This is a genomic window from Pseudoalteromonas sp. SCSIO 43088 (assembly GCF_023650795.1).
In the GTDB taxonomy this organism is placed as follows: domain Bacteria; phylum Pseudomonadota; class Gammaproteobacteria; order Enterobacterales; family Alteromonadaceae; genus Pseudoalteromonas; species Pseudoalteromonas shioyasakiensis.
Genome location: NZ_CP072675.1, coordinates 3,532,260 through 3,588,825, shown reverse-complemented (window position 1 = coordinate 3,588,825; position 56,566 = coordinate 3,532,260). Strand labels below are relative to the sequence as shown.

Sequence of the window (56,566 nt, the reverse complement as noted above, 5' to 3'; positions counted from 1 at the left end):
TGTTCAAAGGCTTTAGGCCCTAAACGTTCAACTTTTTTAAGTTCAGAGCGTTTGCTAAATGAGCCATTCGCATCACGGTAGCTAACGATATTTTGTGCTAACGTTTTGTTTAAGCCAGATACGCGAGTAAGTAGTGGCACTGACGCCATATTTAGGTCTACACCTACTGAGTTTACACAGTCTTCAACCACTGATGTTAGCGTTTGACCAAGTTGGCTTTGCGATACATCGTGCTGATATTGACCTACACCGATTGATTTAGGCTCAATTTTTACCAGCTCAGCAAGTGGATCTTGTAAGCGGCGTGCAATAGACACAGCACCACGTAGTGAAACATCAAGGTTAGGGAATTCATTAGCGGCAAACTCAGATGCCGAATAAACAGAAGCGCCTGCTTCACTAACCATCACTTTATTAAGTTTAAGCTCAGTGTTGGCTTTAATCAGTTCAGCTACTAATTTGTCAGATTCACGTGAAGCGGTACCATTACCAATAGCGATTAGCTCAACTTTATGCTGGCGGCATAATTGCTCAAGAGTACGAAGCGATTTATCCCAATGATTTTGTGGTGCGTGCGGGAAAATCGTTTGTGTTGTTAACAGCTTGCCTGTGCTATCTACAACAGCAATTTTACAACCAGTACGTAAACCAGGATCTAGACCTAACGTGGTACGTGGACCTGCTGGAGCGGCCATTAATAAATCTTTTAAGTTCTTAGCAAAAACGTCAATTGCGCCGGTTTCTGCTTTTTCGCGCATTGCACCTAAAAATTCATTCTCAAGGTGAAGGCTTAACTTAATTTTCCATGCCCATTGCACTACGCCCATTAACCAACTGCTTGCAGCAGAATTGCTAACATCTAAGCGATAATGATCGGCAACCATTTGTGCACACACTTGCGCCGGGTTTTCTGCGCTTGGCTCAGGGTTGATACTAAGTTGTAATACGCCTTCATTACGAGCACGCAGCATAGCAAGTGCACGGTGTGATGGTACTTTTTTAAGCGGTTCTTGATGCTCAAAGTAGTCGCGGTACTTTACGCCTTCATTTTCTTGACCAGCGATTACAGTACTTTCAATTTGACCATGTTGTGCGATATGACTACGGAATTTAGCTAGCAGTTTGGCGTCTTCAGCAAAGCGTTCCATTAAGATAAATTTAGCGCCATCTAGCACTGCTTTATTATCTGCAAAGCCTGCATCAGCATTTATGTATTCATTTGCTTGTTTTTCAGGGTCGAGACTTGGGTCGTTAAATAGCGCATCGGCAAGCGGCTCAATACCCGCTTCAATGGCAATTTGCCCTTTTGTACGACGTTTAGGTTTGAAAGGCAGATATAAATCTTCAAGCTCAGTTTTACTGTCAGCGTTATTAATATCAGCACTTAGTTCGGCTGTTAGCTTGCCTTGCTCTTCAATAGTATTAAGGATAAAGCTACGGCGTTCTTCTAATTCACGTAAATACGATAAGCGCTGTTCAAGTAAACGTAGTTGCGTGTCATCTAAGCCACCAGTTACTTCTTTACGATAACGGGCGATAAAAGGAACTGTGGCACCTTCATCAAGTAATTTGATTGCAGCAACAACCTGTGGTTGCTGGGCACTTAGCTCTGTTGCTAAGCGTGCAGAGATATTGCTCATGCATAAACCTTTTTAAAAATAGAAAATCAGTAAAACTGAAGATTAATTGCCTGAATAATATCACAATAAGAAGGCCTTAAAAGCACTGCTTTTAAGGCCTGCAAAAATAGTCTTACACAACGCAGATTTTAACGCTTAGTGCGGGTGATCAACCTGCTGTAATACTTCGCTAAAGCCATTAGCAATTGGGTTGATATTAACAGGGATATGTAATTTTTTAGCGATCTCTCGAGCTGAAATCAAACCACATATTTCTTGTTTAGCACTGGTTACTAATAAGAACATCATACCTTGGTGTTCCATGGTTTGCAGTGCATCGCCAATACTTGCGTAGCTGATACTTTGTAGGCTCACACCAGCTAAGCTGCTAAGTGGCGTCATTACATCGTGTAAGGTAATTTCGTCACGGTGTAAGTTCAAGCGCTGTGCAAGGATCATAATTTTTGAGCTTTGCAGATCAGCACTAGAGGTGATACCGAGTAGTTTATCTTCGCTATCAACCACTAAAATAAAATCTGAGCAACAGCTATTTGTTTGCTTTAAAGCATCAACAATAGTGGTGCCGTAATGTGCACGTAAAGGGTCTTTTTTAGTAAAGCTATTAAGTACTTTTAAAGCTGGAGAAGTGAGATCTAGTGTTGGCTCAACTTCATTCACTGCATTAGATAATGCGCCATTAGAGATATCTTGAAGACGTAATTCTTTGAAATTATTCATTTTGGTCACCATACATTTTAATAAAACTGAAATAGAAAATTTGAGTTAATTAAAAAGCAGGTGGCCCTCGCTGGTGCGCGCTATAAACAGACACCTTATTACAAGGGTGAACATACGAAACCACACGTGCATTTGGCAGTGGTTGGGCTACATTAGCAATGAACGCAGGAGTATGTTTATCGAGGTCGGTATCTAAGTTGGCAGGGTCTGCACTATCACACGCAATAAAGTGAGCGGTTGGCGTAACACTGTCTGAATGGCTTTCTATATCACTGGCGTAAGATATCAAACTCACACTAATTAATAGTGCGAATACAATGGCATTACTCATTATGCGTTGTATTGCGTTTGACATACTTACTACCTTCTAAAACTCAAGTAATGATTTATCTTGAGTACCTTTAGTTATAGATCACATTTTTAGACTAAACAATCACTAATTAACGCTTTCTGAATTTTCTGGCAAAAATTATTTCGCATCCGGATAAGTTATCTCGTTGATATACCATTCTTTTGCGCCTTCAGGCGTGTTCACCGAAAAATCATCATCAACCTGTTTGCCAAGTAGCGCTCGAGCCATAGGTGCATCAATCGAAATGTAATCTTTGCGCTCGTAAATTTCGTCGGGGCCGACAATACGAAAGCGCTTTGTTTCGCCTTGCTCATTCTCAATTTCGACCCAAGCACCAAAAAACACTTTTCCCGCTTGCTGTGGGTTGTAGTCAACAATTTTAAGATCTGGCATGCGTTTACGAAGATAGCGTACACGGCGATCTATCTGTCGTAAAACTCGCTTATTAAATTGATAATCTGCGTTTTCTGAACGGTCGCCTAAGCTTGCTGCCCAAGTAACAATTTTGGTAATTTCAGGACGTTTTTCATGCCATAAATAATCATGTTCTTGTTGTAATTGCTGATACCCTTCTCGGGTTATTAAATTTGTCTTTGCCATTTTATTCAGCCTAAAAAGAAAACCAGCCGCAAGGTATAAAAGTCTTTTACCTTTGTCGAGTGGGATTTTGAAATGTTCAGTAACAATCTAAGCGCGTAATTCGTTTTTTATTCTTAACTTTTTCATTTATATTAATAAGTAACATATTACAAAAAGAATGAAAGTTATGGGACACGAAACGACAAAAGTATTGGTTGTTGATGACGATATGCGCTTACGTAGCTTGCTAGAGCGTTACCTTGTAGAACAAGGCTTTATTGTTCGCTCAGCAGCAAATTCAGAGCAGATGGATCGCTTATTAGAGCGCGAGAACTTCCACTTGATTGTATTAGATTTAATGTTACCAGGTGAAGATGGGTTATCAATTTGCCGTCGTTTACGCCAAAAAGAAAATGACATTCCAATTGTAATGCTTACAGCCAAAGGCGATGAAGTTGACCGTATAATCGGTTTAGAGCTTGGTGCTGATGATTACATTCCTAAACCATTCAACCCACGTGAACTGTTAGCGCGTATTAAAGCAATTTTACGTCGTCGTGCTAAAGAAGTGCCTGGTGCGCCTGCTGCCGAAGAAAACGAAATTAGCTTTGGCGACTTCACGCTAAACCTTGCGACCCGCGAAATGAGCCATGGTGATAAAACAATGTCGTTAACCAGTGGTGAGTTTGCGGTATTAAAAGCGTTAGTGACTCATCCACGTGAACCGCTTAGTCGCGATAAACTGATGAACTTAGCGCGTGGCCGAGATTACAGTGCGCTTGAGCGCAGTATCGATGTTCAGGTTTCACGCTTACGCCGTATGATTGAAGTGGATGCTGCTAATCCTCGTTATATACAAACAGTATGGGGCTTAGGCTACGTATTTGTGCCAGACGGTGAAAAATAACAGTAATGGGCATGTTTCCACGTAGTGCGTTTGGACAAACGGTATTTTTGGTTGCAGCCCTGCTGTTAATCAATCAAATTGTCTCTTATATCACGGTTAGTTTTTATGTTGTTAAACCAACTATAGAACAAGTAAACCTGATCCTATCTAAACAGGTGAAAACCGTGTTTATCGAATGGGAAGAAGGGGTTGAGGTAAGCAAAGAAGCCTCAGATAAGTTTTTTGAGATCACCGGTATCGAAGTGATGACCCAGCGCCAAGCGATGAGTGAAGGGTTGGCTGAAACTCGTGAGTACTCGATGCTTTCGCGCAGTATGTCGAAAGAGCTCAATGGCTCTGCTCGAGTACGTATTAGCCAAACCGATCCACTTGTTTATTGGGTTGAAGCACCGCAAGCACCGGGTTATTGGGTGCGTGTGCCGCTCACCGGCCTGCAAGAAAACAACTTAAAGTTCTTAACCTTTTATTTATCGAGTATTGGCTTTTTAAGTGTACTCGGTGGGTGGTTGTTTGCCCGTCATCTAAATAGACCTTTAAAAGCATTGCAACAAGCAGCTGTGAAAGTAGGGGTGGGTGACTTTTCTACCAAATTAGAAGAACAAGGCTCTACTGAAGTTATTGAAGTAACCCGTGCGTTTAATCAAATGTCGCGTGGTATTGCAGCTCTTGAGAATGACCGTCGGTTATTAATGGCAGGTGTTTCCCATGACCTACGTACGCCGCTTACACGTATTCGCCTTGCCACCGAAATGATGTCGGACGATGAAGATTACCTGCGTGAAGGGATCATTCATGATATTGAAGACATGAATGCCATTATTGACCAATTCATTGAATATTTACGCCATCACAAACGTGAAGAACTTGAGCTAGAAGACTTAAACGCGATTGTTTCAGAAGTTGTCGAAGCAGAACAAAAACATCACCGCACTATTACCTTTAAAGAGAATCCAAGCTTAAGCGAAGTGCCAGTGAGTATGGTAGCAATAAAGCGTGTTGTTACTAATATGATTGAAAACGCAATTCGCTATTCAGATGGTGATATAGAGGTTGAAACCCGCGTGAGCAGTAATAAAAAGTTTGCCATGGTCGTGGTTAACGATCACGGCCCGGGGATCCCAGAAAGCGAACTTGAAACTGTATTTGAACCGTTTAAACAAGGTGATGCCGCTCGCGGTAGCGAAGGCAGTGGCTTAGGCCTTGCGATAATTAAACGTATTGTCGATATGCACGGCGGCCGAGTACAACTACTTAATCGCCCAGAGGGAGGCCTCAGCGCACAAATCTATTTGCCTTTTTAAAAGTATTTAGCTTTAAGCCTTAAGCTATAAGTTTCAAGCAGCCCGAGTGGGCTGCTTTTTTATGGCAATAAAAAAACGCGACATCAAATGCCGCGCTTTTCATAATTTTTTAGCAACTAGCAACTAGCAACTAGCAACTAGCAACTAGCAGCTTAGATTGCTTTAAATCGAATCGCTGTGCCGCCGCTGGTGGCAAGCTTTAACGTTAGCTTATCATCAGCAGTCACTATGCGTTTTTCTACTTTTAAGTCGTAAGGGTTATTTACCCATTCAGCTTTGTCACCGTCACGGTAGATTTGCGCTTCAAACTTTTTACCTTTATCTAAGAAGTCTAACTTCACTTCTAAAGTGCGAGCTTTTTCGTCTGTAACAGCACCTAGATACCAGTCGTTACCTGAGTATTGATCACGCTTGCGTTCTTTACGCGCAAATACAACGAAATCGCCAACTTCACCTTGTAGTGCAATACTTTGTTGCCAATCAGTTGGTACATCCTGAATAAACTGGAATGCATCTGGCTTCGCTAAATAATTACGTGGTAAATCTGCCGCCATTTGAATTGGGCTGTACATTACAACGTATAGCGCTAATTGCTTCGCAAGGGTTGTTTGTGGGCGGTTGGTATCGGCACCTAAACCGTTAAAGCCCATATCAAAAATACCTGGCGTGAAGTCCATTGGGCCAGCAAGCATACGCGTGAAAGCAAGCATTGGAATGTGCTCTGGTGGGTTCGGCGGTGTACCCCATGCGTTAAACTCTTGACCACGGGCACCTTCTCGAGCAATCCAGTTAGGGTATGTACGACGCAGGCCGGTATCTTTTACTGGCTCATGCGTATTGACACTAATTTTATGCTTTGCAGCAAGTTTCACATTGTGTAGGTATTCATTAACCATGAACTGACCATCGTGCCATTCTTTGCGCACAATACCGTTTTCATCGATGCGCTTGATGTTACCACCGTCAGCGACATAACCTGTTTTAACTTGGCTGACATTTGATTTTTCGTATAACGCAAATGCATCTTCCATTTGGTTACGGTAGTTAGTCACGTTACCCGACGTTTCGTGGTGACCAATTAATTGTACGCCTTTTTCTTTGCCGTAACGTGTCAGCTCTTCAATATCAAAGTCGTCGTAAGGTTGTGTGAAGCTAAATACATCACCGTTATAGAACCAGTCGCCATCCCAGCCAATATTCCAACCTTCGACTAGCACACCATCGAAGCCATATTTAGCAGCGAAGTCCATGTAATATTTTGTGTTTGCAGTGGTTGCACCATGAATTTTACCGCTACCCCAAGTATTTTCATTGATGTGCATCCCCCACCAAATACCGACGTATTTACCCGGTTTAACCCAAGATACATCACCCAGTTTATTGGGTTCATTTAGGTTTAAGATGATATCTGAGTTGATTAAATCAACGGCTTCATCACCAATTTGAATTGTACGCCAAGGAGTATTAAATGCGCCTTGTTTTTTAACCGCGACACCGTCTGACCAAGGTGTTAGATCGGCTTGGAAAGTACCATCACGACGTTGATTTAAAACCATGCCTGCATAATCAACAAGGGCAGCTTCGTGAATACTGATATGCACACCCTCTTTATTTTTTATAGTAAATGGTGTGTGCACAAGTGCTGCTTTATGAAGTGGAGTGGTGTTATAAACATACTCATAACGGTTCCAACCACGAGCTGGTATCCACCATGCAGTTGCATCTGATGAATCTGTAATAGCAAACTCAGTAAGCTCTTTAGTGATTTCTACATCATCATAGCCTGCTTGCTTTGGTAATTCGTATCGAAAACCTACACCATCATTAAAAGCGCGAAAACGTACCGTAAACGTGCCACCTTGTGGTTGTGGTTTTTTAAACGTAACAGCGACTTCGTTATGGTTATCAACCACAGTTTGGCGTTCACCCCAAGGTTGCTCCCAGCTGCTTTTTACCGAATCAGTAGTTTGGCTGCTAATTTTGTAACCTTCGCTCATTGCTGGTTGTTGTTTAAAAACAAGCCCTAACGAAGAGTTAGCAATGACTTGTTTACCGGCAAAGCTGATTTCGTAGCTAGGTGTGTGTTGCTCATCTGAGATAGTTACTTTGATCTGCCCATCAGGTGAACTGACGGTTGTGGTTTGTGCTAGGCAAGTACCTGAAAAGGCTGCTAACATTAAGGCAGTTAATCGCATTGTTGTTCCTTGGCGGCTTATGGTTATGGATTGTTGTCATGTATTCACATATATCCTTAAAGCATAAAGTGACTTGCTGGTTAATACGAGAGATCTGCATACGTATTCAACAAAGTGAACGCGGCGATATCCAGCCCAGCACCTAAAAAGGTTTAGCAAAATGACAAGAATAACCCTGTTGCTACTACTATTGTTTAGTCAATGTTTATTGGCACAGCAAATACAGATAGTTGATAAGCAGAATCAACCTGTCAAAAATGCCGTGGTTTGGCTTAAAGGTTCAAAACAAGATACAGTTCTTGATAGTCATTACACGATGAGCCAAAAAAAACGTGCCTTTGTGCCTCATGTGTTGGCAGTGCCACAAGGGGCTAATGTTGAGTTTCCTAACCTTGATTCAATCATGCACCACGTTTATTCATTTTCTAAAACAAAGCAATTTGAGTTAAAGCTTTACCACGATAAACCAGAAAAACCGATTAACTTTGCACAATCGGGGGTTGTTGAGCTTGGCTGTAACATTCATGACTGGATGCTGGGTTACATTGTTGTTGTAGATGGGGGGATTTATGGGCAAACAGATGAGCAAGGTATGGTTGAGTTAAGCTTACCAGAAGGTAAGTTTACTTTGGCTGTTTGGCATGACCGCTTTAATGATATCAGCACACCAGAAACCATCGATATGACTAATAATGCCAAGCTATTGAGTTATCAGTTAAAACAAGCCTTATTACCAAAACTAGAATTAAGCAGTGACGAGTTTGATGATTATGAATAAATGGCAAGCTTTAGCACTGGTGAGTGTTTTTGGGTTGCCCGCAGTGGCATTTGCTGAGCATGATGGGCTGGTAACTGTTTCGGCTGTGCGTGGTGACCAACTAGCGAGCTATCAACGCAAAGGAATTGGCTTATACCGTTATGACCAAGAGCATGATGGTGTTGTGATATCCCAAGCTATGCTGAGTAGTCGTTTTGAGTTAACGAGTGATTGGTCTGCGCATACAGTGCTTAACGCCCATCCTGATCCTGAACTAACAGTCGGTTTTACTCAGGCTTATTTACAATATCAACCGCTCACTGCAAGTCGTTACAAATGGGCTGTTAAAGCGGGTGGCTTTTATCCAAAAATGTCACTTGAAAACCCACAAAGTGGTTGGATGTCACCTTATAACTACACTAATTCTGCTATTAATAGCTGGATTGGCGAGGAGGTGCGGGCCTTTGGTTTAGAGGCAAACATCAAGCGCCCAGGTAGAAAATTTAGAAGTAACCATAGTTTTGAAGGCTTTGCTGCGGTTTTTAAAGGTAACGATCCTGCTGGAACACTCTTGTCATGGCGAGGGTTCGCTATGCATGACAGGCAAACCACCTTTAACGAACAAATCGATTTTGCTATTCCTCATTCTTTTGAATGGACGCAGTTAGATAAGCAAGCAGAGCATGTGGAACCTTTCGAAGAAGTCGATGGGCGCTTTGGTTATTACGTCGGTGCACACTGGGATTATCAAAAAAAATCGCAATTACGTGTTTATTATTATGACAACAATGGCGATCCAGGTGCTTTGAATACCCGTACTGGTCAATATGCGTGGGATACACGCTTTTTAAGCGCGGCATGGTTGTATAAGTTTAATAAGCAAACCCGTATTATTGTGCAGATCCTTGATGGTAAAACAGCGATGGGTTCAAATCGTGGGGTAGATAATGATTTTTATAGTCATTTTGTTCTATTAAGCCACAAGTTAGACCAGCATCGTCTCACAATTAGGTATGATTATTTTAAGGTTAGCGATCATGATGATTGGCAATTTGATCCTAACCAAAGTCGTGGAGAAGCTTTAACCGCAAGTTGGCGTTATCAACTGTCGACCAAGTGGCAAGTAGGTGCTGAATATTCAGTGCTGAGCAGTGACGCTCAAAACAGACCCGGTATGGGATTTAATGAGCATAACTCGCAGCAGCAATTACAACTTTCAGCGAGCTGGCACTTTTAATTTCATACACTTTTTTAGTTTTTCTACTAACATTCTAATGAACGTGCTGATTAGAATTTGAATTAGGATAATGTATGAAGTTACAAAGCATTCGCGTCAAAAGTTCTTTGCCTATTGTGCTACTCGGCATTGCTATCGTCATTTTAATTGCCGGCTATACCTATCTAATTAACCTTCAAAAAGAAGCGATTGATGCACAGTCTGAGCGTTTCTTAAATGCGGTTTCTGTGGTTGTTAATGCTGACCGAGACCTATACCAAGCTAAAGTGGCAGAGCTGCAACTCGTTACCCAAATGAAAGGGGATAAGGGCCAACTTACTGACCATCAAGAAAATGCCGAACAGGTTAAAGACCGTTTCAAGCAGTATTTATCTTATATGTCGCCATACTCTGAGGTGACCGGTCAGTTTCGTAACTTTGATAGCGCATTTGACGCTTGGTATGCAGCATCAACAGCTCATATTAATAACCCAGCAAATGCTGCGCAACAACAAGCGTCGGAGCAAAGTTTTTCGGCACTACGTGATATTTTAGATAAAGCCGGAGAAGCGGCAGACAAAACCTCGCAAGCAGAAACTGAAAAGCTGATGGATAAAGTAATGGGCTTTAAAGTGATGCTTATGGTGATGATTGCGGTGGTTTTAGCTGTTGCTGGTTGGTTTAGTTATTTTGTGCCGCGTCAGCTTACAAAACAAATTAACTTTGTCACAGAGCGGATTAACGAGATAGCCTCTGGAGATGGTGATTTAACAGGTCGTATCAATGTTAAAACGCAAGATGAATTTGCTGAGTTAGCAACCGCATTTAATCGTTTTTTAGATAATCTGCAGCAGTTAATCAAAGATATTTTAGAGCAAGCGAAAGAGCTACATAATCTAGGTAACGACTTAGATAACTTTGCTAATCAAAACCATCAAGTTAACCAAAAGCTTAGTCAAGCTTCTGAGTCGATAGTCAGTGCTGTACATGAAATGAGTGTAGCAAGTCGCGAAGTAGCTAATGTGGCGCAAAACTCATCTCATGAAGCTGATAATTCGCAGCAGCTAGCTAAACAAGGTTTAGCTGCGGTTGATAATTCAAGCCGTAAAATTATTGCGCTATCAGACAACATGGAGCATGCCAGCCAGCGTTCAACTGAGTTGCAACAAAGCTCAGACAACATTGCTAAAGTGCTTGAAGTTATTCGTGCTATTGCCGAGCAAACTAACCTACTTGCACTGAATGCAGCAATTGAAGCTGCCCGCGCCGGAGAACAAGGGCGAGGTTTTGCGGTAGTAGCTGACGAGGTTCGTACCCTTGCAACTCGCACGCAAGAGAGTACTAATGACATTCAAACTATGGTGGAGCAGTTTGCAACCAGCGTTGAGCAGTCACTGCAAGCTATTAACAGTGGTAAGCGCTATGCCGATGAAGCCGTTGAGTCATTCACACAAACCAATGATGTGCTTAACTCAATGCAAGAGTCATCAGTTAAGGTAAATGATATGGCGATGCAGACAGCGCAAGCGACTGAAGAGCAAACTGCTGTGGCAGATGAAATTAGTCAAAATTTATCAGACCTAAATGACCAAACCCAACAAGGGGGCGGCTTAGCAAGTTCAACACAAGAAGTGGCTAATCGTATGAACCAACTCACTGATGAGCTCAATCATTTAGTGAATCGATTTAAAGTCTAATTAAAGCTAACAAAAAAGGGCTCAATGAGCCCTTTTTTACATCTAACTAAAACGCTTACTTTTTCTCAAAAGCACGTTTCATATAATTTGGTGTCGCTAATGCGCCGTGGTGAATACCTGCATTATAGTACTCTGTGCTTTGCGCCAGTGTATTTGCATCATCTTCACGAAAACCAGAGAACGCTTCTGACTTACGAGCAAGGGTTACTGACCATAAACCGCTTGGGTAAATTGGCTGTGGGAAAGGCAGCGTTTGTAGGTCAACAAAACCCACTTCTGTCATTGCATCACGCATTTCTACTAATAGTGGCATATGCATAAGTGGTGATTCACTTTGCTGAATTAAGATGCCACCCGGGCGAAGTGCAGTTAAACAGCTAGTATAGAAAGCGTGGTTGAATAAACCTTCGCCTGGGCCAACTGGATCTGTTCCATCAACAATTACTACATCGATTGATTCAGGCGCTGCTTCACGCATGTACTTGATGCCGTCGTCAAACATCACTGTTGCACGAGGATCTTGGTTTGATTCACACAGCTCAGGGAAGTATTTAAGTGACATTTGTGTCACGACTTCGTCGATATCAATTTGCGTTACGCTCTCAACACCTGGGTGTTTTAAAACTTCGCGTAAAGTACCGCAGTCACCACCACCAATGATCACAACATTTTTTGGATTTGGGTGTGCAAGCAATGCCGGATGGCTGATCATCTCGTGATAAAAAAAGTTTTCACGGCTACTTACCATAGTACAACCGTCAATAATCATCAGATTACCGAAGTCAGTTGTTTCGTACATTTCTACTTTTTGAAATGGCGATTGCTGTTCATCAAGCTTTTTAGTAATGCGTAATGAAAAGGCACTACCATCACGGTCACTAATTTCAGTGAACCAGTTGTTTTGATCTAAATTAGCCATCTTGCTTATACACTTTTGGTTAATGGTAAAAAAGGGGGGCAATTTTGCCAGTGCTTGACCAATTGCTCAATCAAATTTTAATCAGTATAGCGAATATTTTTTATCACTTTGGCATATAGCGCAATTTTTGTTAGCGTGGTCAGCCCTAGCGTATTAAAATGTGCGTTTATATTTAATGAAATTACAGAAGACATTGCCATGACTTGGGGTTTAGACAAAGCACGCGATACATACAATGTTGCTCATTGGAGTGACGGTTACTTTGACATTAACGCACAAGGTGAGCTGGTGGCTTACCCTGATGGCGATCAAACAAAAGCTGCGGTGTCTTTATCTGAACTAACCGAGCAATTCAAAAAGCAAGGTCTTACTTTACCTGTACTAGTACGCTTTACCGACATTTTACAAAATCGTGTTGATACCCTAACGAGTGCTTTTACCAAAGCCTGTAATGCCCGTGAATACCAAGGTAGTTATACCTGTGTTTACCCAATCAAGGTTAATCAGCAGCGTTCTGTGGTTAGTAAATTACTTGCCCATCCAAGTGGTTTAGTCGGCCTTGAAGCCGGCTCAAAGCCTGAGCTTATGGCGATTTTAGGTGTAGCACAAGAGCCAATTACTATTGTTTGTAATGGCTACAAAGACAGTGAGTTTTTACGTTTAGCCTGTATCGGTCAAGGCATGGGCCATAAGGTTCATATTGTTGTAGAAAAACTGTCTGAACTAACCACCTTATTGGCTGAAATTGATGACTTAGGTATTGAGCCATCAATCGGTATTCGCATTCGCTTAAACTCGGTAGGCAAAGGTAAATGGCAAAACACCGGTGGTGAAAAAGGCAAATTTGGTTTAACTGCAGGCCAAGTACTTTCTGCGGTTGAGCTACTTAAGTCACGTAATAAACTCCATTTAATGCAACTTGTGCATTTTCATATCGGCTCTCAAATTGCCAATATCCGTGATATTCATCGAGCACTGCGTGAATGTGCCCGCCATTTTGCAGAGTTAACGCAGTTAGGCGTGCCACTTAATACAGTTGATGTTGGTGGCGGTTTAGGTGTTGACTATGAAGGGTCTGGTTCACGTAGTTCGTGTTCAATGAACTACAGTGTTGATGAATATGCACGTAATGTAGTGAATGCATTTGCTGAAGTATGCCAACAACATAATCTTAAGCACCCAGCCATTATTACTGAATCTGGCCGTGCGTTAACTGCGCACCACGCAGTATTAATTACAGATGTTATTGATGTTGAGCGTGCACCTAACCATGCGAATCCAACGGCGCCTATGGCTGACAGCGTATTAGTGTTAGATGAAATGTGGCAGTGCTTACAGCGTTTAACACCACGTATGGCACTAGAAATTTATCATGATGCAATGCATCTATTTAGTGAAGCCCATGACCAATATGTGCATGGCCTACTCACTATGCTTGAATGGGCGAAGCTTGAGCAGCTGTATTTCACCATTTTACACCGCGTTCGTGCATCCCTCAGCGAAAATGCCCGTGCCCACCGTGAAGTGTTAGATGATTTAAACGAAAAGCTGGCCGATAAGCTATTCGTTAATTTCTCATTATTTCAATCACTGCCAGATGTTTGGGGGATTCAGCAACTTTTCCCTGTGATGCCAGTAGAAAACCTTCATCAGCCATTAACGCAACGCGCTATTATTCAAGACATTACCTGTGACTCTGATGGACAAATTCGTAACTATGTTGAAGGTACAGGTATTGAGAGTAGTTTACCTATTCCTGAGTACAAGCAAGGTCAGCAATACCACATTGCCATGTTCTTAGTGGGCGCGTATCAAGAAATTTTAGGTGATTTACATAACCTATTTGGCGACACAGATTCAGTGCATGTTGAGCTTACTGAAGCGGGTTACCAGCTGACTAACGCAATTAAAGGTGATAGCGTTAAGGACGTATTAAAGTTTGTTGATTATGATAGCGACATTCTTGCTGAAAACTTTGCAAAACGGGTTAACTCACTGGCAATTGATGAGCAATCTAAGGCACAATATTTGTCAGAACTAAATGCAGGCCTTGCTGGCTATACGTATTTTGAAGATTAAGCATTAAAGGAATAAGTAGTAATGTCCATGATCCGTTGTGTGTTCAGTTTTATATTTTACACCCTCAATACACTTTTTTGGTTTGTGCCCATCTTTATTTGTGGCGTAATTAAACTGATCCCAATTAAGCCATTGCAAAAAGTAATGAGTTGGATTGCTAAGCAATGCGCCACTATGTGGGTGAGTTGTAACAGCATTAACCAAAATATTTTTGCTTCATATAAGCTAAACGTGACAGGTCTTGAGCAACTAAAAGCGAAAGACTGGTACTTGGTTATCGCAAATCATCAAAGCTGGGTAGATATCGTTGTAATGCAACGCGTGTTCAATCGCCGCATACCGTTTTTAAACTTTTTCTTGAAAAAAGAGCTAATCTACGTTCCTTTTTTAGGCCTTGCTTGGTGGGCATTGGATTTCCCATTTATGACTCGCACGAGTAAAGCTCAGTTAAAGAAAAACCCTAAATTGCGTGGTAAAGACTTAGAAACCACGCGCAAAGCCTGTGAAAAATTCAAAGAAATGCCAGTAAGTATCGTTAACTTTGTTGAAGGTACGCGTTTTACACCGCAAAAGCACTCGCGCCAAAATAGTCCTTTTGAGCACTTATTAAAGCCAAAAGCGGGTGGTGTTGCGTTTGTTATGCAAGCAATGGGTGAGCAAATTTCCAAAGTGGTCAATGTCACTATTCATTACCCTGGTGGTATTCCTAGCTTTGTAGACTTTGCCAGTGGTCGTGTAAAAGAAGTCGAAGTGCGAGTAGAAGTGATGGAAGTAAGCCCTAATTTAATCGGTGATTACACCGGTGATGCTGAGTTTAGAGTTAACTTTCAAGCTGAATTAAACCGCATTTGGAATGAAAAAAACCAGCAGCTAGCCGAGTTAGAAGCAAAAACGCAGTAGTATTGCTAACGCAGTCGAGAGCACACTTATGTTAAAGAAATTTTTACCAAATTGGTTAACAGGCGTTCTAGTTAGCATTGTCTTGTTTGCTAATGTAATCATTTGGGGCACGCTTGTGCTGCTGTTTGGTGTGCTTAAATTAATACTGCCATTTAAAGTGGTTAGCGACATTCTTCATGTGGCTTATCGCGGTTGGTGTAAAGGTAACCGCTTAGCTTTGTGGTTAGGTTGCCCGACAATCGATATTGATATTAAAGGCAAAGTCAGTACAGATGGTTGGTACTTACTTATCTCTAATCATATGAGTTGGCTAGACATTGTTGTTCTAAGTGCGATTGATGTTTTACCCGCGCCAAAGTTCTTTTTAAAAGATGAGCTGAAGTATGTGCCATTCATTGGTACCGGCGCGTGGGCCATGGGCATGCCTTTTATGAAACGTGTTAGCAAAGCGCAGCTGACAAAAAATCCTAAGCTGAAAGGACTCGATGTAGAGCGTACTAAGCGCAGTTGCCGCGACTTTCGTAATCACCCAACAACGATAATTAACTTTGTTGAAGGCACGCGCTTTACGTGCCAAAAACACAAAAAGCAAAATAGTCCGTTTACTTATCTTTTAAAACCTAAAGCGGGCGGTATTGCATTTGCCCTTGAGGTGTTAGGCGAACAGTTTGATGCATTATTAAATACCTCGATTATTTACCAAGGCGAGGGCGATCATATTTGCCGTAACCTGATGCGTGGCCGCCTTAATGTGATCAAAGTTGAAATGCACGTACAAGCAATTAGTGCAGAGATGATTGGTGATTATCAGCATGACCGCGCATTTAGAACGGCTTTTCAACAACATATTAATGAGTTATGGTTGCAAAAAGACGCTCAGCTACTAACTTATCATCAAGCCCAACAAGCTGAGTACCTTGCCAACATCAATAAAGAGGTTGAAGCACCATGAAGCAAACTCACCTGCAAGAGCTGGTGATGCCTTGGTTTGAATCAATGCCAGATGCGGCGCTGTTAAGTGCATTAACGGCTACAGCGATTGGCGTTGGCTCATTACTATTAATTTATATGTTTACCCGTCGACTGCTGCTGCCGGGTATTCAAAAGGTTGTTACACGCCTGTCTCCAGAGCGCATTGGTGCGCTTACTCCAATGCTCAATAAACTGAATCGTCGTTTTGCGGGTATATTGTGCTGTGTACTGTATTTGGCAACCTTTGATTATGTTTACCCAGTTCATGATGTTGCTGCGTTGGTTTTGAAAACCGTAGGCCAAGTGGCATTGATCATTTATGGTGGCTTCATTTTAAGTAGTGTGGTGAGCATTGCTGGTGGCATTTATAACCAACTTGATTTTGCCCGTGATATTCCGATTCAGGGGTTGATCCAAGTTGTAAAACTTATCACTTTTATGGTTTGCGCCATTCTCATTGTGAGTATTTTGCTAGAGAAGTCGCCAACTTATATTTTGTCTGGCTTTGGTGCGATAGCGGCGGTGACCTTACTCGTATTTAAAGATACCATTTTGGGATTTGTCGCCAGTATTCAAATTGCAGCTAACCGATTAGTGACTTATGGTGATTGGATCCAAGTGGATAGCTATGGCGCGGATGGCGAGGTTATCGACCTTGGCTTAAATACGGTAAAAGTACGTAACTGGGATAACACTATCACAACGATTCCGACTTATATGCTGGTTGCTGGGTCATTTAAAAACTGGCGTGGCATGCAAGAGTCGGGTGGTCGTCGTATCAAGCGTTCTTTAAACATTGATATGAACAGTATTCGTTTGGTTGATGATGCGTTTCGAGAGCAAATTGATGCTGCTATTCCACTTAACGACTATATTCGCGTTTCAAGCTTGCCCGATCCGGTGACAAACCTTGGTTTGTTCCGTCGTTATGCTGAAGGTTACTTAAAACAACACGAAAAAATTAATCGTGATTTGACCTTAATGGTGCGTGAGCTACAACCGATGAATCACGGCTTACCTATTGAGTTTTACTGCTTTAGTGAAGATAAGCGCTGGATTTCATATGAGCACTTGCAAGCAGAGATCATGGATCACCTGCTTGCTGTGTTGCCAATCTTTGGACTCAGGCCATATCAAAGTGTTACTGGGCAGTTAAGTACAAGCGAAGCTCAAACAGGGCTAAAACCAAGTATCAAGGTCGCTAACCCTGTGCGCGAAAAAACTTAAAACTGACTAACTAGCACGCTCAGTGCAATAAAACCTAACAATAGCCACCAAATAGGTGGCTTTGCCATTCTTAGCCACGTAAATGCCACAATGACTAAAGCTACTTGCCACAGGTTTTGCACTGCCGATTGCCAAATAGGTGAATAAAGGGCGGCAGCTAAAAAGCCCACAACAGCGGCATTTAGCGCTGCAATACTGCCCGCAAAGCGAGGCTTATCAGCCAGCTGTAGCCAGCTTTTCATAAAGGCTAACATCAATAAAAAGCCCGGTAAGAAAATCATGATGGTCGCGACAATGGCACCTATAAGTGGTGTATTCGGCGACACTTGTGCGCCTAGGTATGTGGCGATAGTGAACATCGGTCCAGGTATGGCCTGAGCACTGGCATAAGCAGATAAAAACTGCTCGGTTTCAAGGCTCGGCACGCCAGCTTGTAAAATAGGTAACACAACGTGGCCGCCACCAAAGACCATAGCGCCAGTTTGGTAAAATGGGGCAAACAAAGAAAACCCTTCGCCTAAAGGCAAAAAGCTAATTAGTAACAAGACGGTAAATAAACAAAGCGGTAACCAAGCAATTTTCACAGGTTTATGTTCTTGGTTCTCTGGCAGTTTAAGCTGAGGATAAAACCAACCTATGGCTGCAGCCGCAATCAGTACTAAAATTTGACTCGATAACTGTGAGAAAACAATCAGTGCAATCGTGCTCAATACCGCGATAAGCTTGTGTAAGTGGTTTTTGCAAAAGCTCATTGCCATGCTGTAGGTCGCATCGGCAACAATCACCACAGCAAAGAGTTTAAGCCCAGCAATGACCGCAAAGTAAATATCACCAAACTGGTGAGCGCTAAGAGCCAAAAAGAACATAATTAAAAATGAGGGCAGGGTAAAGCCAACAAATGCACACAGGCCTCCCAGTACTCCTCCTTTTTCAACCCCCATGGCAAAGCTAACTTGGCTTGAACCAGGGCCTGGTAATGCTTGGCTTAGGCTAATCAATTGCGCATAGCGCTCAGCAGTGAGCCATTTTAAATTATCAACAAAGTGGCGCTTGAAATAACCAAGGTGTGCCGCAGGACCACCAAAGCTCATACAGCCTAATAAAAAGAATTGTTTAAAGATGATAAATAACATTACTTTTACCGTTACAGAGTGATTGTTTCTATTATGACAAAATTGTATGACATTTTTGTGGTTTTTATGACACAAGGCCGTCTACAATATAGAGAACGAGTGAACGTAGTTATGAGTATCACTATGAAACGCTATATTATCAGTTTATTGTTATTACTATGCAGCAGCTTTGCATTTGCAACCTCTTTTGAGAAAGTTGTGGTGGCTGTTGATCATGCGCCTCCTTATGGCATGGTCTCTGAAGATGGTAGAGTCAGTGGCGCAATAGTGGATATTATGCGTGAAATGCAGCGTACCTTACCAATCAAGCTTGAATATGTCGCTTGCCCGTTTTCTCGTTGTTTAAAAATGCTCGAGCAAAATGAGCTAGATGTGATGGGCGGGCTTATTCGCACAGAAGCGCGCGAGCAAAAAATGCAGTTTCTTACTCCACCATACATGATGCTGTCATCTTCTTTTGTGTTTTATGCCAGAGCGGATAGCGAGCTTAAAATAAACAATTATCAAGACCTAGTCGGTAAGCGTATTGCGGTAATGCGAGGCGCTGCGCACTTTCCTCGTTTCGATAATGATAAAACACTCACTAAAATTGAAGCGTTAAGCGAACATAATGCTTTTGATATGTTATTAAAGGGCCGCGTTGAACTGGTAATTGCTGTTGAAACCACTGCTGACCATGCCTCAGTATTTTTGCAGCGACCTTCGCAAGAAATTGTAAAAATGCCTTATCGCTATAAAGATGTTATTTATGGTCACATTGCCCTAAGTAAACAGTTTGCAAGCTCGGGTTTAGCCGAAAAAATTCAAGACCGCCTCAATACGTTAGTCCTCAATGGCCGTTTAACAGAATTGGTCAAAAGTTATAACTTACCTCCGGTTACTGCTGTAGCAATCGATAAGTAACCCATTCTTCATAGTTTGTTCATAGACGTTCATTCATAATTGTTAACAATTCAATTTGAATAATTGCCATGGAGAGACACATGACTTTTACAAAATCAGTTTTAACAGTGGGCGTATTAGCCGTTCTATTAACAGGTTGTGAGACAACGAATACAGGTAAAGGCGCTGCGATTGGTGCTGCAACAGGTGCAGTACTAGGTAAAGCAACTGGCGACCATGACGATAAACGTATCTTTATTGGTGCGGCTATTGGTGCATTAGCAGGTGCAGCCGTTGGCGATTATATGGATAAGCAAGAAGAAGCATTTCGCGATGAGCTAGCAGGTTCAGGTGTTGAAGTGGTTCGTGAAGGCGACAATATTCGTCTAGTCATGCCATCAAATATTACTTTTGCAACTGACCAATCTTATATTTCGTCTGGCTTTCATAGCACCTTAGATGCGATTGCTAAAGTAATGAATAAATACGAAAAAACTTACTTAAGCGTTGAAGGTCATACCGACAGCACAGGTAAAGATAGCTACAATATGACATTATCTCAACAACGTGCGCAAAGCGTAAAAGATTACTTAGTTAATCATCAGATTATGTCTGCACGTATCAGCACACGAGGTTATGGTGAAACACGCCCTGTAGCGAGCAATGACTCAGCAAATGGTCGAGCTTTAAACCGCCGCGTAGAAATTCAGATCGTACCGAATACACAAGGTTAGATTTTATATCTAGATTTGTGGTCAGGTTTGATATGCCCTTTCAAACCTGACATTTCCCTTCTTAATCTCGATTAAACTGTAATTCGCACAATTGTTTATACAATGGGTTAGTCTCAAACAATTGCTGATGCGTACCCGTTGCAATAATTTCTCCTTTATCCATCACAACAATCACATCGGCGTGTTTAACTGTGGCTAAACGATGAGCAATAATCAGTGTTGTTCTGTCTTTCATTAGATGCTCAAGGGCAGCTTGTACATGAAACTCACTTTGTGCGTCGAGTGCACTGGTTGCTTCATCAAGCAACAAAATGGCAGGGTCTTTTAAAATGGCACGCGCTAGCACTATGCGTTGTTTTTGCCCACCTGAAAGCCTAACACCTTGCTCCCCTAAAAAGCTGTGGTAACCATCAGGGAGTTGCTTAATAAACTCATCGGCATGGGCATATTTAGCCGCAGCATATACTTGCTCGTCGCTGGCGCTTGGGTTGCCATAGCGTATGTTATGCATTACGTCTGAGCTAAATAAAATTGGGTTTTGTGCCACCATCCCCATTTGCTGGCGTAAGCAATCAAGAGAGAGTGCTTTTATATCTATTCCTGCCAGCGAAATTCTTCCTGAACTTGGGTCGTAAAAGCGTTGAAGTAATTCAAATAGTGTTGTTTTACCAGCCCCTGATGGGCCAACGATGGCAACAGTTTGCCCCTGTTTTACTTGTAAATTAAGCTCATTTAAAGCGGCTTTATCTGGCCTTGAAGGGTAATGAAAAGACACATCATTAAACTGAATAGCAGGGTGATTAAGCTTGTTTTCCTCAAGTTGTGCATCATGATTTGTATCTGGACTTTTGATCATGCTTTCAACGGCAAGTAGCTCTAATAATCGTGCAGCTGCACCTGCTGCTCTTTGCAACTCACCGTACACTTCGGCAACGGTTGCTACAGACATCGCCACCATAATCGCATAGAACACGAAAGCACCTAGCTCACCACCTGTCATGGTGCCAGCTAATACGTCGCTGCCACCAACCCAAAGCATCACGCTAATAGCACTAAAGGTCAGAAATATAACCGCTGCAATCAAAAACGACCGCTGTTTGATTCGGCTCTTCGCTACTTGAAACGCTTTGTTGGTTTCTTCGCTAAATGCTGCTTTTTCACGCTCTTCGTGACTATAACTTTGCACGACTTTGATATTTTGAATGATCTCACCGGCATAGGTGCTGATATCGGCAATGGCATCTTGGCTTGAGCTTGCCAGTTTTCTTACTTTTCGGCCAAAAATCATCATCGGCAGTAATACCACTGGCACGCAGGCAACAACCACAAGGGTTAGCTTTAGGTTGGTTATAAGTAGCATAGCCAAGCCACCAATCAGCATTAAGCTACTGCGTAATGCCATCGAAAAAGAGGAACCAATGATAGATTGCAACAAGGTGGTATCGGTGGTTAGTCGCGACATCAGTTCGCCGCTGCGGTTTTCTTCAAAGTAGCTGGTGTGTAGTGTAACGATGCGATCAAACACGGCTTTACGGATATCGTTACTGACTCGCTCACCAATCCACGACATTAAATAAAAGCGACAAAAAGTACCTACCGCGAATAAGCTAATCAAACCAATCAGCACCATCACCGCTTGCTGAAGCTGAGCTTGCGAGCCTGCAATAAAGCCATGGTCGATAACAAATTTAACACCTTGTCCGAGTGATAAGTTAACACCGGCCGTAAGCAACAAGGCGCCAAGGGCTGCAAACACCACCCATTTATAGGGTTTTATAAAAGCTAAAATCGGTAACAGGCTACTAAATGCGGCCTTTTCTTTGTTGTTAGGCATGCTAGATTCTTGTTGGTGAATAGGGTATAGATATGGTTATCAATGCTCTAAAATTCAACAGTTATTAAGGGATTAGTATGGAATCTACAACGATCAGTGGTCAATTCACTGTAAAATTAAACCCAATTGGTGGCTATGCCACAGGTAAAGATGGCGTAAATTTAGGACGCATGTCGATTGATAAACAGTTTTCAGGTCCATTAGAGGCAACAAGCCAAGGCGAAATGCTCAGTGCCATGACTGCAACTCAGGGCAGTGCAGGTTATGTAGCGATTGAACAGGTTGTTGGTAGCTTAGAAGGTAAGCAAGGCAGTTTTGTACTACAACATTTTGGCACTATGGATAAGGGGACTGATCGATTGATTTTAGAAGTGGTGCCTGACTCTGGCGCAGGAGAGCTTGAAGGTCTTTCTGGTAAAATGGCAATTCGAATTGAATCGGGTATTCATCATTATGACTTTGAATACCAACTGATGGACTAACATGCAAAAAGTAGTTGAGTTTAAAAAGAAGCGCTTTTTCGGCGGCATCGATATTGATGCATTAAATCAACGGGTGTTTGAATTAGGTCAAGCTGGCTGGCAAGTGAAAACAATCACCACTGCCACTGGTGTTTATGGTCAGATAACATCCGTTTTATTACTAATTGAGAATAACGAATAATGACACTAACTGAGTGGTTGAGTTTAGTTTTAATTTGCGTGATGGGGGCAATGTCGCCGGGGCCGAGTTTAGCAGTGGTTTTAAAACACAGTTTACATGGCGGTATGAAGAACGGCATGTTAGCGGCGTTGAGCCACGGTATTGGGGTTGGCTTTTATGCATGTGCCTCGTTACTAGGTTTAGGTGCGCTGATGACTCAGTTACCAACGCTTTATCAAGTGCTGGTCTATGGTGGTGCAGCCTATCTCGCATATTTGGGTATTCGTATTCTGTTAGCTAAACCCAGCTCGCAAACACTGAATGTTGAGCAGACTAAGCCGAGCCCTCGCAGCGCGCTGCAAGATGGCTTTGCTATTGCCTTTTTAAACCCAAAACTTGCGGTGTTCTTTTTAGCGTTGTTTTCGCAATTTATTGACCCTGAGAACCTGACTTTGCAAGTTGGTTTAATCATGTGTTTAACGGTATTTGTGCTTGATACAGGCTGGTATCTACTTGTTGCACTGTTAACCGAAATATCAAAAAAGCGTTTTGGTTTCACCAAGACAAATCCATGGCTCGAAAAATTGCTAGGGGTGATCTTTATTGCCTTAGCTGTTCGTGTCGTTATTACTCTATAAATCCCTCTATATTGCGATTACATCACTAATAAAAAAGGGTTGTGATCGCTGCTCTCCCCAGCAACCTCCTATTGCATACGTATTCATCACACAATATTTACCTTTTGGTTACACTTTATTGGTTGTTTTTTGACAACAACAATAACCACAAATACAACACCTCCAACGACAACAGGGTGGAAATCCAATGGGGAAATTCAAGCTAAGTGCGCTTATGCTGGCTTTAGTGGCAGCAAATAGTGCAATAGCGGCGACGGAAGAAGAACGCACATCAGCAAAGGAAATTGATCCTGAGCTAGAAGTAATCGAAGTGCGCGGCTTTAGTCGCAGCTTAATTCAATCATTAAATCAAAAACGCTTTAGCGACACTGTCTCTGAGCAACTATCAGCTGATGACTTAGGGGCATTACCTGATGTGTCTATGGCAGATGCATTAACACGTCTACCGGGGATCTCGGCGGTACGTACCGGTGGCCAAGCTGCCGAAATCAACATTCGCGGTTTATCTGGTGGATTTGTTTTTTCGACATTAAATGGTCGAGAGCAAGTATCTACTAGTGGTAGTCGCAGTATTGAGTTTGACCAATACCCGTCTGAGTTAATCAGTTCCGCGGCGGTCTACAAGTCGCCAAAAGCATCACTTATTGAAGGGGGCGTCGCGGGTACAGTCGAGCTACAAACCGCCAGCCCATTGGATAACGACCAGCAACACAAATTTACTGCGAATGTGCGTGGTATGTATAACGACCGTGCTTCAGAGGTATTTGATGCCACGGAGTATGGCGACCGTATAAGCTTTTCTTACCAAGGTAAGTTTCTTGACGATACGCTAGGTGTCGCACTAGGTTACGCGCGCTTATTCCAACCAAGTGTGGCGACTCAGTTTATCGGTTTAGCATATAACGGTAATAAAGACGTTGATGGGCTAGCAAATGATACCGATGGCCCTGCTGATAATCCTGCTAATGAATACATCAGTGAAGGGTTTGAGCTTCAGCACTTAGGTGGTGAAGAAACCCGTAATGGTTATTTAACCTCAATTGAATGGGTGCCAACCGATAACTTTAAACTAAAAGGTGATGCGTTTTTATCGCGTTTTGATAGCGAATCATTTGCCCGTGGTTTTCGGGTTAAGTTTGGTGGTCCGTCTGCGGTGTATGCTAACCCAGTGCTTGACGGTAATGCGGTGATTGGTGGTGCAATTAACCGCACATCAAATAGCTTTACCCGTGTTGAAATCGTTAATGATGATAACCAAGACTTTGATGAAGTAGACAGCTATGGCATTAATGCCGATTGGCAAGTTACTGAGCGTTTAAACGTCAATGCTGACGTGTCGCTTTCACGTGCTAAGAGTAATTTTCGTAATGGTTTACTTTGGGCATTGGTAGCAGAAGATGCCACTGTTGAGAACCCTGTGTTCGATACCAATGTATCGCTTAACTATCAATTGAACGGCTTAAACTTGCCTGATGTAGGTTTTAACCAAGCCGACGCATTTAGCGATATTGACCGAGTTATGGTCAGTAAATACGGTATTTACCCGTATGAAAATGAAGATGAAGTAAAAGCATTTCGACTCGATTTTAAGTATGAGTTAGAGAATAACTGGTTTAGCTCCATTGAATTTGGCGCGCGTTATTCAGACCGTGAGTACAGCAATAATCGCTCTGTATTTGAATACGGTAACGATGGTGCATTTTCTTCGACTCAACCACCGCTTCGTCTTACCGATGACATGACTACAGTAGTCGATTGGCAAGGCGAGTTTAGTTATTTCCCATCATACCTAGCGATCGATTTAGATAAAGCACTCAACGCGTGGTTCCCAAGTGGTATTCCGCAGCCAGTACAGACCTGGGGTAACGCCGATGGTGTTGTGGATTTAGATGGTGATGGTGATGGTGAGCCAGATGCGCAAGGCTATACCACTAACTACTCATGGACCATGTTACAAAGTGGCTCAGTGTATGAAGAAGTAGTGTCAGCCTATCTTATGCTTAACATTGATACTGAAATTGGCACTCTACCCGTTACAGGTAATATTGGTATTCGCCGAGTAGATACCGATCAGTCAGCGACGGTACTCGAAAACGTCGGTGGCGATCCGCAGCTCGGAGCGCAGTATATTGTCGATGACAATGGCATTGTTAACGACCTATATGCACCAAGCGTGTTAGGCATTAAATACACTGACTACCTGCCTTCATTAAACCTCAACTTTAAAGTGAGTGATGCAACACAAATTCGTTTTGCTGCGGCAAAAGTGATGGCGCGCGCTCCGATTAACCGTTTAGCGGGTGATGCCAGTGCATCGGTTAACAATGACGGCGAAATTAACGGTTCAAGTACTAATAACCCATTCTTAAAACCTTTCTATGCTGATCAATACGATATCTCGTACGAGCAATACTTTGAAGACACCGATGGTGCACTGGTTGTTGCTGCGTTTTATAAGAATATCGACTCATTCATAGATACGGTAGCCATAGAGAACTTTGACTTTAAGGGTAATGGTTTTAACGTACCAGAATACATTGTTGACCCTGTCAGTGGTGAGCAAATCGAAACTACAAATGGGGTGTACACCACTGCGGTTAATAATGCTAAAGGCGGTTATATTCGTGGTATTGAACTTGCCTATACGCAAGTTTTCTCTTTCTTACCCTCGCCGTTTGAAGGTTTAGGCATTAACGCCAGTTACTCGTATACCGAGAGTGAGGTGCAATCTATTACCGATTTAGGTGGTGATTCTGTGTCGCAAGACTTGCCTGGCCTTTCAAACAATGTCTTTAACGGCACACTTTTTTACAGCTATGAAAACTTTGAAACACGTTTGAATGTGCGTTATCGCGATGATTTCGTTTCAGAGCAAGTTGCTGTCAATGAGCAAGTGGTGAATTTTGATGCGGAAACGGTTGTCGATTTCCAAACGTCGTATCAGTTCACAGATTCATTCGGCATGTTATTACAAGTGAATAACTTAACCGATGAACCAACACAAAGCTACTTTGGAACAACCAGTAAAACAGGCACCACGCAATTTTTTGGTCGTCAGTTTTATCTAGGTTTTACCTATAACCATTGATCAGTAAGCTGGAGATAATAATATGAAAATAATAGCTAATTTTAGCCGCTTACTGATTGCATGTAGCATTGTAATGCTAACTGCATGTGGTGGTGGCGCTAGTAACGATATAGATTCTGGGCAAGTTTTATTGACCTGTAGTGTCCCGCAAATCCCTAATGAAGCGGGGACTGAGTGTGTTGATCCGCCACCGATTAGTTGTCCGGCACCAACGGTACCCGATGAGAATAATGAAAGCTGCGTAGTAGGCGCTGATCCCACTTTGCCTGATCCTGTGGTTTTCCCTGCAGATGACGAAGCCATCTTATTCTATAACCGCACCAGTGATGATGCCTACGAAGGCTATCGATTACACTCATGGAATAATGATGACTGCGATGCGTACGCAGCGCCGTTTGATGCCACTGATTGGGCCAATGGGCATGAATACGATGGTATTGATCCTAACTATGGCGCGTACTGGATTGTAAAATTAAAAGAAGGTTACAACGAGTGTGCTAACTTCATTGTGCATATTGGTACCGAAGGGTCTGGCAAAGCGTTTGGTGATGTTGATTTAAAAATGCCATTGATGCAGGACGATGAAAAGTTCCAACGTATGAACTTTACCATTCATGGTGAACCATCAGTATTTGAATATCCAATTGTTAGCTTAGGTGAGCGCCCGGTGAGTATTTCTGGTGCTTCAGCGCATTGGATAGATTTATCAACTGTGATTTACCAGCCAAGTAATGAGCTGACAAGCATCATTAAATTACACTCATCAAACAGTGCAGATTTAGCTGTCGATGAAGATACTGGTGAGTTAAATGGTCAAGTGGTTGAGCTTACATCGACATCTTTGAGCGATGAACAAATCGCTAAAGTACCGCACCTTGCTGGATGGAATGCATACCAAGGTAACTGGGATGCAGCCGCTGCAAAAGAGCTTATTAAACAACAACTGGTTGTGGCAGGCTATGATGCTGATGGCAAGCTAACAGAAGCCACTTATGTGCAAACAGCTAAAGCCCTCGATGACTTATACACCAGTGGCGAAAGTGATGCTAATGAAGCACAACTAGGTGTGCATTACGCCAATAATGGCATTGATGTGTCGGTATGGGCTCCAACGGCAAGCAATATGAAATTAGCGCTGTATGATGCTGATAAAACAGAGCTTGAACAACTTGCTATGACCTTTGATAGCACAACGGGTATTTGGTCTAGCAATGTCGATATCAGTCACGATCGCCATTACTACCGCTTTATGTTTGATGTTTATCATCCTACGACTAAGCAAATTGAAAGCTTATGGAGCACAGATCCTTATTCATTAAACGTTTCAACCAATGGTCTATATAGCCAACTGATCAACCTTGATGATGAAGATACTAAACCAACCGGCTGGGATGAGCGTATGGTGCCAACGGTTGATTACCCTGAGCAAGCGGTCATTTACGAAGGTCATGTGCGTGATTTTAGTGTACGTGATGAAACCGTCAGTGAAGCAAACCGTGGTAAGTATCTTGCGTTTACTGAGCTTGATAGCGCACCAATGCAACATCTCAAAAAGCTGGCAGATAATGGCTTAACACATTTCCATTTACTACCACTGACAGATATTGGCACCATTGATGAAGATGCCAGTCAGCGTGTTGATATTACTGCAACCTTAGGTGATTTATGTAGCCGCATTGACGATGATGCCGATGCATGTAAAACCGAAGATAAGAGCGCTTTAATTGTTGATTTAATGGCGTCTTACCTACCTGGCTCTGATGATGCTCAAGCACTTGCTAATGCAATGCGTGGTGTTGATAGCTTTAACTGGGGTTATGATCCGCATCATTTTATTGCGCCTGAAGGCTCTTACGCTTCATCGCCTGAAGGTATTGCACGAGTCAAAGAAACGCGTGCGATGATCCAGTCTTTACAAGAAATTGGTTTACGTGTCGTGCTTGATGTTGTTTACAACCACACGACCTCATCAGGTGTTTGGGATAAATCAGTCTTCGATAAACTGGTACCAGGTTATTACCACAGATATAACGAAACATCAGGCGATATTGAGCGCTCAACCTGTTGTGAAAATACAGCAACAGAACATGTCATGATGGATAAGTTTGTTGCTGATTCTATGGTAATTCTAGCCCGTGACTTTGGTTACGATAGCTTCCGCTTTGATGTGATGGGGCATATGCCAAAAGCGTCAATTATGACCGCGCTTAGTGCAGTGCAAGCGGTTGACCCAGATACTTACTTCTACGGTGAAGGGTGGAACTTTGGTGAAGTCGCAGATAACCGTTTATTTGTGCAAGCTAAACAAATGGATATGGCTGGCACTGAAGTAGGCACCTTTAATGACCGTATACGTGAGGCAATTCGCGGTGGTGCATTCTTTAGCAATAATGCCACAGATGGCAATTTATCTGAGCAAGATACGTTGCGTTTATCACTGGCAGGTAACTTACAAAACTACATTCTTAAAGACTTTAAAGGTAATTCAGCAAAAGGCAGTAGCTTTAGTTGGAGTGGTCAGCCTGCGGCTTATGCACTCGATCCGGCTGACAGCATTAACTATGTCTCTAAGCATGATAACGAAACATTGTGGGATCAGCTGCAATATAAACATGGCACTAACTTAAGTATTGAAGAGCGTGTGCGTGTTCACAATATGGCTTTAGCTATGCCGCTGATGAGCCAAGGTATTCCATTTATGCAAATGGGTGCTGATCTGCTGCGTTCTAAATCAATGGATCGTAACAGCTATGATTCTGGTGATTGGTTTAACTTTGTTGATTTCAGTAAAGAAACCAACAACTGGAATGTAGGTTTACCGCCTGCGCAAGATAACCAAGCGAAGTGGGGCGAAATTGCACCTATTTCGGCAAATACGAATGCGCAAGCGATGGCTAGCGACATTGAATACGCAAGTAATGTATTTACTGAGTTCTTAGCAATTCGTAGTGCCAGCCCATTATTTAGTTTAACCACAGAGCAAGACATCTTAGACCGCGTTGGCTTCCACAATATTGGTAAGCGTCAACAGCAAGGCTTAGTCGTGATGAGTATCGATGATGGTGTTGGTTTGACTGATCTAGATAGCCAATACGATGCCATTGTCGTGGTGATGAACGGCACTGAGCAAAGCTTATCGCATACGGTATCAACGGCTGCGGGTTTTGAGCTTCACCCTGTTTTAAAAGCGAGTGTTGACTCAAGTATGTCCGCAGCAAGCTTTATGGCTGGTGAAGGCGAAGGTACCTTTAATGTTCCGCCATATACTGTTGCTGTGTTTGTGAAACCACAAGGTGATGCACAAGGTGAAGGCTTAAGTGCCGATGCGACTGTGGGTGCGCCAGATATTGTGCCATTTGGTAGCACAACAGTTTATGTTCGTGGCTCGTTAAATGACTGGGGTACGACAAATAGCTTTGAATATGTAGGTAATGGCGAGTACAAAATTGCCATTCCTCTAACAGCAGGTAGCTATGAATTTAAAGTGGCTTCTGAAGATTGGTCTACCGTTGATTTTGGTGCGCTTTCTGCCGATGTTGCTGAAGTGCTCGAAGGTGAAGATGAGCCGCTAACACGCAGTGGCGCCAATATGACCTTTACGGCGGCAATGGATGCTGTTTATGTGTTCTCATTCGATGCCACAGACACCGATAACCCAGTACTTAAGGTTTATAATGAAGAGCCATTTGTTGGTACGCCAATTTATGTACGCGGTAGCTTAAACGATTGGGGTACCAGTGACGAGTTAATGTATCAAGGTAAAGGTGTTTATACCTTCACTAAACAGTTAACTGCGGGTAGCTATGAGTTCAAAGTGGCCTCTGAAGATTGGAACACGGTGGATTATGGCTCAGGTGAAAGTAGTGCAGCGGTTACAGTGGGTACTGAAAAACTACTTGCGGTAAAAGGCGCAAACATGACAATGGATATTGCAAGCGATGGTCAATATCAGTTTGTGTTTGATGCCAGTAACCTTGAAGAGCCACTTATGACTGTATTCAATGCAGAAATGTTTGGCGCAACTCAGGTTTACTTACGCGGTAGCGTTAATGGCTGGGGCACAGATAACCCACTGATTTATGCTGGTGATGCGATGTACAGTACCACCATGACATTAGAAGCAGGTGACTATGAGTTCAAAGTCGCTTCTGAAGATTGGAGTACCGTAGATTATGGCGGCAGTGGTGATGCCCCTGTTGCAGTGCTTGGCGAAGCCGCTTTACTAGAAGCCGTTGGTGCCAATATCGCCCTGAGTATTGCAGCTGCTGGCGATTATCGTTTTACAGTGCAAGGACCTGATCTGAGTAAACTAACAGTGACGGTTGAAGCAGTGGAGTAGCTTTCCCTGCAGTACCCTTAAGCCGGGCTTTTGCTCGGCTTTTTTTGTATTTAATGAAAAGTTTGTATATTGTCATAACTACTTATCAAGGAGCCTATGATGACAGAAACCAGTTTATTGAGTGCCAGCTTTGATCAAAAAGTAAAACAGTATTGGTTATTACTGGGTATTTTTACCTGTGTGATTAGTATGGTAGGTATCCCTTTTATTCCCATTGTTGCGTTAATAATCTGGCTGGTGGCAGGGCGTATTTTAGCGGCGATGTCAGCCACGTTGCTAACGCGTAAGTTAGTGGTAAAACGCGGTGTATTCTTTAAAGAAGAAAAATCGGTCCCACTTGAAAAAATAACCGATGTGGCACTTAGCCAAGGTCCTTTAATGCGTCAATTTGGCCTTTATCGACTGAGTTTTGAAACGGCAGGTCAATCAGGACAAGGTGCATTGGTATCATTGCTCGGAGTGGTTGATGCTGAGAAGTTTCGTGAAGCAATCTTAAAACAAAAAGATCAAATGACTCAAAGCAGCAATACTAAAGCTGAGCATCAACCCGAAGATACTCAGTTAGAACTGCTGCGCTCACTTACTTATAGCGTAAAAAACATTGAGCAAATGTTAGTTACGCTATTAGATGAAAAGCGTTAAGCCATTTGTAAAGTAGAGCTATCAGCTTGTACGCTGAGCGCTTTTTGACGCTCGTTAAGCAGTGTGTAATCGGCTGTTTTAACGCTACTTACATAATGCCACTGGGCAAGCGCTTGCTGTTGAGTAAAGGTGACCGTTAAGTAACCGCGTTCAACTAAGTTGTTGTAGGCTAAGTCGTTAACCAGTAATGCAATAACTTGCTCAATTTGTGCGACAGCCTCACTCGATTGCGTATTTAACGCTAAGTAGTTCTCAAGACCTGGAGAAGAAACCGAAGATGTTGCAAACTCAACACCAGCTGCAGCGTTAGCAGAAACAGGGTTACTTGCATCAGTGACTAATTGTCCTGCCCAGCTGTTATGCGTGTCACCCGCTAAAACCACCAAGTTCTTTTGTGCAGCAATTGCAGTCCCAAGTATTACCTCTCGTTCATAAGCATAGCCATCCCATGCATCAAGATTATAAGGCGCTGTTGTTTCTACGCGTGCTCGCTGCTCACTAGTAACTGTTGGATCGCCAGCTAATACGCGCCCTTTAATTTGCGCAAGCTCACTAAATAAGGTATTTGCTTGAGCAAGTAATGCAGATGGATCAGCACCGTTTGCTTGAGTCACTTGAATATTCATTAGTAACTGTAAAATCTCGAATGGCAAATGCATTTTGGTCATCAGCACTTGTTGCCCAAGTACTTGCCATTGTGTTGTTGCTGTCGTTAAACCATCAGTCAGCCATGTAAGTTGCTCGTTACCTAATAGAGCACGAGTAGGTGAGCTAATTGCTGCAACAAAGTCAGTTTGTCCTTGGCTGCTGGTCAAGTCGAAATCCGCATAATTAACTTGCTCGTCGCGAGCTAAAACACGGGTATCGAGCATGTGTAATGAAACTAAATTACCAAACTCAAAGCGTCGATAAATACGTTCTTTATCGGCAACATTGCGGATAGGCATCCATTCAAAGTAGGCTTGTAACGCATGCATTTTGCGCTCGCTAAATTCACCTTCGCCGTCGTTGTGATTTTCAGCGCCACTGTGCCATGTATCATTAGTTATTTCATGGTCGTCCCAAACAGTAATAAATGCACAATGACTATGGGCAGCTTGCAAGTTATCGTCTTTACGATAATGGGCGTAACGTTTGCGATAATCCGCTAAAGAAATGATTTCATCGCTATTGTCATCAGGTAATAAACGGCCAAGTTCGGCGGCATCTTCAGTGGCATAACCTGTATTACCATATTCATAGATGTAGTCACCTAAGTGCAGTACTGCATCTAAATCGGTTTGTTTTGCGATTTCACCATACACATGGAAGTAGCCTGCAGGATAGTTCGCGCAAGAGACAACGGCAAATTTTACTTGTTCTATGTTGTCGGTTGGAAGCGTTTTACCTGCTCCAGTAGGTGAGGTTTTACCATTACTTATGAAGCGGTAGTAATAGGTGGTGTTGGCATCGAGACCTTGCAGATCAACTTTTAAGGTGAAGTCAGTTGCATCGCTTACCTGTGTTTCGCCATCATGGCTAATGGTTGTAAAGTTAGCATCTGTTGAGGCTTGCCAAACTACGTTAACACTCGTGACGTTTTCAAGAGGTGTTATGCGAGTCCAAATAATTAGACTATCAGCGAGCGGGTCGCCACTGGCAACACCGTGATCAAAGCTGACAGGGATTTGCTTTGTGGTTTCGTCATCATCGTCATTAAGACTACAGCCCGTTAAACCAAAAGATAAAACGGCGGCTCCAAAACCAGCCGCCGATGCCTTTAAAAAGCGTCTGCGCGTAAAAGTCATTGCTCTGTACCTATAAGTAGAAAAGTACGAGCTTATCCGACCAGTGTTACTGTTCTATGAAGTTAAAAAACCTGACAGATTTGTTCGGCATTACAGGTGATTACAGTGACATTTTCGTAGCCAACACGAGTCAGTGCTTCGGCACTTAGTGTGGCGCGGGCACTACTTGCACAGTGTAAGTAAATGGGTCTTGCAGGATCTTTTTCGATTTCCATTAATTTCATTTCAAGTACACCGCGTGGGATATTAATTGCACCTGTCGCTGCTTTAGTTGCGTGCTCAGCAGGTTCGCGTACGTCTATTAATAAACCATGGTTTTCGCTTAACTCTTGTTTTGCTTGGTCAGCGCTAATGCGGCGCTGGTTTGGGGCAATAATTTTCATTAAGTCAGGAATTGGTGTCAGCATACTAATCCTCCATGCCAAGTTTGCGTAAAATGGTGATCATTGGGCACCACTTAGTGAATGCCGATTGAATTAAGTTTAGAGCAATAAATACCGTAAACCAAATCCACAGTGGACTGTGAAACTGTTGTAGCAACAATGAAATACAGATCATTACACCAGCAATTAAGCGAAGCGCGTCATTTAGTTTCATAATAAGACCTCGATAACAGAGTGATGTATTTAATATATTAGATAATGCTACATTAGTAAATTCTAATATTAGACTTTTCTAATATATCAATCTATACTTTAGCGGTATTTTAAGAATATAGAGTAGTGTGATTATGAACATCGATTTTGCGGCTATGGCCGACAATGTGGAACAAGCAGAGCAAATGCTAAAGATATTGGCGAATAAAAATCGCTTGATGATCTTATGTTCGCTGCAAGATGGTGAAATGAGCGTGAGCGAATTAAACGAAGCTGTGCCATTGGCGCAGTCAGCATTATCGCAACACTTAGCGGCGCTGAGAAAAGTTCAGATAGTTGCGACTCGACGTGAAAGCCAAACTATCTATTATCGCGTGGTCGATAAAAGTGTTATGGCAATCCTTGAAACCCTTCATGGTTTATTTTGCAAAAGGTAGTTAAGCAATGAATGCTATCGATAATGCAGTAAAAAACAGCTTGAGCGGTCGCCTCCCTGTCATTATTTTTATTATGTCGGTACTGCTTGGTTTAATGGCATTAAAGCAAACCCCTCGTGAAGAAGAGCCGCAAATTGTGGTTCCTATGCTTGATATATATGTGGCAGCGCCAAACGTCGAAGCGCCAGAAGTAGCTAGGCTGGTAACTGAACCATTGGAAAAGTTATTGGCACAGTTAACGGGCGTTGAGCATATTTACTCGACTACACAAAGTAATGCTGCTGTTGTTACTCTTCGCTTTGAAGTTGGTCACGACCGTGAGCAAGCCATTCTCGACACTTACGCTAAACTCTATAGCTATCAACACACTATGGCGTCAGTGATCAGCTCATGGCAAATACGTCCGGTTGAAGTGAACGACGTGCCAATAGTAATGCTGGGCTTATTTAGTAAAGATCCAAAACTTTACGATGATTATCAACTAACTCGCTTTGCCAACGAAATCGCTAGCAGTTTACAGCGCATCGAAAATACCAGCGAAGTGAAAGTGATTGCAGGTAGAACTCGTCAATTAACGATTAACCTTGATGCAAGTGCCCTTGCTGCACATCAAACAACCCTAACTGATGTGTATTATGCGCTTAGCGTATCTAACCAATTAGTGAATGTGGGCAGCGTTGTTGAGGGTAAGCAGCAAATCGCCTTACAAGTGGGTGATGTTTTACGCTCTCAATCTGCGATTGAACGGCTTGTTGTCAATGTGGTTAATGGTAAGAGTGTTTACCTAAGTGATGTGGCCCAGGTGAGTGATGGGCCAAGCGAAGCACAAAGTTATCAATGGTTGGCTCAATCAGATAATCAGCAACAACTTCCTTTAGTCACAATTAGTGTCGCTAAACAAGCAGGTACCAATGCGGTAGCTGTAGCCAATGAAGTGCACAGCATGATGGATAGCTTATCGGCTAATCTACTACCAGATGAACTGGGCTACACCGTACTGCGTGACTATGGCCAAACCGCGAATGAAAAAGTAAATAACCTTACATCGAGCTTAGTGTTTGCGGTATTTACCGTGGTTATTTTTGTTGGCGTATTTTTAGGTTGGCGACCAGCGATTGTTGTGGGGCTAGCGGTACCTATTTGCTACGGCATCACCCTGACACTTGATTTTGCCTTTGGCTATACGATTAACCGAGTCACGCTGTTTGCATTAATACTTTCTTTAGGTTTATTGGTTGATGATCCCATTACTGGGATAGACAACATAAGTCGCTTTTTAACAAAAAAAGGCGATAAAAAACAACGCATAGTTGATGCCATGAGCGAAATTCGTGTGGCGCTGTTTATGTCTACATTGACCATTATGGTGGCATTTATCCCACTTGCATTTATCACCGGCATGATGGGGCCGTATATGGCACCGATGGCATTCAATGTACCGGTCAGTGTGATGGTTTCAACCATAGTGGCATTTTTTGTCACGCCATGGTTAGCCATGAAATTACTTAAAGCGCCAGTCGATGACAGCATGCAACTAGAAGCTAATCCCCATAGCTTATACGAGCGCATATTGTCACCATTACTTGAGTCTAAAGGCCGCGCCAAACTCGTTCTATGGACCACATTAGCCTTGTTTGTCGCCAGTGCCATGCTACCCGTAATGCGTGCAGTACCTCTAAAGCTATTACCGTTTGATAATAAAAACGAGTTGCAAGTTTTAATTGATATGCCAGAAGGCACAAGCCTTGAGCAAACCGCCGCTTTTACTCGACAAGTACAAACCATCACTTGGCAATTAAATGAAGTAAGCGAGGCGGCAGCCTACGTTGGTCAGCCATCAAGCATGGACTTTAATGGTATGGTGCGTAGTTATTATCGACGTGAAGCTGCTAATTTAGCTGAGCTCAGAGTATTACTGCTTGATAAAACTGAGCGTGATCATCAATCTCATGGCGTGGTCATGCGCTTGCGTGCCGCATTAGCGCCACTGGCAACCGATGGCATTGTAATTAAAGTGGTTGAAGTACCACCTGGTCCGCCGGTTTTAAGTACCTTAGTGGCCGAAGTGTACAGTGAGCCATTTGTTGATACAGGCACTCACTATCAAGCAGCACTTGCCGTTGCAGCAAGGTTAAAACAAGAGCCGCATGTGGTTGAAGTTGATACCAGTATTGCTGCCAATGCGCCGTTACAGCGTTTTGTTACCGATAAAAGTAAAGCGTCATTGTCGGCGGTGTCTACGCAAGATATTGCCCAGACCTTAGCCATTGCCTCACATGGACAAAATGTTGGGGTGTTATATGTTAGCGGCGAAACAGACCCTGTCGATATAAAGTTACAACTGCCTTATCAAGATCGTAACCAATTTGCTCAATTGCTGGCATTACAAGTGCGTGGTGATAGGGAGCTTGCAAAAACCAGTGATGAATTTGGGCTACAAAGTGCACCGCGGCCGCTGGTGGCGCTATCTGAGTTAGGTGAATTTCAGCATCAAGAGGTTGCCAAGCCAATTATGCGTAAAGATCAGCGTAATGTTGTATATGTTATGGCTGAGCTAAATGGGCGTACACCCGCTGAAATTATTGCTGACGTTAATGCCGACTTAGGCATCAGCGCTGACGAATTTAGCCAAACAGATTGGCAAAGTAGGCACTTTTTCAACAATGGTGGTAGCCAAGCTTGGCAATTACCTGCTGGCACTGACGTGACCTTTAGTGGTGAAGGCGAATGGCGAATTACCATTGATGTATTCAGAGATATGGGGATTGCCTTTGCGTTTGCGCTCACTGCAATTTTCATCATCTTACGCATTCAAACAAACTCTGCGAGTTTGTCACTGATCATCATGTCGGCTATTCCATTAACCGTAATAGGGATCATGCCGGGCTTTTGGCTATTAAATCAATTTGGAGAGCGCAGCATTGCTGGTGCTCCAGAGCCGGTGCTATTCACCGCAACAGCCATGATAGGCATGATTGCACTTGCCGGTATTGTGGTTCGTAACTCACTTATTTTAGTTGAGTTTATAAATCAAGCTCGCGGCCTAGGTATGGCAATTAAACAGGCTTTAATCGCCGCAGGTACGGTGCGTATGCGCCCTGTGTTACTCACAGCGGGAACCACCTTATTAGGTAACTTGGTGATCACCCTAGACCCGGTATTTAGCGGTCTAGCGATCGCAATTATTTTTGGTATTGTGGCATCAACAATGTTCTCATTATTTGTTGTGCCGCTGGTTTATTATTTAGTGTTTGCAAAGGATGCAGCCAAAGAGGAACAAGCTCATGCAGGGTAAATCGAAACTTATTGGTTCAATCATCGCGTTATCTGTGATTATTGTGGCGGTACTTTACATGGCGGGCAGTTTTTCTGATAAGCAAGCTGCAGGCATGAAAAACCCATCGGCAAATGATTACACTGGTCAGTTAGTGACTGTGACACTGGCAGATATTGCCCGTGATGAAGTTGTACCGGGCACCGTGATTGCAAAACAAAATACGCAAATCTCTTCTCGTGTAATGGCACAAGTTGAGCGTTTAAATGTACGCGCTGGCGATACTGTAAAACAAGGTGACGTGCTAATTACCTTGCAGCAAGATGACTTTAAAGCAGGACTTGCTCAAAGCGAAGCACAAATAAATGCAATTAATGCCTCGCTGACTCAAGCTGAGAAACAACTAAAGCGTATTAACGACTTATACAAGCAAGGCTTGGTATCTGTTAGCGAATACGACGATGCAAAAGCAAGGTTCGATAATTTAACTGCGAACCTAGCGATTGCTAAACAGCAGCAAACACAAGCGCAAGTTGCACTGAGTTTTACGCAAATTAAAGCGCCGATTTCAGGTGTTGTGGTTGAACGTTTTGCAGAGCCTGGGGATACCGCAACTCCTGGCACGCCATTACTCGCACTGTATAACCCACAACAATTGCAATTAGCATTTAATGTCAGAGAACAACAAGCAATTAAGTTGAATGTTGGTCAAACTCTAACGGTTAAACTACCTGCTTTATCTACGTCAATGCCTGCCACAGTGACAGAAATTGTGCCTGTTGCTGATAGTGCTGCGCGTAGTATGGAAATCCGTTTAGAAACAGATGCGCAAACTGGGTTAATGCCTGGGCTTTATGCGCAATTACAATTACCGCTCGCCACTGAAAAAGGGGTGTTGATTGAATCAAGCTGGGTGCACCAATATGGCCAATTGAGTATGGTCTATTTACTTGAAAATAATCAGATAGTGCGCCGCTATGTGCGGCTTGGCGAAATGGTCAATGGCCAGCAGCACATCGTTTCAGGTTTAAACCCGGGTGATGTGCTGGCTGTTGATTTTAAAGCTAAATAAAGGTCGCTATTTCGTCTAGCGACTTTTTCACTAAGGCATGCTCAGGGATGGTTGCATCTGTTCCTGGGTAGCCTGCAATTAGCAGCATGTAAGGGCGCTCATTATCTTTATCGCGGCCGCAAATTTCGGTTAAAAAGCTCATTGGCTTTGGTGTATGCGTAAGGGTTGCAAGGCCAGCTCTGTGTAGTGCTTGAATTAAAAAGCCGGTTGCTAGGCCAACAGATTCATGAACATAGTAATTGGTATTTTTGTCATCGGCAGAAATACCGCCTTTCTTTTGACTAAACACGGCAATTAGCCAAGGCGCATGCTCAAGGTAGGGCTTACTGGCATCTGTGCCAAGTGGTTTTAAGGCATCTAACCATTCTTCACCTGCGCGACCTTCATAAAATGAGCGCTCTAGTTTTTCAGCGGCTTCTCGAATTTGTTTTTTCACATCGCTGCTGTGTATTGCTACAAAGTGCCAAGGTTGATGATTGGCACCGCTCGGTGCAGTGCCAGCCGCTCTAATACAGGTTTCGATTATTTCTTTTGGCACTGGGCGGTCGCTAAAGCTGCGAATACTGTGGCGACGCTGACTCACGGCTAAAAACTCTTCGGCGCGTTTTAGCATCTCGTCATGAGGGTACTCAATAAAGTCGTTGAGTGGCTGATTTTTGTGTTCTTGCATGGCTTTTCGCTTCTTGTGTGTTGATGATTTTAATTATGAATATGTTGGTTTCGGCGGTACTCTTTTAATTCATTGCTCAACCAATCTTTTGCATTGAGTAACGACCCATTGCTGAGTCTTACTTTATAGGGCTTACCGCTCCATGAGCTTTTACTCGCTAGGTTTTCGATAAATTTTTCTGCAGTTTTTGCATAGCGGGTCGCTTTTCGATACTTCATAGCAAGGTGTTCGGCAGCATCTTGGCTTGAGTGCTCTGTGCCGTTGCGAATAAATACGGCATCGCTTTTAGCAACAAAATCAATGAGGTGATTTATCTCTTGTTCGGGGGTGGCTGCATCACTGAATTGGCTAATGCTCAATAATATTAACGCGATAAACCAATATCCTCTCATACATAATCTCATAGCGTTTGATGCTCTATCGTCAGGGTTGCAATAATTGGGTTATGATCTGAGCTTGCAAGCTCAGGCACAACGGTTGTTTCTATTTTGACACCTCGCACCCACACTTGGTCAAGTGCTAATCCAAATGCTTTGGTGCGCTTATCATCTAAATAGATAGCTTCGTGCAAACCTAGTTGGGTTAATGTTTGCTGTAATAAGGCTTGGCGCTCATCACTCCAGGTATTGAGATCACCGGCAAATACGATTGGGCCTTTATGCGTTCGCATAATAGCGGCGGCATCGTCTAGCTGTTGTTTAAAGTCACTTATACCAATCGTAAAGTTAATGGCATGAAGGTTAATACTCAGTAATAACTGTTGATCTGGCAGCGCATACTCCACAATATTGGTGGCTTTTGGGCTACGTAGCCAAGGTTCTTTATGGGTGAGTGTACAATGCACAGTAGCTGGCCAGCGGCTGAGTGTCATAACCCCTGATTGCACGCCGCCACTCTTATACCCTTTAGCAAAGCGCCAATAGGGTTTGAGCTTTGTAAGCGCAGGCTCTTCGATAGCTTCTTGTAGTAACACAATATCAGCATCGGCATTTAGCTTTTGCAAATCTGTGAGTAAGCCATCTATTTGTGCTTTGTAGATATTCCAACTCAATAACTTGAACTGATAGGGCAAAATATAATGTTTAGCGTAAGTTTGCATGCGGCTTTGCGCTAATTGCTGTTGGCAATTAGCAAGGTTCACAGCGGTTTTGGTTATACCTTGTTGCTCATCAGAGCTAGGATCGCTTGAAAAGCTATACCAAGACAGCACACTCAAACACACAAGTAATAAAAATATACGCAGATATGCCGTCATAATGACCTTTAGTTACTTTTCTCAAGAGTTAGTCGTCGATAGCCCCAGTTTAGTTCAAAGGCTAAATGTTAGAAACTGTAGTATTTCCTACAATTTCTATACGCTTTCTTACCCAAAATGAGTACTCATATTCTTATACTTACTGAGCTTAACAACTCAGATAAAGGAACTACTCATGAAACAAATGGCCTGTATGCTGCTTGCCTTATCGGTGACAGCGTGTTCATCAGTCACCATAGTGCCAGAAAAAACAACCAATAAATTAGCCACTAAAGCTGATTACCAAGATAGCCGCCCATTCTTTTTGTGGGGCCTCGTTGGTGAAGAACGCGTTGATGTAAAGGCTATTTGCCAAGATAAAAAAGTTGCCCAAATGCAATCGCAACAAACATTCGCTGATGGCGCATTAGGACTCGTTACACTCGGAATTTATGCTCCTCACACAGTAAAAGTATGGTGTGAGCAACAAGCACAGGAGCAACAATTATGAAAAGCCTACTAGTAACAACAGTGTTAGTAGCAACCTTAAGTGGTTGCACAAATATCTACTTTGATAATGGCAGTGCTGCACAAGCCAATAAAGCGCCTGCAACAGAGCAATGGCATCATAACTTTGCCGCAGCGCTTTACGAAGGTTCAAAGCCTGTCGACTTATCTGAGGAGTGTCCTGATTCCGAATGGCAAACCGTTCACACTTATAAGTCGTTCACCAATGGCTTAGCTGAAGTTGCAGTAAACCAAGTTGGGCCTATTTGGTACCCGAAAACAGTTGAAATAAGCTGCGCTCAAGTACCTTATAAGCCAGACTAGTTATTCATAACGCAGCGCATCAATTGGGTTTAAGCGTGCCGCTTTAATAGCGGGCGCTAAGCCAAACACAATACCAATCAATGAAGTAAAGCCAAATGACAGCATAATCGCCCAACCCGGTATGTAGGCATCTGGCATGCTCGGCACTGATAACGAAATCAGTGCCGCAGCACCATAACCAATCGCTAAACCAATTAAACCACCAAACAGTGATAGCACCACCGCTTCAACTAAAAATTGCAGCATAATAAAGCCAGGTGTTGCTCCCAATGCTTTTAAAGTGCCGATAACACGTGTGCGTTCTGTTACCGAAACCAGCATGATATTCATCACTCCGATACCACCAACTACCAGGCTGATACCCACTATCCCCGCGGTAATTGCGGTAGCACTTCCGGTAAATTTATCGATATTAGCACGGGCTTTTTCGGCGGTTTCAAATTCAAAGTCGTCATCTTCACCGTCTTTTAATTTATGTAATTGACGTAAGATACGGCGAATTTTAGCCAGTACTTGGGTTTCGTTAGCATCGTCTTTCAAACGAAACATCATTTGTACATTGGTATCAACACTGCCGCCTTCTAGCGCACTCATGGTACTTATTGGAATATTAATGTAATCGTCTTGGTCAAAACCTAATAAACTACCTTGTTTTTCAGCAACACCAATAATGCGAAACCACTCACCACCGAGTTTGATATATTCACCTACAGGGTTTGCAGGCAGGTTAAGCTTTTCGATAATTGAAGGGCCAATAAACGCCACTCGACGGCGTTTTTCATCATCTTCTGCGCGAATAAACCGCCCGAGTTCTGGGTAGGTGCGATAAGCTTTTTGGTAGTCTTGCTCGGTGCCCATTACCCGTGAAGCATGACTTTTATTGCCATACTCTGCTGCACCAGAAAAGCGCCAAGTAAACATTAGCGCAGTAAAGGTTTCGGCTTCTTTCACTCGGGCTTTTAGAGTTAAAAAGTCGCTGTAGGTTAACTTTGCTTGTTGACCTACCATTTCTTTTTCTACGCTAGTGTAAGGTTTTATATTGGTGACATCGGGAGACATATCAGCAAGCTGATCATTAATTTGCTTGGTAAACCCTTGCATCACTGCCACCACGGTAACAACCGCTGCAACACCAATAATAATGCCTAAGCAGGTAAGGGCACTGCGCATCGCATTGGCTTTAATTGCCATCAGTGCGGCTTTTGTACCTTCCATTACAGCGATAGCAGATTTAAACATGTTGTCTTGTTCCTTCGCCTTTACGGGTATCACTAACAACCTTGCCATCAACTAAGCGAATAACACGTTGGCAGTGATCAGCAATATCTTGTTCATGAGTAACCAAAATGATGGTGTGCCCTTCGTTATGAAGCTCATCAAACAGCGCCATGATCTCAGTGGTGGTTTTACTATCTAGGTTACCGGTAGGCTCATCACCAAGTAGAATGTGGGGTTTAGTAACCAATGCGCGAGCAATAGCGACACGTTGCCGTTGGCCACCAGAAAGCTGGCTTGAAAGGTGGTTTACCTTATCGCCAAGACCAACCCGTTGTAATGATTCGAGCGCTTGTTGCTTTCGCTCTTTGGCAGAAATAAATCGATACACCAAAGGCTGCATAACATTTTCAAGAGCGGATGCTCGTGGTAATAAATTGAAACTTTGAAAAATAAAGCCAACACTTTCATTACGCTGATGAGCAAGCTCCGTTTCGGTCATGCGCTTTACTAGCTTATCTTTTAAATAGTAGTCACCACTGGTGGGAGTATCTAAGCAGCCAAGCAAGTTCATCAGGGTTGATTTACCTGAGCCAGAAGGGCCAATGATGGCAACATACTCATTTTGTGCAATTTCAATATTAATATCATCAAGGGCTTTGAAAACTTGTTCGCCCATTTTGTATTGTTTATTGATATTACTGAGTTTGATCACCGCAGACATTAGTTAGCACCTTTTTCAGGGCTGTTTTTAACGGCTATCGTATCACCCTCTTTTAGTGAGCTAAGTGGTCTAGCAGGGCCGATAACAATACGATCTCCTTTAACAACACCGCTGGTTAGTGCTTGCTCTATATCTGAAGAAATACCTACCGTTACCGCTGTTTTAGTTACTGTATTATCTGCATTAAGCTTCCAGACAAAGTAGCTATCATCCTCTTTTTGAATAGCTTCAATAGGCAGTTTTAAGCCATTTTCGGCAATGCTTGTGGCGATTTCTGCGCGGCAGCTCATTCCGGCATAAAGCTGGCGGTCAGTGGCATCAAGCAGTACTTTGACTTTAAATGATAAGCCCTGAGAACCGGCTTGATTTTTTGCTGATGTGCCAATGTTTATTACTTTGCCAGTGAAAGGTTGATTTGGGTAAGCGGCGGCATAGATATCTGCATGTTGGTCTAATTTGATACCGGCAATATCGGTCTCATCCACTCGAAGCTCGGCTAATATTGCGCTGGGGTCTGCTACTAACATCAGGTCTGAGCCAATAATGTTAGTTGTTCCGGCAATAACAGTTTCACCTTCTTTAATATTGACCGAAGCAAGTAGGCCACTCATTGGAGCGCGAAACACGCTTTTATTTAAACGGTCTTCAGCAATCAATAACGATGCTTGGGCTTGGTTGTAAGCTTCACGTTTTGCTTCAATATCTATTTTTGCTAAATCGCGGGCATTTTGTAGGTTTTCATATACCTCTTGGCCAGCAAGGCCCACTTCATAAAGCTCTTTCTGGCGGCTTAGTTGACGCTCGATATTTTTCAATCGGGTTTCGCTATGTTTAATATCGATTTCGGTCGCGCGAAGCACGGCCTTGTTGCGTGCAACTTCAGATTCAAACGCGGTCGTATCTAGGCGCATTAAAATATCGCCCTCAGTGACACTTTCACCTTCCTCTACAAACACTTTCGCTACACGGCCTGTCACTTCTGAGCGCAGTTGCACTTGGGTGTTAAAGACTAGGTTGCCAGAGGCTAAAATTGAATCGGCAATATTGCCTTGTTCAACTTCTGCAATATGCATTTCTGGTGCATCTTTATTGCCTGTGACTTGTTTTGAAATCAGTAAAGCGACAAATGCCGTAACAGCGAGGCCAATAATAATGGCTTTTTTCATGTTACTTCCTTGGTAGTTAAGAGCGGCATATTGCCGCTCAAAGCAGAATTAAACGAGAGCGATTACAGTCCAAATACCGTAAATAACAATACTTGGTAGAGCTGCAAACAGTAGCGCTTTATTGAAAGTGAAATTAGTCCAGCTCTTCAAACCGATAGCTGCGATGAAAATACCCCAAATAGAAAAGATATTGAGACTTTCAAGTAAGGTGTAAAATGGGTGGCCAATTTCTAAACCAATTAAAAGTTGGTTAATCGAAGCATAGTTAAATAACGTCTGTGAGATTTGGTCGGTACTCGCAGTTAATACTAAGATGAGTAAACCAAGACTTGAGATAATCATTGGCATCATGGTCCACACACCAAAGCCATACCACGCACCATAACCGTAGTTAGCTTCTGGATCTTGCTTAGATACAAATAGGTAGTAGCCTGCCATTAGAGCATTAATAACAGCCAAACCAATGATGCCACCAAATATAGCAAACCACACTTGCATATCTATGGTTTGCTCCATACTTTGGCGAATCATTTTTTGTTCTGCAATGGTGGCATCAACACTGGCCGCTGCCACTTGTTGATCGATTAAAAACTGCGGGTCAGCTTTATTGTAAAAAGCAAACATGCTGGCAGCGAGGATGCCGGCAAGTAAAATAAAGGCAACAAAAGACCAACCTTTTGCTTCTTTTAAGCCATTAAAGGCTTTGCTCGGGCTGATAAAAATATCAACCAATGCGGTCATGACATTTGATGATTTCATTTTTTATTCCTTGTTTTATAACATTTGTTTTTAGGTACTAAAATATCCTGTTTAGTAACAAATTAGCAATTTGTTTTGTAACTGTATGTTAACAGCTGTGATTAGTAAATCTGTGATATGGTTTAAGGATTAATTTGAGTCGAATTTATTAGGAATAGTAGGTCGTTATGGTGAATAGCAAAGGTCGTTGTATTGATGAGTTGGTATTAGGATTCTGGCGCTTGTTAGATTGGCAGGTAACGCCACAGCAATGCTTAAGTTTTTTAGAAAATGCAATTGAAATGGGTGTGTCACATACCGATCACGCTGACATCTACGGTGAGTACGGTTGTGAAGCCGAATTTGGTAAAGCGCTTAAACTAAAACCAAGTATTCGTGATGAAATCAAAATAATCACTAAATGCGGTATTAAGCCTGCGTTTGCAAGCCTAGGGTTACAAGGCAAAGCAAATCATTATGATTCAAGTGCCGCGCATATAATTGCCTCAGCACAGCAGTCACTTAAAAACTTTAACACCGATCGTTTAGATGTATTACTTATCCATCGCCCTGATTACTTGATGAACGCCGATGAAATGGCACAAGCATTTAATACCCTAAAAGCAAATGGTGACGTGATTGATTTTGGTGTATCTAATTTCACCCCATCGCAACTTAGCTTGTTGCAGTCGCGTTTAGACTTTGAGCTTGTAACTAATCAAATTGAGTTTTCACCTTACGAGATGAAAGCCCTTGATGATGGCAGCTTAGACCAATGCCAATTGCTCGATATCAAACCTATGCTTTGGTCACCATTAGCTGGGGGTCGTATATTCTCAAGTGATGATGAAAAAGCGGTGCGTTTACGTACAGTGTTGGAGCAGGTTGGTGCTGAAATTGGCGCCACAGCCATTGATCAAGTTGTTTATGCTTGGCTGTTAATGCACCCAAGTGCACCGTCTGTGGTACTTGGTACGGGTAATATTGAGCGTGTTAAATCAGCTGTTGAAGCTAAGCAGCTTACTATGAACCGTGAACAATGGTATCGCATTTGGCAAGGCTCAACCGGGCATAGTGTGCCTTAATATATAGCCCAAAACGAGAAAAGGGCCTTAACGGCCCTTCGTGTTGCAGCAAGTAACACATTCTTTATAAAGTGAAGTCAACCGCGTAAGCGACATACACTTTTACATCTGAACCATCAATGTCGTTGTCTGAAAGACCGAAAGTAAAGCCGTCTTTCGACACTGAAACACCGTAGTCGATGATGTCATCATCACCAATGAAATCCCCTGAGTAATGACCTAAGTGAAGGGCCATTTCTGCACCGGTACTGCCAACTGGGAAGCTATAGTCAGCATTTAAATATAGAGAGTCACCAAAATCTGTACCGTCACCGCTTGCTGCTGATGTTGCTAGGACTGCTGCACCAAAGGTGAAGCTACCCATGCTAATGCTACCGTAGATTTCTGAGAAGTCTGCATCTGTATAAGACGCTGCATCTGGGTATGCATAATAAATGTAGCCAACATCGTAGCTAAAGGTTTCATTGATTTCACCGCCAAAACCAGCATAAAGGTCTAGCTCGTAAGTCATGTCGTCAGCCCAGCTAGCATTCGATACCCAAGTACCCGCATAAAAGCCAGATTCACTTGCGTAGTCGATACCACCTTGGATTGCAGCATCACCACCGCCTTGCTCTTGACCACGCCATAAGTAGTTTGAAGTTGCCGCAGCGTTTGCTGTGACTTCTGCGTAGCTATATGTTGAGCTCAAAGTTAATAGCGCAAGGGCGCTTGCTGCGACCGTTTTTTTTAGTTTTAGCATGTTTCTGTATCCTGTTGTTATGTTGATTTTGTCCCATTTTCAGATTGCAGTCTGGTTATTATTTGAGGACATTTTCTATGTGTTGTCTGGATACGATATTGCACTGGTTGTGCCAAGTTAATTTTGAGCGGGATATTTTATGCTTAAAGTCTTTAAAAACAGGCTTTTAAACTTATTTAATTGTGAAAAGGATGGTTATTTGAATTGTTCATGCGCACATGTGTGGTGCAAAAAATAACCCGGTTGCACAATTGCGAAGCAACCGGGTTTTGCTTATTTGAGAGTAACTTAGCCGAAAATTGCACGCATTAGAGTAATGGTTTCTTCAACACTGCGGCCTTTTTCAACTTCACTGATGATTGAATCGCGCTTAGCTTTGATATGTTCAGGGATATCATCACTTGCTAATGCGCGGTCCACCAGTATCTCTGCTGATTCTTTGCCACGGCGTACGGTCTTTTTACCTGCTGAGCTTGTGGTACTCTTAGGTTTGTTTAACAACTTAATATAGTTAGAGTTATCAGCGGTACTTTTATCTGCATAATAAAAGAAGCAAGGCAATAGGGCTTTGATTTCAACCAGAGATTGTTCAAGCTCATTTGCTGCACTGGCCATTTTGAACCAAGGCATGCTATGAATGGCTTCAACAACATCTTGCCAGTAGCGCTCAAAATCACGGTTATTAAGCTTAGTAATGCCTAATGCCGCACAAAGGGCATCAAGTTTACTATTTACGATTGGTGTAAACACGTCAGGTCGGCGCATCGCAAGCAAGCGAGTAGCAGGAGCAAGCGTTGGCTTTTCATCGCTGCCATTAAATGCCATGAAGTAAGCAACCATAAAATGCTGATAATGTTCTTGCGTTACTTCACCCTCAAGTGGAATGTGTACAAGCGCCTCATCGAACGCACCTGGTAAATCACTCAACATTTGGTGGAAACCTTTTGCGTTCTTAGTAGAAGCAAACCATTCAACGTCGAAGTTATAGCTGCTTGGATCAAGCGAGGCACTGTGTTTACCTGAAAACGCTAAACGGTCTTCTGGGATCATCTCTTTTAGGGATTGCGATTTAATTGCAGCAATGTAATTAGCTAAACGTAATTGCTCATCAAGGGCTACAAGCTCTTTATGCTGCTCGATGAAGCCTGCAATAACAGGCCATGGCGCAACCCTTAATGTTTTTAACTGCAAAAAACTGATTGCAGAAATTAATAAGTCATGAAGTTTTTTAAGAGTGGGTAATTGCTTATCTTCTAACAGATCGTAGTTAATGCGATCACGGCTTGCACTTAATAGCTCATAGCACCAACCTAAAAAGTCTTCAGGGTGGTTTTCTACTTTAACTGCCATAAGGTTTAAGCTGATATCAGAGGCTTGCTTGAGGATATTTTGATAAATTTGACTTTCTTGCTCGCCAAGCGCCATTTTTGACGGTGAAATAAGCAGTTTCTTCATGCTTAATCGATACTCCAGTTTTGACCAAATTGGGTTGTTTAATTTTAGTACACAGGGTGCAAAAACAACAGGGCCGTGCATCATACCGAAGTAATGAAATGATGCAATCTTACTGATAATTTATAAGTAAGATTGCGACTAACGTGGTTAATTAATCATTGTCATCGAGTGTAAATAATTGCTCAACACTGAGTTCAAAGTAAGCAGCAATTTTTAACGCGATAATCACTGAGGGTATAAAGCGGCCTGTTTCAACTGTGCTAATGGTTTTACGTGATACTGCAATGGCATCAGCAAGTTCTTGCTGCGATAACCCCTTTTCTTTGCGGAATTTAGCGATACTATTTTGCACTTTTATACCTAGTCTCTACTTTGCCAAAGAATTGATACGCCATATATCAAACACATCAAAGCAAGGTAAAATGTGGCCATCATGCTATGAGATACATTTAAAGCAAGTTCATCAGAGAATAAAAAAATAGCCCCCATGCTAAAAAGCAATCCAAGCACTACATGTTTATAAGCGATGGTATCAATCGTATTTAAAAACTCATCCTTATACGTAAGGCGATAACCAAGTTTCCATGTAAATCCCCCTCTAATCACAAACATAAAGAAAGAGCCTAAAAATGCGGTACCGCCAATAAGCAGTAACGGTGCTGATGTTTGCTTGAGCATTGGGTAAACACTAATAATTAATAACGTGACTCCCATGAATATTGAAAACCATGCGTTATGACTCATAAACTTTTCTTCCGTTTTGATATCTTGCATAGACATAATCGTTTCCTTTTATTTTAAACTCAAATGTAACCTACAGGTATCAATGTGACCCTAGGGTATCATTTGGTCAAGAACTTTTTGTAACCTGTAGGTATCAAAAAGTTTCAGCGCTGATTCATATTCTTGTACCTAAGCTTGTTTACAAACCTTTTTGTGTGTTCGGCAATGCAATTACGCCTAACTCCCGCTATGATAAGAACATTGTTTGCCCATTTTTAAGGATGATTATGAAAACCTTACTGAAAATCGTTGGTGTCATCTTCGTATTACTGATTGCATTGGTAGTCGCTGCACCATTCCTAATACCTACAGACGCGATATTTAATAAAGTATCGGAGCAAGTAGAACAAACCACAGGTCGTAGTCTGACTATTAATGGCGATAAAAAGCTGTCGGTATTTCCATCATTAAAACTCGAATTGAATGATGTGCACTTTGCCAATATGCAAACAGGCTCGCAAAAAGATATGGCAAGCATGCAGCAACTTGCTATCCGTATCCCGTGGATGTCGTTATTTGGCGGTGAGTTTAAGCTTGATAAATTTGTGATTAACGAACCAACGATTTTGTTAGAAACCGATAAAAATGGTAAAGCAAACTGGCAACTATTTGATGCGGTTGCTGAGCAACCACAGACAGAGCAGCAAAAGAGTTCTGGCGCTGTTAACTTACCAGATAACTTTGATATCGAACTTGGTGAAGTAGCAATCTACGGTGGTACTTTCACTTATCTAGATGGCAAAACCGGGGCAAAGCAACAGATAAGCGATTTAGAATTAGCAATCTTATTACCTTCTCTTCGTAAGACCTTAGAATTAAAAGGCGGTATTACCTATATGGGTGAGCGCTTTGATTTAGATGTCACGCTAGATACACCTGTTAAAGCGATTGAAGGCGAAACCTTTAATGTAAGCACTGAGGTTGATTCACGCTTAGTCGATTTGAATTTTAAAGGTGCAATTGCAGAAATGGGTAATGACGTGCAAGGGCTTCTTTCTGTCAGTGGTGACTCAGTAAAAAATATTGCGAGTTGGCAAGGTGTTGAGCTTAATGCAAAAGAAAATGCGTTTAATGCCTTTAATGTAAAGGGGTCAATGCACCTAAAAGGACAGCAGTTTAAGCTTACTGAGCTACTTGCCACCCTAGATGAGCTGCAAATTAAAGGTAAAAGCGATATTAAGCTTGGTGACCGCTTAGCTGTGAATGCCGATATTGATTTAGGCATGCTTGATTTAAACCCTTACCTACCAGAGGGCGTAGCTAAAGAAGAACAAGCAGAGCCTGCAGCAGATGCGCCAGCACAACCAATTGTTTGGGATGATACTGCAATTGATATGAGCGGCTTAAATGCACTTGATGCAAATGTAGTCGTGCGTTCAAGTGGCTTACAAGCAAATGATATTACCCTTGGTGAAAACCAGTTAACGGTGAACCTAAAAAATGCAGTGGCTAAAATCAGTCTAGACAAGTTTGTTGCTTATGAGGGCAATGGTAAAGGTGTGATAACCGTTAACGCCAAGCAAACACCTTATAAAATTAGTACTAACTTTTCTTTAGATAAAATTGATGCGCAGCCATTGCTAACTGATGCGGCTGGTTTCGATAAGTTAATGGGTAAAGGTTCTCTAAACTGGGATCTAACGACCACAGGTCAAAGCCAAAAGAGCTTTATCAATGCTTTAAATGGTAAGTTAGGCTTTGAGTTTGCTGATGGTGCGGTAAAAGGTGCCAATATTGCAGAGATGGTTCGTAAAGCAAAAGAGCTAATCAAAGGTAACTTAAGCGCAGTATCAGAAGGTTTAGATACTGGCTTTGATAACTCACAGCAAACAGACTTCTCAGCATTGCAGGGTAGTTTTGTATTCACTAACGGTGTTGGTGAAAATAAAGACTTGTCACTACTTAGCCCACTTATTCGCATTACAGGCTCAGGTAAAGTTGATTTACCTATGACGAATGTAGACTATCGCTTAGTAACGGGGATAGTTGATTCAATCGAAGGGCAAGGCACGACAGATGACAGTACCGGCTTTAAAATTCCACTGCGTATCAAAGGCCCATTCCATGATGTTGGTTATAGCTTAGATGTCAGTGATGCGGCGAAAGAAGAAGTCAAAGAAAAAGCCAAAGATAAAATTAAAGACAAGTTAAAAGGTCTATTTGGTAATTAATAAAAATTTAATTAAAGTCAAAAACAGGGCGCATTTTCGCCCTGTTTGTTTTATAATCAATAACATTACAGCAAGCTGCTGTAATTCCTCAATGCAGGCATTACGATTAATTCCAAATTAATTAAAAAATAACCTACCACTTCCTTGCCATTGCTGCTACAATTGCCCGCCCTTAAGAGACAACTTGCTTGTTTTTTGAGTGGAATTTAACCGAAATGTCTTGATTTTAAACAAAATTAAGGCGTGTTGTAATTTCTACACCGGAGGTCATTAACATGATCCAAATGCAAACTCAGCTGGACGTTGCTGATAACAGCGGCGCTCGCAAAGTGCAGTGTATTAAAGTCCTTGGCGGTTCGCACCGTCGCTATGCAGCGGTTGGCGATATCATCAAAGTTTCTGTAAAAGAAGCTATTCCTCGCGGTAAAGTGAAGAAAGGTGATGTTAAAAACGCGGTAGTTGTGCGTACTAAAAAAGGCGTTCGTCGTCCGGACGGTTCTTTGATCCGTTTCGATAGCAATGCGGCTGTTATCTTAAACGATAACTTACAGCCAATTGGTACTCGTATCTTCGGCCCTGTGACTCGTGAACTTCGTACTGAAAAGTTCATGAAAATCGTTTCACTAGCACCAGAAGTACTATAAGGAGTCTATCATGGCAGCAAAAATCCGTCGTGATGACGAAGTAATCGTACTAGCAGGCAAAGACAAAGGTAAGCGCGGTAAAGTGCTTTCAGTTGTTGCTGAATCTGGTCGAGTATTTGTCGAAGGCATCAACTTAATCAAGAAGCACCAAAAGCCTGTTCCTCAGTTGAACCAAGCTGGCGGTATTGTTGAGAAAGAAGCGTCTATCGACGTATCAAACGTTGCGATCTACAACTCGGAAACGGGTAAAGCAGATCGTGTAGGTTTCAAGATTGAAGATGGTAAGAAATTACGTATCTTTAAATCTACTGGTAAAACTATCTAATAGTTGGAGTAGAATGATGGCGAAACTGCATGAAGTATATAAAGACAAAGTAGTTGCTGAGCTTCAAGAGAAGTTTGGTTTCAGCTCTGTCATGCAAGTCCCTCAGATCGAAAAGATCACATTAAACATGGGTGTGGGCGAAGCTCTAGCTGACAAGAAGATCCTAGATAACGCTGTTGCGGATCTAGAAGCAATCTCTGGTCAGAAACCTCTAATCACTAAAGCACGCAAATCAGTTGCTGGCTTCAAAGTGCGTGAAGGTTACCCAATTGGTTGTAAAGTAACCCTACGTGGCGAGCGTATGTGGGACTTTTTTGAGCGTTTGGTTTCAATCGCTATCCCACGTATCCGTGACTTCCGTGGTGTAAGTGCTAAGTCTTTTGATGGACGTGGTAACTACAGCATGGGCGTACGTGAGCAAATCATCTTCCCAGAAATCGATTATGATAAAGTAGACCGTGTTCGCGGTATGGATATCACAATCACTACTTCTGCGAAAACAGATGATGAAGGCCGTGCGTTGTTAGAAGCGTTTAACTTCCCATTCAAGAAATAAGGGTAGGGTTATGGCAAAGAATTCTATGAAAGCGCGCGAAGCAAAGCGTGCGAAATTAGTTGCTCAGTTCGCTGAAAAGCGTGCGGCACTAAAAGCTATCATCAGTGATGTTAATACATCTGACGATGATCGTTGGGACGCGGTATTAAAGCTACAAGCTTTACCACGTGATTCTAGCTCTTCACGTCAACGTAATCGTTGTAACGTTACGGGCCGCCCACATGGTTACCTTCGCAAATTCGGCATGAGCCGTATCAAAGTTCGCGAAGCAGCTATGCGCGGTGAAATTCCTGGCCTTAAAAAGGCTAGCTGGTAATAGTATCACGGGAGTAAGACTATGAGCTTGCAAGATCCTATTGCGGATTTGTTTACACGTATCCGTAACGGTCAGTCAGCGAAGAAAGTATCAGTAACGATGCCAACTTCAAAACTGAAAGTAGCAGTAGCTAAAGTATTAAAAGATGAAGGTTATATCGCAGATTACGCTGTAAGCGGTGAAGCGAAGCCTGAGCTTTCTATCGATTTAAAATATTTCGAAGGCAAAGCTGTTATTGAAAATATCCAGCGTGTTAGCCGCCCTGGTCTACGTATCTATAAGAAACGTGACGAATTACCAAAGGTAATGGGTGGTCTTGGTATCGCTATCGTATCAACTTCTAAAGGCCTAATGACAGACCGCGCAGCACGTAGTGCCGGCGTTGGTGGTGAGATCATTGGCTTTGTAGCTTAATCGGAGGGGAACTATGTCTCGCATAGCAAAGGCACCAATCAATGTTCCTGCCGGTGTAGAAGTTACATTAAAAGGCCAGGACATCACAGTTAAAGGCAAAAACGGTGAATTAACTCGTACTATCAACGACGCTGTTGAAGTACAAGTTAACGACAACGTTATTACAACTTTACCTCGTGAAGGCGTAGCTAATGCATGGGCACAAGCAGGTACTGCTCGCGCTCTAATCAACAACATGGTTGTTGGTACGCATGAAGGTTACGAGAAGAAACTTCAGTTAGTAGGTGTTGGTTACCGTGCAGCAGCTAAGGGCAAAGTATTAGACTTAACTCTTGGTTTCTCACACCCAGTGAATTTCGAAGTACCAGAAGGTATTACGATTGAAACACCAAGCCAAACAGAAGTTCTAGTTAAGGGCGTAGACAAGCAGTTAGTTGGTCAAACAGCTGCTAACATCCGTGCATACCGTAAACCTGAGCCTTATAAAGGTAAAGGTGTTCGTTACGCGGACGAGAATGTACGCCGTAAAGAGGCTAAGAAGAAGTAAGGTAAGACGATGGATAAAAAAACAGCTCGTCTACGTCGTGCTAAACGCACTCGTAGAAATTATATTGAACAAGGCACAACGCGTCTTGTTATCCACCGCACGCCACGTCACATTTACGCTCAAGTAGTTACTGCTGAGGGTACTGTACTGGCTGCTGCTTCTACTGTTGAAAAAGCAATTAGCGAAACAGTTAAAGGCACAGGTAACGTTGCAGCTGCTCAAGCAGTTGGTAAAGCGGTTGCTGAACGTGCAGCTGACAAAGGCATCGAAAAGATTGCTTTTGATCGCAGTGGCTTTAAATATCACGGCCGTGTGAAGGCGCTTGCTGATGCAGCGCGTGAAGCCGGTCTGCAATTCTAGGAGTAGACAATGGCTAACGTAGAAGCAAAGCAACAACAGCCTGATTTGGCTGAAAAGCTAATCGCGGTAAACCGTGTGTCTAAAGTGGTTAAAGGTGGTCGTATCTTTAGCTTCACTGCACTAACAGTAGTTGGTGACGGCGCAGGTAAAGTAGGTTTTGGTTATGGTAAAGCACGTGAAGTTCCAGCTGCTATTCAAAAAGCAATGGAAAAAGCACGTCGCAACATGATCAGTGTAGACCTTAACGGTAACACGCTACAGCACCCAATCAAGGGTCGCCACGCGGGTTCTAAAGTATACATGCAGCCTGCTTCTGAAGGTACAGGTATCATCGCCGGTGGTGCGATGCGTGCAGTACTAGAAGTAACTGGTGTACAGAACGTATTGTCAAAAGCATACGGTTCAACTAACCCGATCAACATCGTTCGTGCAACGATTGCTGCTCTAGAGAACATGAACTCTCCAGAGTCAATCGCTGCTAAACGTGGTCTTAGCGTTGACGAAATCACGGGGTAAACCATGGCTAATAAAACTGTAAAAGTAACACAAGTAAAGAGCTCTATCGGTCGTTTACCGAAGCATAAAGCTACATTACGCGGTCTTGGTCTACGTCGTATCAATCACACTGTTGAGTTAGAAGACACAGCATGTGTGCGTGGTATGATTAACCAAGTTTCTTACATGGTAAAGGTTGAGGGTTAATTCGATGCATTTGAATACACTTTCACCTGCTGCTGGTGCAAAAACTGAAAAGAAACGTCTAGGTCGTGGTATTGGTTCTGGTCTTGGTAAGACTGGTGGCCGTGGTCATAAAGGCCAAAAATCACGTTCTGGCGGTAAAGTACGCGTTGGTTTCGAAGGCGGTCAAATGCCTATGCAACGTCGTCTACCTAAATTTGGTTTCACTTCACGTAAATCATTAGTATCTACTGAAGTTAACCTTTTTGAAATCGCTAAAGTTGAAGGCGATGTAGTAGACGTAAACGCGTTACAAGCAGCTGGTCTAGTTAAAAAGAACATCCAGTTCGTTAAAGTAGTTAAATCTGGCGAAGTTTCACGCGCAGTTACCGTTAAAGGTCTTAAAGTGACTAAAGGTGCTCGCGAAGCTATCGAAGCTGCCGGAGGCAAGGTAGAAGACTAAGGAAGTACTAATGGCTAAACCAGGTCAAGATATGAAAAGTGCACAAAGTGGGCTTTCGGAATTGAAGCGTCGATTACTATTTGTATTAGGTGCTATCATTATTTACCGTCTAGGTTCATTCGTGCCGATCCCTGGGATTGACGCCGCTGTACTTGCCGATTTCTTCGAGCAACAAAAGGGCACCATTGTTGAAATGTTTAACATGTTCAGCGGTGGTGCGCTTGAGCGAGCTTCAGTGTTAGCACTGGGTATTATGCCGTACATCTCGGCTTCGATTATTACGCAACTATTAACGCATATGTATCCGCCGTTTATAGAGCTTAAGAAAGAAGGTGAGCAAGGGCGTAAGAAAATTAGCCAGTACACACGCTACGGCACGCTTGTGCTTGCTACAATCCAATCAATCGGTATTGCTACTAGCTTACCGGGCATGATGGACGGGTTAGTTGTTAACCCTGGTATCGGTTTCTACTTCACTGCTGTAGTGAGTTTAGTAACTGGTACTATGTTCCTAATGTGGTTGGGCGAACAAATTACAGAACGTGGTATCGGTAACGGTATCTCAGTTCTGATTTTTGTTGGTATCGTAGCTAACCTGCCGTCTGCTATTGGTTCGACAGCCGAAATGGCGCGCCAAGGTGATCTGAATGTACTTGTACTGTTATTGATTGCTGTAATCGTATTCGCTGTTACTTACTTAGTTGTATTCTTTGAACGTGGCCAACGTCGTATCGTTGTTAACTACGCAAAGCGTCAACAAGGTCGTCAGGTATTTGCTGCTCAAAGCACGCACTTACCACTGAAAGTAAACATGGCGGGTGTTATTCCACCAATCTTCGCTAGCAGTATAATTCTGTTCCCTGGTACAATTGCAAGCTGGTTCGGCCAGGGTG

At 42.7% G+C, this 56,566-nt stretch carries 57 protein-coding genes (2 of these 57 only partly in view); 35 read left to right on the top strand and 22 right to left on the bottom strand.

Translation table 11 applies throughout. The annotated features are described in order from the left end of the window. The 4 genes from J8Z28_RS16540 to greB form a co-directional block, all read right to left on the bottom strand. On the bottom strand, positions 1 to 1,640 hold the 5' portion of the coding sequence (locus tag J8Z28_RS16540; RefSeq protein ID WP_062564796.1) for a Tex family protein. 676 nt of this gene lie to the left of the window's left edge; the window shows 1,640 of its 2,316 coding nt (coding positions 1–1,640); the start codon lies at positions 1,638 to 1,640; its stop codon lies off the left edge, out of view. Between the two features lie 135 nt (positions 1,641 to 1,775). Further along, on the bottom strand, positions 1,776 to 2,357 hold the full coding sequence (locus tag J8Z28_RS16535) for a CBS domain-containing protein (protein ID WP_062564797.1): 582 nt from the start codon (positions 2,355 to 2,357) through the stop codon (positions 1,776 to 1,778). A gap of 49 nt (positions 2,358 to 2,406) precedes the next feature. Beyond that, complete coding sequence (locus J8Z28_RS16530; protein ID WP_062564798.1) at positions 2,407 to 2,712, bottom strand: hypothetical protein; 306 nt, start codon at positions 2,710 to 2,712, stop codon at positions 2,407 to 2,409. Between the two features lie 114 nt (positions 2,713 to 2,826). Then, on the bottom strand, positions 2,827 to 3,309 hold the full coding sequence (greB, locus tag J8Z28_RS16525) for a transcription elongation factor GreB (protein ID WP_054562853.1): 483 nt from the start codon (positions 3,307 to 3,309) through the stop codon (positions 2,827 to 2,829). Between the two features lie 166 nt (positions 3,310 to 3,475). On the opposite strand from greB, the gene ompR reads away from it, so the two are divergent. Together ompR and envZ are read left to right on the top strand one after the other, a co-directional pair. Next, complete coding sequence (gene ompR, locus J8Z28_RS16520; protein ID WP_054554428.1) at positions 3,476 to 4,195, top strand: osmolarity response regulator transcription factor OmpR; 720 nt, start codon at positions 3,476 to 3,478, stop codon at positions 4,193 to 4,195. A 5-nt stretch (positions 4,196 to 4,200) separates the two neighbouring features. After that, positions 4,201 to 5,496 carry a two-component system sensor histidine kinase EnvZ gene (gene envZ, locus J8Z28_RS16515; RefSeq protein ID WP_054562852.1) on the top strand — a complete coding sequence of 432 codons (1,296 nt, stop codon included), beginning with the start codon at positions 4,201 to 4,203 and terminating at the stop codon, positions 5,494 to 5,496. A gap of 152 nt (positions 5,497 to 5,648) precedes the next feature. Here the strand turns inward: envZ and J8Z28_RS16510 are convergent, their stop codons facing one another. Then, positions 5,649 to 7,691: a glycoside hydrolase family 97 protein gene (locus tag J8Z28_RS16510; RefSeq protein ID WP_062564799.1), complete on the bottom strand. Its 2,043-nt coding sequence runs from the start codon at positions 7,689 to 7,691 to the stop codon at positions 5,649 to 5,651. A gap of 160 nt (positions 7,692 to 7,851) precedes the next feature. Here J8Z28_RS16510 and J8Z28_RS16505 point away from each other — a divergent pair, with 160 nt between their 5' ends. The 3 genes from J8Z28_RS16505 to J8Z28_RS16495 all read left to right on the top strand — a co-directional run bounded on the left by J8Z28_RS16505 (position 7,852) and on the right by J8Z28_RS16495 (position 11,361). Further along, positions 7,852 to 8,469, top strand: a complete 618-nt coding sequence (locus J8Z28_RS16505) for a methylamine utilization protein (RefSeq protein ID WP_062564800.1) — start codon at positions 7,852 to 7,854, stop codon at positions 8,467 to 8,469. Next, positions 8,456 to 9,685: a hypothetical protein gene (locus J8Z28_RS16500; protein ID WP_062564801.1), complete on the top strand. Its 1,230-nt coding sequence runs from the start codon at positions 8,456 to 8,458 to the stop codon at positions 9,683 to 9,685. Before J8Z28_RS16505 ends, J8Z28_RS16500 begins: the two co-directional genes overlap by 14 nt. Positions 9,686 to 9,759: 74 nt before the next feature. Continuing rightward, a complete protein-coding gene (locus J8Z28_RS16495) occupies positions 9,760 to 11,361 on the top strand; it encodes a methyl-accepting chemotaxis protein (protein WP_062564802.1) in 1,602 nt (533 codons plus the stop codon). A 55-nt stretch (positions 11,362 to 11,416) separates the two neighbouring features. Here J8Z28_RS16495 and speE read toward each other — a convergent pair whose 3' ends face one another. Next, on the bottom strand, positions 11,417 to 12,280 hold the full coding sequence (gene speE, locus J8Z28_RS16490; protein WP_062564803.1) for a polyamine aminopropyltransferase: 864 nt from the start codon (positions 12,278 to 12,280) through the stop codon (positions 11,417 to 11,419). Positions 12,281 to 12,478: 198 nt separating this feature from the next. On the opposite strand from speE, the gene speA reads away from it, so the two are divergent. The 4 genes from speA to J8Z28_RS16470 are packed head-to-tail and all read left to right on the top strand — an operon-like array spanning position 12,479 to position 17,458. Further along, positions 12,479 to 14,359 (top strand): biosynthetic arginine decarboxylase, encoded by a 1,881-nt coding sequence (speA, locus tag J8Z28_RS16485; RefSeq protein WP_062564826.1) that lies wholly within the window; start codon positions 12,479 to 12,481, stop codon positions 14,357 to 14,359. A 21-nt stretch (positions 14,360 to 14,380) separates the two neighbouring features. Further along, positions 14,381 to 15,259, top strand: a complete 879-nt coding sequence (gene yihG / locus J8Z28_RS16480) for a 1-acylglycerol-3-phosphate O-acyltransferase, YihG family (RefSeq protein ID WP_054562845.1) — start codon at positions 14,381 to 14,383, stop codon at positions 15,257 to 15,259. Positions 15,260 to 15,287: 28 nt separating this feature from the next. Next, positions 15,288 to 16,211, top strand: coding sequence for a 1-acylglycerol-3-phosphate O-acyltransferase, YihG family (yihG, locus tag J8Z28_RS16475; RefSeq protein ID WP_062564805.1), 924 nt, complete (start codon positions 15,288 to 15,290; stop codon positions 16,209 to 16,211). Then, complete coding sequence (locus tag J8Z28_RS16470) at positions 16,208 to 17,458, top strand: mechanosensitive ion channel family protein (RefSeq protein WP_062564806.1); 1,251 nt, start codon at positions 16,208 to 16,210, stop codon at positions 17,456 to 17,458. The genes yihG (J8Z28_RS16475) and J8Z28_RS16470 overlap by 4 nt, the downstream gene beginning before the upstream one ends. On the opposite strand, the gene chrA is transcribed toward J8Z28_RS16470, so the two are convergent. After that, the gene (gene chrA / locus J8Z28_RS16465; protein WP_062564807.1) at positions 17,455 to 18,591 is read right to left on the bottom strand and encodes a chromate efflux transporter; all 1,137 of its coding nucleotides are present in this window, start codon (positions 18,589 to 18,591) and stop codon (positions 17,455 to 17,457) included. The genes J8Z28_RS16470 and chrA overlap by 4 nt on opposite strands. Positions 18,592 to 18,714: 123 nt before the next feature. Here chrA and J8Z28_RS16460 point away from each other — a divergent pair, with 123 nt between their 5' ends. Further along, positions 18,715 to 19,494, top strand: coding sequence for a substrate-binding periplasmic protein (locus J8Z28_RS16460; protein WP_165385114.1), 780 nt, complete (start codon positions 18,715 to 18,717; stop codon positions 19,492 to 19,494). 80 nt (positions 19,495 to 19,574) lie between these two features. Then, positions 19,575 to 20,207 carry a YiaD family glycine zipper/OmpA-like lipoprotein gene (locus tag J8Z28_RS16455; protein WP_054562840.1) on the top strand — a complete coding sequence of 211 codons (633 nt, stop codon included), beginning with the start codon at positions 19,575 to 19,577 and terminating at the stop codon, positions 20,205 to 20,207. A gap of 61 nt (positions 20,208 to 20,268) precedes the next feature. Here J8Z28_RS16455 and J8Z28_RS16450 read toward each other — a convergent pair whose 3' ends face one another. Then, the gene (locus J8Z28_RS16450; RefSeq protein WP_062564808.1) at positions 20,269 to 22,041 is read right to left on the bottom strand and encodes an ABC transporter transmembrane domain-containing protein; all 1,773 of its coding nucleotides are present in this window, start codon (positions 22,039 to 22,041) and stop codon (positions 20,269 to 20,271) included. A gap of 77 nt (positions 22,042 to 22,118) precedes the next feature. On the opposite strand from J8Z28_RS16450, the gene J8Z28_RS16445 reads away from it, so the two are divergent. The 6 genes from J8Z28_RS16445 (at position 22,119) to J8Z28_RS16420 (ending at position 31,390) form a co-directional block, all read left to right on the top strand. Then, positions 22,119 to 22,523, top strand: a complete 405-nt coding sequence (locus tag J8Z28_RS16445; protein WP_062564809.1) for a DUF3224 domain-containing protein — start codon at positions 22,119 to 22,121, stop codon at positions 22,521 to 22,523. Between the two features lies 1 nt (position 22,524). Beyond that, a complete protein-coding gene (locus J8Z28_RS16440) occupies positions 22,525 to 22,704 on the top strand; it encodes a DUF4177 domain-containing protein (RefSeq protein WP_054554414.1) in 180 nt (59 codons plus the stop codon). Further along, positions 22,704 to 23,321, top strand: a complete 618-nt coding sequence (locus tag J8Z28_RS16435; RefSeq protein WP_062564810.1) for a LysE family translocator — start codon at positions 22,704 to 22,706, stop codon at positions 23,319 to 23,321. The genes J8Z28_RS16440 and J8Z28_RS16435 overlap by 1 nt, the downstream gene beginning before the upstream one ends. Before the next feature lie 187 nt (positions 23,322 to 23,508). Continuing rightward, a complete protein-coding gene (locus J8Z28_RS16430; protein ID WP_250659681.1) occupies positions 23,509 to 26,409 on the top strand; it encodes a TonB-dependent receptor in 2,901 nt (966 codons plus the stop codon). Between the two features lie 22 nt (positions 26,410 to 26,431). Continuing rightward, a complete protein-coding gene (locus J8Z28_RS16425) occupies positions 26,432 to 30,748 on the top strand; it encodes an alpha-1,6-glucosidase domain-containing protein (protein ID WP_062564812.1) in 4,317 nt (1,438 codons plus the stop codon). A 99-nt stretch (positions 30,749 to 30,847) separates the two neighbouring features. Further along, complete coding sequence (locus J8Z28_RS16420) at positions 30,848 to 31,390, top strand: PH domain-containing protein (RefSeq protein WP_062564813.1); 543 nt, start codon at positions 30,848 to 30,850, stop codon at positions 31,388 to 31,390. On the opposite strand, the gene J8Z28_RS16415 is transcribed toward J8Z28_RS16420, so the two are convergent. The 3 genes from J8Z28_RS16415 to J8Z28_RS16405 form a co-directional block, all read right to left on the bottom strand. Further along, positions 31,387 to 33,177 carry an alkaline phosphatase D family protein gene (locus J8Z28_RS16415; protein WP_062564814.1) on the bottom strand — a complete coding sequence of 597 codons (1,791 nt, stop codon included), beginning with the start codon at positions 33,175 to 33,177 and terminating at the stop codon, positions 31,387 to 31,389. The genes J8Z28_RS16420 and J8Z28_RS16415 overlap by 4 nt on opposite strands. Before the next feature lie 62 nt (positions 33,178 to 33,239). Further along, positions 33,240 to 33,584, bottom strand: a complete 345-nt coding sequence (locus J8Z28_RS16410; RefSeq protein WP_054562833.1) for a rhodanese-like domain-containing protein — start codon at positions 33,582 to 33,584, stop codon at positions 33,240 to 33,242. Between the two features lies 1 nt (position 33,585). Then, positions 33,586 to 33,774 (bottom strand): YgaP family membrane protein, encoded by a 189-nt coding sequence (locus tag J8Z28_RS16405; RefSeq protein WP_054562832.1) that lies wholly within the window; start codon positions 33,772 to 33,774, stop codon positions 33,586 to 33,588. A gap of 133 nt (positions 33,775 to 33,907) precedes the next feature. Between J8Z28_RS16405 and J8Z28_RS16400 the strand changes: the two genes are divergently transcribed. The 3 genes from J8Z28_RS16400 to J8Z28_RS16390 are packed head-to-tail and all read left to right on the top strand — an operon-like array spanning position 33,908 to position 38,556. Beyond that, complete coding sequence (locus J8Z28_RS16400) at positions 33,908 to 34,210, top strand: ArsR/SmtB family transcription factor (RefSeq protein ID WP_062564815.1); 303 nt, start codon at positions 33,908 to 33,910, stop codon at positions 34,208 to 34,210. 7 nt (positions 34,211 to 34,217) lie between these two features. Further along, on the top strand, positions 34,218 to 37,505 hold the full coding sequence (locus J8Z28_RS16395) for an efflux RND transporter permease subunit (protein ID WP_250659680.1): 3,288 nt from the start codon (positions 34,218 to 34,220) through the stop codon (positions 37,503 to 37,505). Continuing rightward, on the top strand, positions 37,495 to 38,556 hold the full coding sequence (locus J8Z28_RS16390) for an efflux RND transporter periplasmic adaptor subunit (protein ID WP_062564817.1): 1,062 nt from the start codon (positions 37,495 to 37,497) through the stop codon (positions 38,554 to 38,556). The genes J8Z28_RS16395 and J8Z28_RS16390 overlap by 11 nt, the downstream gene beginning before the upstream one ends. Here J8Z28_RS16390 and J8Z28_RS16385 read toward each other — a convergent pair. Genes J8Z28_RS16385 through J8Z28_RS16375 form a run of 3 tightly spaced genes read right to left on the bottom strand, consistent with a single transcriptional unit; the run spans position 38,549 to position 40,481 of the window. Further along, positions 38,549 to 39,226, bottom strand: coding sequence for a nitroreductase family protein (locus tag J8Z28_RS16385; protein ID WP_055198623.1), 678 nt, complete (start codon positions 39,224 to 39,226; stop codon positions 38,549 to 38,551). The genes J8Z28_RS16390 and J8Z28_RS16385 overlap by 8 nt on opposite strands. Before the next feature lie 29 nt (positions 39,227 to 39,255). Continuing rightward, positions 39,256 to 39,618, bottom strand: a complete 363-nt coding sequence (locus J8Z28_RS16380; protein WP_240701518.1) for a YfeK family protein — start codon at positions 39,616 to 39,618, stop codon at positions 39,256 to 39,258. 8 nt (positions 39,619 to 39,626) lie between these two features. Next, positions 39,627 to 40,481: an endonuclease/exonuclease/phosphatase family protein gene (locus J8Z28_RS16375; protein WP_062564819.1), complete on the bottom strand. Its 855-nt coding sequence runs from the start codon at positions 40,479 to 40,481 to the stop codon at positions 39,627 to 39,629. A 175-nt stretch (positions 40,482 to 40,656) separates the two neighbouring features. On the opposite strand from J8Z28_RS16375, the gene J8Z28_RS16370 reads away from it, so the two are divergent. After that, on the top strand, positions 40,657 to 40,971 hold the full coding sequence (locus tag J8Z28_RS16370; RefSeq protein ID WP_054554401.1) for a Bor family protein: 315 nt from the start codon (positions 40,657 to 40,659) through the stop codon (positions 40,969 to 40,971). Continuing rightward, positions 40,968 to 41,291: a Bor/Iss family lipoprotein gene (locus J8Z28_RS16365; protein WP_054562825.1), complete on the top strand. Its 324-nt coding sequence runs from the start codon at positions 40,968 to 40,970 to the stop codon at positions 41,289 to 41,291. The genes J8Z28_RS16370 and J8Z28_RS16365 overlap by 4 nt, the downstream gene beginning before the upstream one ends. Here J8Z28_RS16365 and J8Z28_RS16360 read toward each other — a convergent pair whose 3' ends face one another. From J8Z28_RS16360 to J8Z28_RS16345, 4 genes are read right to left on the bottom strand one after another with little or no spacing between them, the layout of a single operon-like run. After that, positions 41,292 to 42,530 (bottom strand): ABC transporter permease, encoded by a 1,239-nt coding sequence (locus J8Z28_RS16360; RefSeq protein ID WP_062564820.1) that lies wholly within the window; start codon positions 42,528 to 42,530, stop codon positions 41,292 to 41,294. Then, positions 42,523 to 43,230 carry an ABC transporter ATP-binding protein gene (locus J8Z28_RS16355; RefSeq protein ID WP_054562823.1) on the bottom strand — a complete coding sequence of 236 codons (708 nt, stop codon included), beginning with the start codon at positions 43,228 to 43,230 and terminating at the stop codon, positions 42,523 to 42,525. Before J8Z28_RS16355 ends, J8Z28_RS16360 begins: the two co-directional genes overlap by 8 nt. Continuing rightward, on the bottom strand, positions 43,230 to 44,396 hold the full coding sequence (locus J8Z28_RS16350) for an efflux RND transporter periplasmic adaptor subunit (protein WP_062564821.1): 1,167 nt from the start codon (positions 44,394 to 44,396) through the stop codon (positions 43,230 to 43,232). Before J8Z28_RS16350 ends, J8Z28_RS16355 begins: the two co-directional genes overlap by 1 nt. 48 nt (positions 44,397 to 44,444) lie before the next feature. Beyond that, a complete protein-coding gene (locus J8Z28_RS16345; protein ID WP_058586182.1) occupies positions 44,445 to 45,155 on the bottom strand; it encodes a YIP1 family protein in 711 nt (236 codons plus the stop codon). A 167-nt stretch (positions 45,156 to 45,322) separates the two neighbouring features. On the opposite strand from J8Z28_RS16345, the gene J8Z28_RS16340 reads away from it, so the two are divergent. Next, entirely contained in the window at positions 45,323 to 46,219 is an 897-nt protein-coding gene (locus tag J8Z28_RS16340; RefSeq protein WP_208855481.1) for an aldo/keto reductase, read from the top strand. Positions 46,220 to 46,283: 64 nt separating this feature from the next. On the opposite strand, the gene J8Z28_RS16335 is transcribed toward J8Z28_RS16340, so the two are convergent. The 4 genes from J8Z28_RS16335 to J8Z28_RS16320 form a co-directional block, all read right to left on the bottom strand. Then, positions 46,284 to 46,961, bottom strand: a complete 678-nt coding sequence (locus J8Z28_RS16335; protein WP_054554395.1) for a TorF family putative porin — start codon at positions 46,959 to 46,961, stop codon at positions 46,284 to 46,286. Positions 46,962 to 47,249: 288 nt separating this feature from the next. Then, positions 47,250 to 48,416: a hypothetical protein gene (locus tag J8Z28_RS16330; protein WP_063530021.1), complete on the bottom strand. Its 1,167-nt coding sequence runs from the start codon at positions 48,414 to 48,416 to the stop codon at positions 47,250 to 47,252. Between the two features lie 151 nt (positions 48,417 to 48,567). Next, positions 48,568 to 48,768 (bottom strand): helix-turn-helix transcriptional regulator, encoded by a 201-nt coding sequence (locus J8Z28_RS16325; protein ID WP_250659679.1) that lies wholly within the window; start codon positions 48,766 to 48,768, stop codon positions 48,568 to 48,570. A gap of 8 nt (positions 48,769 to 48,776) precedes the next feature. Beyond that, positions 48,777 to 49,196, bottom strand: a complete 420-nt coding sequence (locus J8Z28_RS16320) for a hypothetical protein (protein ID WP_062564822.1) — start codon at positions 49,194 to 49,196, stop codon at positions 48,777 to 48,779. Between the two features lie 230 nt (positions 49,197 to 49,426). On the opposite strand from J8Z28_RS16320, the gene J8Z28_RS16315 reads away from it, so the two are divergent. From J8Z28_RS16315 to secY, 12 genes are all read left to right on the top strand, one after another. Continuing rightward, positions 49,427 to 51,370: an AsmA family protein gene (locus J8Z28_RS16315; protein WP_062564823.1), complete on the top strand. Its 1,944-nt coding sequence runs from the start codon at positions 49,427 to 49,429 to the stop codon at positions 51,368 to 51,370. Positions 51,371 to 51,645: 275 nt separating this feature from the next. Continuing rightward, the gene (gene rplN / locus J8Z28_RS16310; protein WP_010378257.1) at positions 51,646 to 52,014 is read left to right on the top strand and encodes a 50S ribosomal protein L14; all 369 of its coding nucleotides are present in this window, start codon (positions 51,646 to 51,648) and stop codon (positions 52,012 to 52,014) included. 10 nt (positions 52,015 to 52,024) lie between these two features. Next, the gene (rplX, locus tag J8Z28_RS16305; RefSeq protein WP_054554391.1) at positions 52,025 to 52,339 is read left to right on the top strand and encodes a 50S ribosomal protein L24; all 315 of its coding nucleotides are present in this window, start codon (positions 52,025 to 52,027) and stop codon (positions 52,337 to 52,339) included. Between the two features lie 16 nt (positions 52,340 to 52,355). Beyond that, a complete protein-coding gene (gene rplE / locus J8Z28_RS16300) occupies positions 52,356 to 52,895 on the top strand; it encodes a 50S ribosomal protein L5 (protein ID WP_054554390.1) in 540 nt (179 codons plus the stop codon). Between the two features lie 10 nt (positions 52,896 to 52,905). Next, on the top strand, positions 52,906 to 53,211 hold the full coding sequence (rpsN, locus tag J8Z28_RS16295) for a 30S ribosomal protein S14 (protein ID WP_054554389.1): 306 nt from the start codon (positions 52,906 to 52,908) through the stop codon (positions 53,209 to 53,211). A 21-nt stretch (positions 53,212 to 53,232) separates the two neighbouring features. Then, complete coding sequence (gene rpsH, locus J8Z28_RS16290; protein ID WP_054554388.1) at positions 53,233 to 53,625, top strand: 30S ribosomal protein S8; 393 nt, start codon at positions 53,233 to 53,235, stop codon at positions 53,623 to 53,625. 13 nt (positions 53,626 to 53,638) lie between these two features. Continuing rightward, positions 53,639 to 54,172 carry a 50S ribosomal protein L6 gene (gene rplF, locus J8Z28_RS16285; RefSeq protein WP_054554387.1) on the top strand — a complete coding sequence of 178 codons (534 nt, stop codon included), beginning with the start codon at positions 53,639 to 53,641 and terminating at the stop codon, positions 54,170 to 54,172. Between the two features lie 9 nt (positions 54,173 to 54,181). Next, the gene (rplR, locus tag J8Z28_RS16280) at positions 54,182 to 54,532 is read left to right on the top strand and encodes a 50S ribosomal protein L18 (RefSeq protein ID WP_036974021.1); all 351 of its coding nucleotides are present in this window, start codon (positions 54,182 to 54,184) and stop codon (positions 54,530 to 54,532) included. A 9-nt stretch (positions 54,533 to 54,541) separates the two neighbouring features. Beyond that, entirely contained in the window at positions 54,542 to 55,048 is a 507-nt protein-coding gene (rpsE, locus tag J8Z28_RS16275; protein ID WP_036974018.1) for a 30S ribosomal protein S5, read from the top strand. A 3-nt stretch (positions 55,049 to 55,051) separates the two neighbouring features. Beyond that, a complete protein-coding gene (rpmD, locus tag J8Z28_RS16270) occupies positions 55,052 to 55,234 on the top strand; it encodes a 50S ribosomal protein L30 (protein ID WP_016710201.1) in 183 nt (60 codons plus the stop codon). 4 nt (positions 55,235 to 55,238) lie between these two features. Continuing rightward, positions 55,239 to 55,673 carry a 50S ribosomal protein L15 gene (gene rplO / locus J8Z28_RS16265; protein WP_054554386.1) on the top strand — a complete coding sequence of 145 codons (435 nt, stop codon included), beginning with the start codon at positions 55,239 to 55,241 and terminating at the stop codon, positions 55,671 to 55,673. A gap of 10 nt (positions 55,674 to 55,683) precedes the next feature. Then, positions 55,684 to 56,566 carry the 5' portion of a preprotein translocase subunit SecY gene (gene secY, locus J8Z28_RS16260; RefSeq protein ID WP_036974013.1) on the top strand. 446 nt of this gene lie beyond the right edge of the window, so the window shows 883 of its 1,329 coding nt (coding positions 1–883); the start codon lies at positions 55,684 to 55,686; the stop codon falls past the right edge of the window.

What these genes read in the sequence shown, in the direction of transcription:
- J8Z28_RS16535 (WP_062564797.1), bottom strand. Translation starts at nt 2,357, where the DNA reads ATGAATAATTTCAAAGAATTACGTCTTCAAGATATCTCTAATGGCGCA.
- J8Z28_RS16530 (WP_062564798.1), bottom strand. Translation starts at nt 2,712, where the DNA reads ATGTCAAACGCAATACAACGCATAATGAGTAATGCCATTGTATTCGCA.
- greB (WP_054562853.1), bottom strand. Translation starts at nt 3,309, where the DNA reads ATGGCAAAGACAAATTTAATAACCCGAGAAGGGTATCAGCAATTACAA.
- ompR (WP_054554428.1), top strand. Translation starts at nt 3,476, where the DNA reads ATGGGACACGAAACGACAAAAGTATTGGTTGTTGATGACGATATGCGC.
- envZ (WP_054562852.1), top strand. Translation starts at nt 4,201, where the DNA reads ATGGGCATGTTTCCACGTAGTGCGTTTGGACAAACGGTATTTTTGGTT.
- J8Z28_RS16510 (WP_062564799.1), bottom strand. Translation starts at nt 7,691, where the DNA reads ATGCGATTAACTGCCTTAATGTTAGCAGCCTTTTCAGGTACTTGCCTA.
- J8Z28_RS16505 (WP_062564800.1), top strand. Translation starts at nt 7,852, where the DNA reads ATGACAAGAATAACCCTGTTGCTACTACTATTGTTTAGTCAATGTTTA.
- J8Z28_RS16500 (WP_062564801.1), top strand. Translation starts at nt 8,456, where the DNA reads ATGATTATGAATAAATGGCAAGCTTTAGCACTGGTGAGTGTTTTTGGG.
- J8Z28_RS16495 (WP_062564802.1), top strand. Translation starts at nt 9,760, where the DNA reads ATGAAGTTACAAAGCATTCGCGTCAAAAGTTCTTTGCCTATTGTGCTA.
- speE (WP_062564803.1), bottom strand. Translation starts at nt 12,280, where the DNA reads ATGGCTAATTTAGATCAAAACAACTGGTTCACTGAAATTAGTGACCGT.
- speA (WP_062564826.1), top strand. Translation starts at nt 12,479, where the DNA reads ATGACTTGGGGTTTAGACAAAGCACGCGATACATACAATGTTGCTCAT.
- yihG (WP_054562845.1), top strand. Translation starts at nt 14,381, where the DNA reads ATGTCCATGATCCGTTGTGTGTTCAGTTTTATATTTTACACCCTCAAT.
- yihG (WP_062564805.1), top strand. Translation starts at nt 15,288, where the DNA reads ATGTTAAAGAAATTTTTACCAAATTGGTTAACAGGCGTTCTAGTTAGC.
- J8Z28_RS16470 (WP_062564806.1), top strand. Translation starts at nt 16,208, where the DNA reads ATGAAGCAAACTCACCTGCAAGAGCTGGTGATGCCTTGGTTTGAATCA.
- chrA (WP_062564807.1), bottom strand. Translation starts at nt 18,591, where the DNA reads ATGTTATTTATCATCTTTAAACAATTCTTTTTATTAGGCTGTATGAGC.
- J8Z28_RS16460 (WP_165385114.1), top strand. Translation starts at nt 18,715, where the DNA reads ATGAAACGCTATATTATCAGTTTATTGTTATTACTATGCAGCAGCTTT.
- J8Z28_RS16455 (WP_054562840.1), top strand. Translation starts at nt 19,575, where the DNA reads ATGACTTTTACAAAATCAGTTTTAACAGTGGGCGTATTAGCCGTTCTA.
- J8Z28_RS16450 (WP_062564808.1), bottom strand. Translation starts at nt 22,041, where the DNA reads ATGCCTAACAACAAAGAAAAGGCCGCATTTAGTAGCCTGTTACCGATT.
- J8Z28_RS16445 (WP_062564809.1), top strand. Translation starts at nt 22,119, where the DNA reads ATGGAATCTACAACGATCAGTGGTCAATTCACTGTAAAATTAAACCCA.
- J8Z28_RS16440 (WP_054554414.1), top strand. Translation starts at nt 22,525, where the DNA reads ATGCAAAAAGTAGTTGAGTTTAAAAAGAAGCGCTTTTTCGGCGGCATC.
- J8Z28_RS16435 (WP_062564810.1), top strand. Translation starts at nt 22,704, where the DNA reads ATGACACTAACTGAGTGGTTGAGTTTAGTTTTAATTTGCGTGATGGGG.
- J8Z28_RS16430 (WP_250659681.1), top strand. Translation starts at nt 23,509, where the DNA reads ATGGGGAAATTCAAGCTAAGTGCGCTTATGCTGGCTTTAGTGGCAGCA.
- J8Z28_RS16425 (WP_062564812.1), top strand. Translation starts at nt 26,432, where the DNA reads ATGAAAATAATAGCTAATTTTAGCCGCTTACTGATTGCATGTAGCATT.
- J8Z28_RS16420 (WP_062564813.1), top strand. Translation starts at nt 30,848, where the DNA reads ATGACAGAAACCAGTTTATTGAGTGCCAGCTTTGATCAAAAAGTAAAA.
- J8Z28_RS16415 (WP_062564814.1), bottom strand. Translation starts at nt 33,177, where the DNA reads ATGACTTTTACGCGCAGACGCTTTTTAAAGGCATCGGCGGCTGGTTTT.
- J8Z28_RS16410 (WP_054562833.1), bottom strand. Translation starts at nt 33,584, where the DNA reads ATGCTGACACCAATTCCTGACTTAATGAAAATTATTGCCCCAAACCAG.
- J8Z28_RS16405 (WP_054562832.1), bottom strand. Translation starts at nt 33,774, where the DNA reads ATGAAACTAAATGACGCGCTTCGCTTAATTGCTGGTGTAATGATCTGT.
- J8Z28_RS16400 (WP_062564815.1), top strand. Translation starts at nt 33,908, where the DNA reads ATGAACATCGATTTTGCGGCTATGGCCGACAATGTGGAACAAGCAGAG.
- J8Z28_RS16395 (WP_250659680.1), top strand. Translation starts at nt 34,218, where the DNA reads ATGAATGCTATCGATAATGCAGTAAAAAACAGCTTGAGCGGTCGCCTC.
- J8Z28_RS16390 (WP_062564817.1), top strand. Translation starts at nt 37,495, where the DNA reads ATGCAGGGTAAATCGAAACTTATTGGTTCAATCATCGCGTTATCTGTG.
- J8Z28_RS16385 (WP_055198623.1), bottom strand. Translation starts at nt 39,226, where the DNA reads ATGCAAGAACACAAAAATCAGCCACTCAACGACTTTATTGAGTACCCT.
- J8Z28_RS16380 (WP_240701518.1), bottom strand. Translation starts at nt 39,618, where the DNA reads ATGAGAGGATATTGGTTTATCGCGTTAATATTATTGAGCATTAGCCAA.
- J8Z28_RS16375 (WP_062564819.1), bottom strand. Translation starts at nt 40,481, where the DNA reads ATGACGGCATATCTGCGTATATTTTTATTACTTGTGTGTTTGAGTGTG.
- J8Z28_RS16370 (WP_054554401.1), top strand. Translation starts at nt 40,657, where the DNA reads ATGAAACAAATGGCCTGTATGCTGCTTGCCTTATCGGTGACAGCGTGT.
- J8Z28_RS16365 (WP_054562825.1), top strand. Translation starts at nt 40,968, where the DNA reads ATGAAAAGCCTACTAGTAACAACAGTGTTAGTAGCAACCTTAAGTGGT.
- J8Z28_RS16360 (WP_062564820.1), bottom strand. Translation starts at nt 42,530, where the DNA reads ATGTTTAAATCTGCTATCGCTGTAATGGAAGGTACAAAAGCCGCACTG.
- J8Z28_RS16355 (WP_054562823.1), bottom strand. Translation starts at nt 43,230, where the DNA reads ATGTCTGCGGTGATCAAACTCAGTAATATCAATAAACAATACAAAATG.
- J8Z28_RS16350 (WP_062564821.1), bottom strand. Translation starts at nt 44,396, where the DNA reads ATGAAAAAAGCCATTATTATTGGCCTCGCTGTTACGGCATTTGTCGCT.
- J8Z28_RS16345 (WP_058586182.1), bottom strand. Translation starts at nt 45,155, where the DNA reads ATGAAATCATCAAATGTCATGACCGCATTGGTTGATATTTTTATCAGC.
- J8Z28_RS16340 (WP_208855481.1), top strand. Translation starts at nt 45,323, where the DNA reads ATGGTGAATAGCAAAGGTCGTTGTATTGATGAGTTGGTATTAGGATTC.
- J8Z28_RS16335 (WP_054554395.1), bottom strand. Translation starts at nt 46,961, where the DNA reads ATGCTAAAACTAAAAAAAACGGTCGCAGCAAGCGCCCTTGCGCTATTA.
- J8Z28_RS16330 (WP_063530021.1), bottom strand. Translation starts at nt 48,416, where the DNA reads ATGAAGAAACTGCTTATTTCACCGTCAAAAATGGCGCTTGGCGAGCAA.
- J8Z28_RS16320 (WP_062564822.1), bottom strand. Translation starts at nt 49,196, where the DNA reads ATGTCTATGCAAGATATCAAAACGGAAGAAAAGTTTATGAGTCATAAC.
- J8Z28_RS16315 (WP_062564823.1), top strand. Translation starts at nt 49,427, where the DNA reads ATGAAAACCTTACTGAAAATCGTTGGTGTCATCTTCGTATTACTGATT.
- rplN (WP_010378257.1), top strand. Translation starts at nt 51,646, where the DNA reads ATGATCCAAATGCAAACTCAGCTGGACGTTGCTGATAACAGCGGCGCT.
- rplX (WP_054554391.1), top strand. Translation starts at nt 52,025, where the DNA reads ATGGCAGCAAAAATCCGTCGTGATGACGAAGTAATCGTACTAGCAGGC.
- rplE (WP_054554390.1), top strand. Translation starts at nt 52,356, where the DNA reads ATGGCGAAACTGCATGAAGTATATAAAGACAAAGTAGTTGCTGAGCTT.
- rpsN (WP_054554389.1), top strand. Translation starts at nt 52,906, where the DNA reads ATGGCAAAGAATTCTATGAAAGCGCGCGAAGCAAAGCGTGCGAAATTA.
- rpsH (WP_054554388.1), top strand. Translation starts at nt 53,233, where the DNA reads ATGAGCTTGCAAGATCCTATTGCGGATTTGTTTACACGTATCCGTAAC.
- rplF (WP_054554387.1), top strand. Translation starts at nt 53,639, where the DNA reads ATGTCTCGCATAGCAAAGGCACCAATCAATGTTCCTGCCGGTGTAGAA.
- rplR (WP_036974021.1), top strand. Translation starts at nt 54,182, where the DNA reads ATGGATAAAAAAACAGCTCGTCTACGTCGTGCTAAACGCACTCGTAGA.
- rpsE (WP_036974018.1), top strand. Translation starts at nt 54,542, where the DNA reads ATGGCTAACGTAGAAGCAAAGCAACAACAGCCTGATTTGGCTGAAAAG.
- rpmD (WP_016710201.1), top strand. Translation starts at nt 55,052, where the DNA reads ATGGCTAATAAAACTGTAAAAGTAACACAAGTAAAGAGCTCTATCGGT.
- rplO (WP_054554386.1), top strand. Translation starts at nt 55,239, where the DNA reads ATGCATTTGAATACACTTTCACCTGCTGCTGGTGCAAAAACTGAAAAG.